Consider the following 57,671-nt stretch of genomic DNA (forward strand, 5'->3'; position numbering starts at 1 on the left):
TCTTTGGAGTGTCTTTCGCGGTCATTTTATTGGCCTGTGCCTTGGTTGAAATCCTGCGTAAACGTGTATTTTGGATTGTTCCCTCTGCCCTTGTTTTGCTCGGTGCATGGGGTGCAGCGCAATTGCAATTTGTTCAGCCTAAAAATGAAAAACCGCTGAGTGTTTCCTTAATTCAAGGCAATATTCCACAAGATTTAAAATGGTTAACAGAATACCAAGCTCAAACCTTAATGAAATATGCGTCATTAAGTCGGACCGAATGGGGCCGTGATGTCATTGTTTGGCCAGAATCCTCCATTCCAATGTTCCAAACCGATATTGAGCCGTTTTTGGATGCGATGAAAGTCCAAGCCAATAAAACAGGTACGGCTTGGGTGACAGGTATTCCCTATTGGGATTTGGCAGAATCACAGCAAAACCAACACCCTATGTATTACAACACCATCATGGCAACTGGTGATGAATCTTCTGGTCTATACAAGAAGCAACGTCTAGTCCCCTTTGGTGAATACATTCCGCTTTCAGGGATGTTAAGTTGGGTACTGCCTGCCCTACAAAATGACCCGTCGATGAGTGGCTTTTCACGTGGCGCAAACAACCAAAAGCCTTTAAATGTCAAAGGTCATGATTTAGGTGCGGCGATTTGCTATGAAGTGGCTTATCCCAACTTAACGCGCCGTAATGCCAGTCAAAGTGACTACCTAGTGACTATTTCCAATGACGCTTGGTTTACTGGAACAGCGAGCCCACATCAGCACCTACAAATGGTTCAAATGCGTGCCAAAGAAAATGGCCGTTGGTTTATCCGTGCAACCAATACCGGCATTACCGCCTTTATTGATCATAATGGCCACATTGTGAAACAAGCACCGATGGATAAAGATGCGGTACTTCGTGGTGATTTACCTGCCATGCAAGGCGAGACACTTTACACACGCTTAAGTGATTGGCCTGTGTTGATTTTCTCATTCTTGTTATTGGTTCTCGGTTGGATTTATCGCCCGCGTAAAGTTGATATTTCTTTTAAATCACGCCGTTAATTCCGCTACAAAAGATCAAAAAACCGAGCCAAAGCTCGGTTTTTTATTGATAAACTTTCAGGGTGCCAGCTCACCTTACTTTTTCAAAGTAACTTAGTGCCTAGGGGAATCTCTGCATCAGGCACACAAAGAGCAACATGCCCCTCTGCATTATGAAAACCTGTGACCAAACACTCTGACTGGATCGGCCCAATTTGTTTTTTTGGAAAATTCACGACGGCAACGACCAATTTTCCCAATAGATTTTCCGGCTGATATAGCTGTGTAATTTGCGCACTGGATTTTTTAATGCCCAGTTCCTCTCCAAAATCCACATGAAGAATGTACGCGGGTTTACGTGCTTGCTCAAAGACTTCAGCCTGCACAATTTTCCCCACACGTAATTCAACTTTCAAAAAATCTTGCCAATCGATCTGTTGCATTTTTCCCTCTTTCTTTTCTTTGTTGTACTTCATCTGGCTATCTATGCATTATAAAAATTTCATTCAGGCTGACGATATGTGAAACAGACATTCGATGCGTCTAAACGGACAAAGTAAGGTCATCTTAGAACACGTATCACATTAATGTACGCTTTGATGTAGGCTAACTATTCATTAGCATGAGACATAAAAAAACTGGAGCAAGCTCCAGTTTGGAAGGTTAATTTTGGGGTTATAACTGCGTAACTAAATAGGAAAGCATGGCAGCTAAAGATACCATTGGAATATATCGATAAAGACGAACAACCAGTTGTTCGATGGCAGATGCATGTTCTTGTTTTAAATTTGCCACAGTCGCTTTTAATGCAGACCAAAAACTTAAAGCCAGTAATGAACTCATTAAGCTCATGGCAAAGAAGCCCACCATAATTTGGCTACTGCCCTCAGTGCTTTGCCATAAATACACAATGCCTTGACTGATCGGCAGAATACTTAAAATCAAAAGAACAGATTTCAGCATAGACCAATGAAATTGGTTAATTTCATCCGTTAATAATAATGCTTTCATGCTATCCTCCATGGCTAAAAAAGTACCATAAAAGATATTATGCGCGGTTTTATTTAAATGAAAAGCCTATATTTATTCATATTTTTCGATTATTGTAATCAATAAAATTGGGAATAATTCTTATTATAAATATCACATATTTTATATTATTAAATTTAAAGTAAATTCAATCACTTAATATTAATTTTATAATTAAGATTTATTATCACTTCACTCAATATTGAAACATCCTATTAAGTGAAGTGATTAATTCCATTAAAACTGAATTTATAATTATTCTCAGTTAGTGTTTATAGTAAATATCGGCATCATTTTCTTCACCGCCAGACTGACCATCCGCACCAAATGAATAAAGATCATAAGGACGGCCTTCAGAACCTGGAATCACATATTGAATGTCATTGTCCCAACTGTCTTTTGGATAGCCACCTTTGATGTAGCCACCCGGCAACCAGTTTTTAGCAGACTCAGGTTTGGTGACCAAAGCATTTAATCCGCCGTCTTGCATTGAAGGGAATTTACCATTGTCCATTTTGTATTGATCTAATGAGCCAGCGACACTTTTTAAAGTAATCGCCGTAGTATCAACTTTGGCTTTTTCACCACGGCCCATCACGTTCGGTACAATCAGCGCTGCCAAAACACCTAAAATGACAATGACCACCATCACTTCAATTAAAGTAAAACCCTGTTGCTTCATATTTTTTGTCTTCACTTGCATATTACAAATCTCTGTTCACATCATTGTTCGAATGTTTTAAATCATATTATTCATATTCACGATTGGCAGCATCACAGCAATCACGATCACCAGTACAATGCTCGCCATAAATACCAACATCAGCGGTTCAAGCAACGCCAATAAAGTTGAAATTAAGGTCGTCACTTCTCGGTCTTGCATCGTCGACGCACGTTCTAGCATCCGGTCTAATTCGCCTGAACTTTCACCACTTTTGATCATTTGTACCATCATCGGTGGGAAATAACCACTTCGCTCAAGCTGTGTTGCTAAATTACCACCTTCTGTTACTTTCTCTGCCGCAAGGTTGACCGAATCTCGAATCACCCAATTATTACTGACCGCTGCGCCAATTTTTAAAGCATCGACCAAAGGCACGCCAGACTTGGTTAAAATCGACAAGGTACTGGCAAAACGAGCGGCATTAATGCCTTTAGACAGTTTGGAAAATAATGGTAATTTCAAAGTCAATCGGTCAAAGGCATAATGTCCCGCCGCTGTTCTGAGGAATCGAACCAAGAGAAAAATCGAGACTACGCTACCGACCAATAAAAATGGCCAGGCCATTCGAATAAAATCACTGGCTTTCATTAAAGCGACCGTTATCCACGGCAAGGCATCTTTGCTTTGATCAAAGGTTTTGACAATATCTGGGACCACATAGGTCATGAGTCCCATCACAATACCGAAAGACATTAACATCAGGATGATCGGATAAATCATCGCACCCTGCACTTTTTTTTGCATGGCAAAGCGATTTTCGGTGTAATCGGCAAGTTGATCGAGAATGAGATCGAGATGACCTGAACGCTCACCTGCTGCAATCGTGGCAATATACAGTTCAGGAAAGCGTCCCGCTTGTTGTAGTGCGTTGGCTAAAGAATGCCCTTCCAAAACTTTCGAACGCACCGACATCAACAGGTTTTGCACATGGGCTTTTTCGTTTTGTTTTCCCACAGCACGAATCGCTTCTTCTAATGGAATTGCAGCGGCAACCAAAACTGAAAGTTGGCGAGTTAATAAAGCCAAGTCATAGGCATTCAGCCCTTTTTGAAACCAGCGCTGCTGCGCGTGTTTGTCTTTTTGCTCAATCGGATCGACAGCAACTGGAATGAGTGACTGATCTCTGAGCTGTTGACGAATTTGACGCGCAGAATCACCCTCAAGTACACCCTTCTGCTGCTTCCCTGAAGCGTCTATGGCAGTAAACTGATATGCAGGCATTGTAATGCTCTAATTTTCCAAAATTTCTATCAGCGCAGTTGCGTCTGACCATCAAAATCATTCATATTCTTAGATATAAAATATGAGCTCACTCTAACACAACTCCTTTACGATCACGACGAAATTTAATCAGGAACTTATCCACGTTTTATGGCAAATTCAGCGAGCATTGCAACACCTATTTACCGCGTTCGAGTCGCCGTTCCGGTATATTTATACGACTGCTTCGATTACAGCTTAAGCCAAGAGCAATACCAACAAGCTGAAGTAGGTGCACGCGTTGCTGTATCTTTTGGTCGGCAAAATTTGACCGGTATCATCGTGGAAAAAATTGCTCCCGATGCACCACTCGATTCAAGCTTTAAACTCAAGGCCATTACCGAACTTCTTGATGATCGTGCCATTTTAGATGAGAAAGTTTTAAATTTATTGACATGGTCTGCACAGTATTACCAATTTCCGATTGGTGAAGTCATGCAAAGTGCCCTTCCGACGCTGTTACGCCAAGGAAAGCCCTATAATTTATTGGCACGGACATGGAATCTGATTGACCATAATGCTGAAGCCAAAATTAAACGTTCAGAGCGTCAACAAGAAGCGTATAAAATACTAAAATTACATCCCACAGGCACAGGTGAAAATCTTTTAAATTTGTCAGGTGTGGAAACAGCAACACTCAAAGCCTTAGAGAAAAAAGGCATCTGTGAATGTGTGTTAGCAGAACAAGACTTTAGCCCGATGCCGATGAGCATGGCGCAAATGCCACTCACAGCAAATTCGGAGCAAAAGAAAGCCATTGATCGGGTGTTAAAAGCGCGGAATCAATATCAGGCATTTTTACTTGATGGTCTCACCGGCAGTGGTAAAACCGAAGTCTATTTACAAATCATGCAAGAGGTTCTCAAGCAAGGCAAACAGGTCTTGGTTTTAGTGCCTGAAATTGGACTCACCCCACAGACCATTAGCCGCTTCCAATCACGTTTTCATTGCAATATTGCCCTATTACATTCGGGGTTAAACGATTCAAAACGTATGCAAGCTTGGCAAGCTGCGCAAACGGGCAAGGCTTTAATTATCTTAGGCACACGTTCTGCGATTTATACGCCACTGCCTAATCTAGGTTTAATTGTGATTGATGAAGAGCATGATCTGTCCTTTAAACAACAAGAAGGCTTTCGCTACCATGCCCGCGATGTTGCTCTGTTCCGTGGGCATTTAGAGCAATGTCCTGTCATTCTGGGCTCTGCTACACCTAGCATTGAATGCTACGCCCTTGCCAAACAAGGCAAGATGACAATTTTGGAACTAAACCAACGCGCAGGCACCGCGGTCATGCCGAAAATGCACATCCTTGATCTGAAAGTGGCACAGAAGCAGCATGGAATCAGCCAATTATTAATTGGTGAAATCCGTAAACGGCTTGAAAAAAAAGAGCAAGTATTGGTGTTTTTAAACCGCCGCGGTTATGCACCTGTATTGATTTGTGAAAGCTGTGCATGGCAGGCCAAATGTCCGCACTGTGATGCCAATTTCACGGTACACCGCACACCCTATCAACACCTACATTGTCACCACTGCGGCACCATTCACCGTATGCCAGAGCATTGTCCACAGTGTAATCATCAAGAACTGAAATCCGTGGGTATGGGTACAGCGAAGGTTGAAGAAAGCCTAAATGAGCTATTTCCGCAGCATGACGTTATACGGGTCGATCGTGATTCCACCAGTCGAGTCGGCAGTTGGCAAAAAATCTATGACAAGATTCAAAAAAGTGAACCTGCCATTTTACTCGGCACACAAATGCTGGCCAAAGGACATCATTTCCCTTACGTCACCTTAGTGGCGATTTTAGATATCGATTCAGGTCTACTGAGTGTGGACTTCCGTGCCATCGAGCGTACTGCACAGCTCATTGTACAAGTCACTGGGCGTGCCGGCCGTGGTGAACGTAAAGGCGATGTGTTTTTACAAACCCTAAGACCCGACCATCCGCTTTTGAATATCTTGGTCAATGAGGACTATCGAAAATTTGCCAAAGAAACCATGAAAGAACGGGAAATGGCACAAATGCCACCGTTTCGCTATGCTGCATTGGTACGCTGTGAGTCAAAAAACCAAGAACTCAATACTGAATTTTTACAGCAACATGCCCAATTGCTGCGTCAGGACTCTGCTGGAATTATTGACATTTGGGGGCCGATTCCTGCCCCGATGGAGCGCAAAGCAGGGCGTTACCAATCCCACATGGTTTTACTGTCTACAGATCGTGCGCGCTTACATTATTATCTGCGTTATTGCTGGCAAAACATATTGCATAACAAGCCATCAAATATGAAATTGAGCCTCGATATAGACCCACAGGAACTTAGTTAAACGCGTACAATTCAGTCTGAAAATATCAGTCATACTGAATTGCAACTTTCGACCAAAAACACAACTCTAGGACGAGTAAATGTCACTACTGTTACAGATCACAATTTTCCTTGGCGCATCCTTATTGCTTGTCCCTTTGCTCAAGCGCTTTGGTATTGCAACGGTTTTGGGATATCTGTTCACCGGTATTTTGCTCGGCCCCGATGTCTTTAACATTGCCAGTGATCCCGAAGCGATCCAAGAGCTCGCTGAATTTGGCGTGATCTTACTGATGTTCCTGATCGGACTCGAACTTCGTCCACAGCGGCTATGGAGCATGCGTAGTTCTATTTTCGGCATGGGCAGTTTACAAGTCGGTCTGACCGGTCTGCTTTTAGCGCTAGGCAGTTTTTTTGCCTTACAACAAGGCATTGCAGCCAGTATCGTTATCGGTTTCGCTCTGGCACTCTCCTCTACTGCCTTTGTCTTGCAGATGCTGAGTGAAAAACAGCAATTAAACACCACCTATGGGCAACAATCCTTTTCGATTTTGCTGTTTCAAGATATGGCCGCAATTCCCCTGATTGCAGTCATCCCCCTGCTCGCAGGAACAGAATCATCACATCACGGAATCGCCTATTTCGCTGCAATCATTGCAACTTTTTCAGGCTTATTTTTATTTAGTCGATACTTAATGCGGCCTTTTTTCCGTTTCGTCGCGAAAAGTGGCGCGCATGAACTGATCACTGCTGTTGGCTTATTTATTGTGCTGGGTGTCGTGGTGTTGATGGATGTACTGGGCATCAGTACCACACTCGGAGCATTTCTGACGGGCGTGCTATTGGCAGACTCGGAATTCCGCCATGAACTCGAAGCCAGTATTGCTCCGTTTAAAGGGCTTTTACTTGGGCTGTTCTTTATGACCGTGGGAATGACCACGGAACTGTCATTATTCGTTGAAATGCCGTGGTTCATTATCGGTGGTGCGTTGGCACTGATGCTCATCAAAATGGCGTCACTTACCGCGATTGCGCGTTATCTTAAAAATACATGGCGCAACAGTATTTTACTGGCAACCTGTTTGGCTCAAGGCGGTGAATTTGCCTTTGTGGTCTTTAGCGTGGCGAAAAGTGAAAATGTCGTACAGCAGGCCATTTTGGAGCCATTAACCCTCATCGTCACTTTGTCGATGGTGTTGACCCCTATGTTGTACTGGTTAATACAATCACAAATTTTGCCACGTTTTAATCCAAAAACCATCCCCGAATATGACGACATTCCGGATGAACATAATCCTGTGATTATTGCGGGCTTTGGACGTTTTGGACAAATCATTGCTCGTGTGGCGCATTTACAGCATTTGTCTTTTACCGCTATTGATAGCAACTTAGACAAAGTCGATTTCGTACGTAATTATGGTGGTCATCTATATTATGGCGATGCCACACAACCAGATATTTTACGCGCTGCGGGCATTGAACATGCCAAAGTGTTCGTCCTTGCCATAGATGATATTGAAGACTCGATGAACGTGGCGCGTCATATTCGCCTGAATTACCCTCAGTTAAAATTATTGGTCCGTGCGCGTGACCGTCATCAGGTGCATCTGCTGCGTGATTTGGGGATTGAGCATATTTGGCGTGAAACCTATTTATCGTCTTTAGGAATGGCCTATCACATGCTGTGCGACTTAGGCATCAGCGATGAAGATGCCTATAAAAGTATCGAATTGTTCCGTGATTATGATGAAAAACTGCTGACTCAACAGCAGCAAATCTATACCGATGAACAAAAAATTTATGAAACGCATCGTAATGCTTTAGCTGAACTGGAACATTTGTTTGAAAGCGATGCGCAAGCCCGTGAAAAACCTACAGGTGTTGATTTACAACGCAGCTTACAACGTCATCGTATTGATGTCACAAGAGATGATAATGAATGACTTGTGTTTTACAATATCGTCACCATTAAAGCAGGGTTATGGAGAATTTTATGTCAGATTTACGCCAACGCTTTTTTATTGAAGATAGCCCTGTTCGTGGAGAAGTGGTTCATCTTGAAGAAGCCCTACAAACGATTCTTGCACAGCGTGACTATGCACCTGCTGTACAAATTCTCTTGGGTGAAATGCTCAGCGCGACTGCCTTGTTGGCCAGCACCTTAAAAATTAAAGGTCGTATTAGCTTACAAATTCAGGCTGCAGGCACTTTTAAATGGGCAATGGCGGAATGTAATCATCTCGGTGAAGTTCGCGCACTTGCAGATTATGAAGAAGACCCGCACTTTCAAACCGCTGAAGACAGCAGCACGGTACTGAAAGCCTTGGTTAACCCTGTGCTTTTCATTAATATCGAGCCTGAATTTGGTGAGCGTTATCAAGGGATTGTACCTTTAGACAAACCGACTTTAGCGGGTTGCTTGATGCAATATTATGATTTATCTGCACAAATCCCAACACGTATCGTCTTAGCAAGCAGCAACAGTCGTTCAGGTGGTTTACTGATTCAGTTATTACCTCGGAATAGCGAAGAAGAACAACGCCGAGTTGATGAAGATCTATGGCCACGTTTAACCATGCTGACCGAGACATTAAAAGCAGAAGAGTTAACGTCTTTATCTGCAAACGAAATTTTATATCGTTTATATAACGAAGAAGAAGTTCGTCTACCTGAAACTGAAGCCTTAAAATTTGGCTGCACGTGTTCAAAAGAACGCTGTGCAACAGCACTTGAACAAATTGGTGTTGCTGCAGTTCGTGAAACTCTAGAGTTTCAAAACCCAATTGAAATGGACTGCCAATTCTGTAATACAAAATATACTTTTACGGCAGAAGAAGCTTTATCCCTTTTTGGTCAACACCTCAGCTAAATCATTGCATGATTAAAAGCCTAAATCTAAGCATCCCTCGGGGTGCTTTTTTATTGTCCCCGCAAAATTGAGACCAGCTACTTTCTTGCGCTTAGTCGAATGGTTGCGAACTTTATAACCTCAAGAGGCTTTGTTGCACAAAGCTATTCTTGAAGGCTTCTTCAGTAATATAATTTCCAGATGAAGAAGCCTACACCTAAAATCTATCGTACAACCAATTGGTCCTCGTATAACCAAGCTTTAATCAAGCGAGGAAATATTTCAATCTGGTTTGATCCTAAGACGCAATGGTATGCACAACCACAAGGCAAGCAAGGACGAAATCAAACTTATTCCGATACAGCGATTCAATGCTGTTTAATGATCAAATCTCTATTCCGTCTTTCTTTACGTATGGTTACTGGCTTTGTTCAAAGCCTGATTAAACTCTGTGGCTTGAATTGGACAGCACCAGATTACTCCACCCTTTGTAGACGACAAAAGCATATTGATATTGCGATAAGCTATCAGAAAAGTCATGATGGGTTACACCTACTTGTCGACTCTACGGGTTTAAAGTTTTTAGGTGAAGGCGAATGGAAGCGTAAAAAACATCAGCCTGAATACCGTCGGCAATGGCGTAAACTGCATATTGGTATAGATGCTGAAACACTGCAAATACGTGCCGTTCAGCTTACTACAAATAATGTCAGTGATTCACAAGTACTAGGTGATTTACTGGATCAAATTCCACTAGATGAGCGAATAGATTCTGTCTATACCGATGGCGCGTACGACACGAAGTGCTGCAGAAAAGTGATTTCAGATCGTCAAGCACATGCAGTAATTCCACCCAGAAAGAATGCCAAGCCCTGGAAAGATTCTAAAATAAGTTCAATAGAACGAAATGAGTTACTTCAAACGGTTAAACATTTAGGTAGAACCCTATGGAAAAAATGGTCGGGTTATCACCGTCGTAGTTTGGTGGAAACCAAGATGCATTGCATCAAATTATTAGGTGATAGGCTGACGGCAAGACATTTTCAAAGTCAGGTCAATGAAATTCATGCGCGTGTGGCAGTTCTGAATAGATTTACGGAATTAGGTAGACCTCGCACCCAAGTTGTGTCTTAAATTTGAATGGATTGGGGAGAACTCAGCTTTTGAATGTTTATGCAACAAAGCCACCTCAAGATGATCAGCTGTATTTGCGATCAATTTTTTTTCGAGTAGAATCGCGCCAGAAATAAAGTCAAAAAAATCAACAGAGCTTTATTTTTAATAGAAAAATAATGTAAAAAAACTGGATAAAATATGAAACTCAAAATACTCGCTATTCTTTTAGCCATGTTCTGCTTTGGCCCAATAACAGCACATGCAGCAGACCTCGTCGGGACATGGAAAACCATAGATGACAAAACAGGCTATGCTCGTGCTGAAGTCCAAATCACTAAATTAAAAGACGGCAGCTATAGCGGTAAAATCACCAAAGTGCATGCCATCCCCAACCGCCCTGTCACCACGATTTGTGAAAAATGCGAAGGTAAACTCAAAAATGCACCCTTAATTGGTTTACCGATCTTCTCTGGCTTTAAACATAATGCAAAAGAGAATGCCTATACCGATGGCAAGGTGATCGACCCACTTTCAGGCAATACTTATCAAGGTAAAGGGCAATTGAATGCACGCGGCAATGTGCTGACACTTCGAGGTTATGTTGGAACCACGCTCCTCGGCCGGACGGTATCTTGGATCCGCGTCAACTAAAGCGGCCTTTTGGCTTTCATTGGCATGATAAACTCAACTCCAGACGAGTTTATCATGCCGATAACAATCTACTTTGAGATGAATTCCGACTATTTTACTAGTGCGTAGACGTTCAGCATAAACCTCATTTAGCGCCAACTCGTTCATGTTTTGGCTCAAAATATAAATACCAATTCTTAAAAAATCACTAGAATATTCATATTATTTCAGGCTACATTAAACCCATAATATTTTTATGCCTTTAAGTTTTAGGCATCCGCTTTTTGTGTAATGTGGGTAATTATATGGCTGTTAAACTCCTCCCTTCTATCCTGTTCGGCATGTTCTCCATCTGCAGTTTATCCTCTGCTTTTGCAGCGATTGACCCCTTAGTGGGGACATGGAAAACCATTGATGATCGAACAGGTTATTCCCTTGCCGATGTAGTGATTCGTAAAGATAAGCATGACCTGTATTCGGCCACTATTATCCAAAGCCGAAGCGTACCGGGAACGGCAAATGTTTCGACATGCACGCAATGTACAGGTGCTCAGAAAAATAAACCAATGGTCGGTTTAACCACTTTAAGCGGCCTAAGCGCTGATCCAGAAAAGCCCAATGAATTTGTGGGTGGAGTAATGCTCGATCCCAAATCAGGCAAGCACTACAATGCACGCGCTCGTTTGATGAATAATGGCAAGCATTTAATCATCAATGGTCGTACTGAAGGCTCTGCAATTGGACGCAATGTCACTTGGGTCAAAAACTAAGCACTAGGCCTTTAAATCATTAAAGGCCTTTTTTTTAACTTAAAAATTAGAGTAAAAACTCCATATTAAAGCAGCGTTTTAAAAAAATATGCCAAATACATCACAAACTATCACATTGATTTTGTAGGACTTTATATATAAATTAGGCAACTTACTCTAAAAACACAATTCTGAATTTTCAGGGGATGAAATGAAAAAAATATATCAACAATTATTTGCCGGAATACTACTTAGCACTTTGTCAGGATTGTCAATCGCTGCGGAAACCGATCCGCTAGTGGGGAAGTGGAAAACCGTCGATGACCGTACAGGATATTCGCGTGCAGACGTTGAAATTCGCAAAAAAGCCGATGGAAGCTATGAAGGCATCATTGTCACCACACGCAATGTCCCTGGCACTGAAAAAATGGGCGTCTGCTCGAACTGCCCAGGTGAATTGAAAAATAAACCTTTTATCGGCTTGCCATTTATTTGGGACTTTAAACAAGATCCAAAAAATCCACGTGAATTCCAAAACGGTAAAGTTCTGGACCCGATTGGTGGAAAAATCTATAAAGGCAAAGCAAGACTTAGTGCTTCAGGAAAACATTTAACTATACGTGGGTATGTTGGTGTATCTGTGATTGGTCGTAGTGTCACTTGGATAAAATATTAATTTTAAATGTGTTTTTAAAAGCCTCCTCGTGAGGCTTTTTTATTGTCATGTTTTGAAACAATAAGATGCTGTTTGCCCCTATGACAGTTTGATGAACCCTTCTATATTGATTAAAACATGATCAATATTTATACAGAGAGTATGCCAGACAATCACTATCAAACTTTAGGGATCGCCCGAGATGCTTCGGCTGATCAAATAAAAAAAGCCTATCGAAAATTGGCGCGTAAATATCACCCTGACGTCAGTAAAGAGGCTGATGCTGAAGCGCGCATGCAAGCGATTAATGTTGCATACGACACCTTGGGTGATGCCGAAAAGAAAAAACAATACGATTTTGAACTCGATCATCCACAAGGATTTGCTGGGTTTAATGCTGGCAACCAAGGTGGTTTTGACCAATCTGAGTTTTATCGCCAATCGACGAGTGATGGTCAGCATGCGGACTTTAGTGGATTTGAAGACTTGTTTGGTCGTTTTGGGCAAGGCTTTGGTGGCGGTGACTATCAGTATCAACGTGCAAACCGCCAAACCAAGAGCTTCCGTGGTGAAGACCAACACGCCAGTTTAGAAGTGGATTTAGAAATCGCATTTCATGGTGCAACGCAGAATATCACCTTGCAGATTCCGAGCTTAAATGCCCATGGTGAGCCTGAAGTTCAACGTAAAACCCTGCAAGTCAAAATTCCTACAGGCATGAAATCAGGTCAACAAATTCGACTCTCGGGCCAAGGGCAAGCGGGCTATAACGGTGGAGCTGCTGGCGATTTATACATTGAAATTTTGTATAAACAAACCGAGCAAACCCGTGTAGAAGGTGCTGATATTTTCCAACAACTGAATATCAGTCCTTGGGAAGCCGCATTGGGTCAAAAAATTGCATTTACCAGTCCTGATGGCAAAACATTAGAGCTACAAATTCCTAAAAATGCGCGTACTGGACAGCAGCTACGATTAAAGGACAAAGGGATACCAAACAAAACACCCGGACAGCTTTACCTGATTTTAAATATAGTGATACCAGCTGCACACACAGAACAAGAGCAACAAGCATATGCGGCTTTTGCTCAAGCTTTTCCGTCATTTAATCCACGACAGTCTTAAGGAGAGCACCATGACAACAATTCATTATCGTGAAATTGTCTGTGACGGATGTAAACAGACTGAAATCGTAGACGAAAAAAGTAGTTTTGATCTACAACACTTTGCCTCTGCCTGTGGGCAAAGTCCAGAATGGGTTCTGCAACTACTCGAATACGATATTCTGCCTAGCCGTTCAGAAGACAGGATTCATCAATTTTTTGGCGATGATATATCTCGCGCACGGCGTGCGTATCGGCTTCAACGAGATTTCGATGCCAGTTTTACTGCGGTCGCTATGATGCTTGATTTAATTGACGAAGTTCAACAACTACGTCGCCAAGTCAAACACCAACAGTTTCATTCACATTAAATGTAATCATGAACGCTCTGCCTCGCAGGGCGTTTTTCTTTTCTTGTAGAGTTTGTCTTGTAGAGGAAGTGATCGACAACCATGAAAACACGAGATTGCAATAAAAAAGTCAAAAACATGTTTCCTGAGTACCGTGATTTGGTCTCTCAGTTACGTGATGAAAATCCATATTTTGCACGGATCTTTGAAGAACATGATGAGTTAGATCGTGAAATTATTCAATTGGAATTAAATCCTGTCAATCATCATAACACGGATATTGAGACCATTAAGCGTAAGAAATTAAAGCTAAAAGATGAAATTTATCGCTTGCTGAAAAGTAACGAAAATGATGATATCTCTTGAGATATCGATTCATGTATAGGGGATTTTTCATGATGCATGTCGTTCGCAGTACAACCCACGAGGCTACGCAATTGAATTACTAAGACCATAAGGATCGGTCAAATCGCGTTGTACTGCAGATTTTTAAAAAACAATAAAATCATGACAAAGGATTCATCATGCAAATACATCATGTGCTATTTGGAGCATTACTCAGTTTCAGCGGTCTGTTGCATGCCAATGATATGACCTGTGTTTGGAAAACAATTGATGACCAAACAGCAGATTCACACAGTGACCTTATTGTGCCTAACAATGCCGATTAGACGGACTGTAGAACATTCACTGCAATGCCCCATTAGTCGAAATATGCTTAAAATGCAAAGGCAAACTCAAAAATGCTCCCTTGGTGGATCTCGAAATTATCAAAGGATTTAAACCAGACCCACAACATCCAAATGAATATAGCAATGGAACCGTGCTGGATCCCCTCTCGGGCAATGTCTATAAAGGCAAAGGCAAGCTGAGTGCAAATGGCAAACGTTTAACCATGCGCGGCTATATTGGCGTGTCTGCACTCGGACGTAGTACCACATGGATTCGTAATGATTAGCAACTAAACCCACCCATCAGAGAAGCTGACACGAATTATTTGAGTTTCGTCAGCTTCTCAATTTCTTTCATGGTTTTAACCGTACCTTTGACTGTGCCCTTCACCGTCTGTTTGATTGGTTCATAATCCATAAACCAAAACAGATTCATGTGTTGATCGCCGTGCTGCTGTGCTAACATATCAATCACACTTTTTTCACCGCGCCCGACCAAATGCCGTCGATAAAAATAATACAGTAGTAAAATCGTGGTCATCAGCATGATGCCGAGCATGATCCAAAAACCGGTTGGCGATTTGAGTCCCGGAATAAACTCAAAGTTCATACCGTATATACCGGTTAATAAGGTTAATGGTGCGAAAATTGCCGTAATAATCGCCAGAATCCGCATATTTTCATTGGTTTGGTTAGCAACGGCTGAAAAATGCAGATCAATGGCGGCCTGCACGGCACTGCGTAATCGTGTGGTATGTTTTTGAATGCGTTCGATATGGCTGGTTAAATCATCTACGCGAACCAGCATGATATCCTGCTTTTCACTGCGCTTTTTGCCTTTCAAATGTGGGTAATTATCCACAACTTCATCACGCAGTTCTTGCAAGGCTTCAATTTGCTCTTCACACAAATTTTCCACTTGCTGAAAGGCCATATTTTCCTGCAACAACTGATGCCACTTGGTAAAACGTCGATGGCCTTGCAGCAATTCTTGCTGCCAGAACTCGACACGGCGGGTCAATGGAACACGTAAATCGAGGTATCCATCTACCATATTATTCAGTAAGCGCAATGCCAAATCTAAGGGTGTAAGGGCTAATTTTCGTGGTTTATTTTGTTCATCAATCGGCCGAGAAATTAAGGTTTCAATTCGTTGGATATAACTTTCAATGGCTTTGTTGCCTTTTTCGCGCACCGTGATCAGCACTTGGGGCGTGAGCAAAAAACTGATCGGGGTGGTCGCCAAACCAAAGACCCGCTCATGCTTTTCAAGCGCATCGGCGCCGGCAGCAATTTGGTCATCGGGTGTAACCATTTTTCTAAAAATTAATAAATCGTAATCATCAAGTGTGTCAAAAGCACACGGATGCTCTAAATTTAAAATATCCCGCAGATGGTATTCATTGACCCGTAGATCTGATGCCTGAAAAATATCACTCTGCCACTGCTCTGGGCGGTTGACGACATCTTCACGGGTACAATCAATCCAAATAAACTCAGGCTCAAGTTCAGTATGATGCTCACATTGCACTTGGTCTTGCACATAGATATGCGCGGCTGTTGGATGCTGAAAAAAATAATAGGTTTGCATATCTCATTTATTATTGTGTTTACTTTTTGCATGATGCCATAAAAAAAGCCTTGAGCAAGTCAAAGTTCATACTCTGACTGCACTCAAGGCTTTTTAGAATCCATTCACAGAGCCGAAACCCTGTGAATCAACAAACCATTAAGCTTGTTCGATGTCTTTCATGGTTAATTTGATACGACCGCGGTTGTCGACATCAGCAACTTGTACTTTGATCTCTTGACCTTCAGATAATACGTCTGAAACGTTCGCAATGCGTTCGTTAGAAATTTGAGAGATGTGAAGTAAGCCATCAGTACCTGGAAGGATGTTTACAAACGCACCAAATTCAACGATACGAATCACTTTACCAGTGTAGATTGTACCTGGTTCGATTTCAGCAGTAAGCGCTTGGATTTTCGCAACAGCAGCAGAAGCAGCCGCTTTAGTTTCACCAAATACGCGAACTGTACCGTTATCTTCGATATCGATCGCTGCTTTGGTTTCTTCAGTGATCGCACGAATCGTTGCGCCACCTTTACCAATCACATCACGGATCTTATCAGGGTTGATGTTGATCACTTGGAATGTAGGTGCGTGCATAGAGATTTCAGGACGAGCGCGTGAAATTACTTGGTTCATTGCATTTAAGATGTGCATACGACCTGCATACGCTTGGTTCAATGCAACTTCCATGATCTCTTCAGTAATACCTTCGATCTTGATGTCCATTTGAAGTGCAGTAATACCGTTTGCAGAACCGGCTACTTTAAAGTCCATATCACCAAGGTGGTCTTCATCACCCAAGATGTCAGAAAGCACTGCGAAACGTTCGCCTTCTTTCACAAGACCCATCGCAATACCAGCAACTGGCGCTTTAAGTGGAACACCTGCGTCCATAAGTGATAGAGAAGCACCACATACAGAAGCCATTGAAGATGAACCGTTAGATTCAGTGATGTCCGATACGATACGGATCACGTACGGGAAGCGGTCAGCTGCAGGAAGTACAGCTTGAACACCACGACGCGCTAGACGACCGTGACCGATTTCACGACGTTTAGGACCAGATTCACGACCAGTTTCGCCTACAGAGTATGCAGGGAAGTTGTAGTGCAACATGAAGTTGTCAGTTTTTGTACCCGCTAATGTATCTACCATTAACGCATCACGCGTATTACCCAAAGTTGTTGTTACCAACGCCTGAGTTTCACCACGTGTAAATAATGCAGAACCGTGAGCACGGTCTAATACACCAACTTGTACGTCAAGCGCACGAACAGTTTTGGTATCACGGCCATCAATACGTGGCTTACCTGACAAGATGTTGTCACGTACTGTACGGTATTTAAGGTCTTCGAATAATTCAGCTAAGTCGTCAGCGATACCATCAACGTCATCTTCTGGAACGAATTGAGCAACAGCTTCAGCTTGAAGCGCATCAAGTGCTGCATAACGATCGTGTTTAACCGCGATTGTGTATGCTTCAGAGATTTTCGCTTCAAACGCTTCTTTTAATTTTGCACGAAGGTCTTCGTTTTTCGCAGGTGCAGTCCAAGTAGACTCTGTTGCACCAGCAGCTGCAGCAAATTCTTTAATCGCTTGGATCGCGATTTGCATTTCGTCATGACCGAACAATACAGCGCCAAGCATTTGGTCTTCAGAAAGTTCTTTCGCTTCTGATTCAACCATCAATACCGCAGATTCTGTACCTGCAACCACAAGGTCAAGGTCAGATTCTTTTAACTGTTCGTGATTCGGGTTAAGGATGTATTCACCGTTGATTAAACCAACGCGTGCACCACCGATTGGACCACGGAAAGGTGTACCCGCAATTGCAAGAGCAGCTGAAGTACCTAACATTGCAGCAATGTCAGCTTCCATTGTCTTATCAGAAGAAATAACAGTCGCAGTCACTTGAATTTCGTTGTAGTAACCTTCTGGGAACAATGGACGAATTGGACGGTCAATTAAGCGTGAAATAAGCGTTTCAGCTTCAGACGCACGGCCTTCACGTTTACCATAACCACCTGGAATACGACCTGCAGCATATTGTTTTTCTTGGTAGTTAACAGTCAATGGGAAGAAGTCTTGACCTGCTTTCGCTGTTGGCTGAGCAACAACAGCAACAAGAACTTGTACACCACCCATAGTGATGATCACAGTATTCGCTTGACGCGCAATACGACCTGTTTCTAGGACAACTTGATGCTGACCATATTGGAATTCTTTACGAATAATATTAAACATCGACATGTTTTATTTTTTCCTGATTTTATTCTAGTGGAGACCCCTAAGGTTTGGCATTCATTCAACGCCCCAAACGCTGTAACATAAATGACAAAGCTTAGAAGCCGACCTCACTAGATATTAAAAACATTAATTTAAAATACTAATTTAAGACACAAAGAAGGAGCGAATCATCGCCCCTTCCCCATTATCCAACCAAGGTTGGATAGACTTTAGTTTTCAGTAATACGGCACTTAGCATGCAATAGTCCGAAAATAAAAGTTTAAATCGAATTAACGACGTAAACCTAAAGCAGCAATCAATGCGCTGTAACGAGTAGCGTCTTTACCTTTAAGGTAGTCAAGAAGCTTACGACGTTGGTTAACCATACGAATAAGACCGCGACGGCTATGGTGGTCGTGTTTGTGCTCTTTGAAGTGACCTTGTAAATCATTGATTTGAGCAGTTAAAAGAGCTACTTGAACTTCTGGTGAACCAGTGTCGTTTTCAGCGCGAGCGAATTTTGCAATGATCTCTGCGCGATCTGCGTTTGTTAAAGCCATTCGATTTCTCCGAGATGCTTATAAAGTTAACTTTTGATACGAATCAACCAATAAATCAGCTGACTGCCGTGCATCACTACAGCAAGTGCATTATATTAAGGGAAAATCGTCCCAATTGCAAAAAGAGATGGCCGACTTCGTCAGGTTTTCATGACGATAATAGCGCCTTTTTTTTCACATCGATTCCATTATAAATTTTTTATATGTTTCGATACTTTATGCGACACAAAACCGCATATTTCTAACATGTTGAATGCGATGTCATTGAATGAATTTTAAACTGATTTTTTGATATATTTTGCCACTCGATGTTTAGCATGCAAAACTCAAAGTGGAATGATTAAAAAAAAGCCCGAGCTAGGCTCGGGCTTTTTTGCGCTGTAGTTTCTTCTTTTTTAGTTATTGTTTTATTATTTATTGTTTTATGTGGCGCTTTTCCGCGTCCTTATGTCAAACATTCCATGTTTTAACTTGCACTTCCTTATGTGGTAGATTTTGCCACAACGGCTATTAGATAAAAGTCGTATTTTTCGTATCTATATGTAAGCTTTTTCGTACATCAGTTAAGCTCTATTTCTTTTCTGTTACAGCGTATAGGCATTTCTTATTTTCCAGACATAAAAAAGCCCTGTAGTCTCTCCCAAAACTACAAGGCTTAGCGGCTGTAAGTTTCCTATTTCCTTACTTCACTGTAAGTTCGCTGTCTTTTGACGTTATTCTTATACTTTTGCGATTTTACTCAACCATCCGTGTTGAGTTCTTTTTCTGTGAAGTCATCTTCTCAAAAAGCTCTAAAAAGCTCTATGCGCAAATCTCCTGAATCGATGTAAGCCATTTCTTACAAAATACGGTACATTTTGCCTAGGCTTTACAAAGGTAGGTGATTGTTAATTTTTTCTAACAGACCACTAACTCGCGCTGTTCTTTTTATAAGCGCTTTTGCCAATGCATCTTTTGCAACAAGCAAACTCACCACTTTTTTGGCACGGGTGATGGCGGTATAAATCAGCTCTTTACTCATCATTTCGGTAGCATGATTTTCCAAAACTACCGCCGTATGGGTAAATTCAGAACCTTGAGACTTATGTATGGTCAAGGCATAGGCGGTTTCTATACTTTTAGGTAACCGTGTTGCCACCACCCATTTATCCAAACTTGGAAAATAAACCTCAAACTGCGACTTTTCCGTCATCGGTCGTTTTAAGCAAATCCCGATATCACCATTTGATAGTCCAAGTTGATAATCGTTATAGGTCATCATGACTGGACGACCGACATACCAATCCCCTTGTTTCAACACACCCAAGGCATTTAAGACCCGAAGTTCAATCTGCTGATTGAGTTCATGTAAGCCTAATTTTCCATGTCGAATGGCCGATAGAATTCGATAATCATCAAAATAACGAATCAATTGGGCTAACCAATCTGCATATTCAGCGGGTTGCTCTGGCCATTGTTTTAACCATGCCACATAGGGCTGAAAACCATACATTAGTTGATCATAATATTTTGCCCAATGTGCCGCACTGTTCGTAGCGTCGGGGAGATATTGCAACTGAATCACATCGCTCATATTCGGTGTCAGTTGAATCGGCTGAAGTTCGGATGAAGATACCACCTGATGTTCGAATTTCGCCAGAACTTCTGTGGTTGTTTGCTGCTGTTCTTGTTGTTGAATAAAACCGGCAAACTCACCAATGGCTGCACCTTGCACAAAACGACGGCTGGTCTGTAAATGGGTACGGTTGGCTTGTAAGGCATCGACATCCTGAAGGTTGGCCAAAACTGCGCCAACATCGACCGAAGCCAACTGTTCTGCATCCCCCAATAGAATCAGCTTGCTGTGTTGAGGGATTGCCGCGAATAGCATCTGTGCCAAACTTAAGTCCAACATAGAGGCTTCATCGACCACAATGACGTCATAGGGTAAGCGTTGGCGCTCATTAAACCGAGGAATAGCGCGCGTCCCTAAACCCAATAGACGATGCAAAGTTACGGGTTTCAAATGTTTGTGAATAATCGAATAATGCTGCAATGCAGGGTCTTTAAACGCTGCTTGTAAGGCTTCTTCCATTCGCTGCGCCGCTTTTCCTGTCGGCGCTGCCATGGCAATTCTTAAATTTGGATTTTGCTCATTCAACACGGCAATAATCCGAGCCAAGGTATAGGTTTTACCTGTCCCAGGCCCACCGGTAATGATATTAAAATTGTGCTGACACACCATGTGCAGTGCTTGGATCTGATGGGGATCGGTCAGTAAATCCTTTTCGATATTAAGCATCTGCGTTTGATTGAGATTTTGCTCTGTTTGCTGTTTTAAACGTGCAACTTGCTTGGCTAAAGCATTTTCTAATGCCCAATAGCGATAAAGATAAAGTCGCTGTGAATCAAAAATAAAAGGCGCAACAGGTGTTTTTTCAGCTTGCTCAAGCTGAACCATCTGAGCCAAACATTGAATCTGTACATTTTCGGCCAAAATACAACTGTCGCCTTTTTCCACGGCTTGCATCAATTGTTGAATTAACTGATTTGCAGCAGGATGACTGACCTGATTGGGTAAATAATGTTGGATTAAATAGTCAATCCAATCCGGCAAAACCGCATCTAAATCAGCAGTTTCTTGGGGATTTTGGGTAACTAAAACCTGCATTTCTACAGTGTTTTCTTGTCCCGCGCGCAAAGGCTGTGCTGACAAGGCTTTTTGATCATTTTCCACACAGTTATCCTCAAACTTATCCACAAAGCAACTTATTGTTTCAGCGTGAATATTTTTATCTTTTTCGTGCTTTTTCACGTTTTAGCCACAACCTTTTCGCTCAATATTGCATCGAGGTTTTGAATGAATGTATCCGCCGGCTTCCAGTGATATACTCCACGATCGGACTGTCCATCCATACCACGAAGATACAGATAACTCGCCCCACCCAAATGCTGCGTCATATCATAGTCTTTCATCACGGCTTTCAAATAACGATGCAGGGCCACCAAATATAATGCAGCCTGCAACCAGTAACTGGAATGACTCATACTTTCTCGAATATAGGCATGATTATAATGTGCGGTCTGATCGCCTAAGAAATTACTTTTATAATCGGCAATGTGATAACGCTGACCATCAAAATACACCAAGTCAATCGACCCCGTCAGATAGCGTGCCGTAAACACATCATTCAAATCTTGTATCTGTAAATCTGGCTCATTTAGGCTTTCAAATAGCATGCGTATTTTACGTATCGCCAATGCACGATCTGCCATACTTAAATGAAAGTCCATTTCTGAACGGTATTCACCATCGTTTAACTGATGCAGCCTAAAACCATCATGCAATGGTGTATGAATAATTTGACTGTACCATTCCCGCATTTCTTCAATCAGTTCAGTTTCATCTTGTTCAGGGTTCGCCGTTTGCCCGAACTGTTTCATTAAGTTTTGCAACATTTGCGGCGAATCAAACTCAACATCACTATGAAAACGTGATGCGATGGCTTTGGCCAACTTCTCTTCTGGGGTGCTAAATCGAACTTTTTCCATCAATTTATGCAAGAAACTTCCGGGCTTGGTTCCCTTTGGAAAATGCCGTTTAATCCAACTAATTTTCTCTGCAGTTTCTGCTTCAATGATTTCAATTTGTTCCACTTCATCGGCAGCACTGTCTTCCTGTTCGTTCATTGCCGCTGCCAGTTGGTCACGTTGTATATGTGCCTTATGTGTCGTGCGCGTGAGCGCGGTAAAGCTGGTGGTTTCCCGTGGATAAAAATGGCTATTGGGAATTTCTTCCGCGTCTAATACAACAGTTTCAACCTGAGTCTGAGTCAAAATTGGTGGTGCTGCACGCAAAACATCAGCATCCACACTTTCTGCATGTTGGAACAGATCAGGTTCGCTTCCACGCCAAAAAGTCAGTCCTGAACGCGCTTCTGCCACTTGTTTCTTTTCTACTTCATGATGACGCAGCACGGCATAGACACGATAACTGGCACGGGTCAACGCCACATACCACAAGCGATGGTGCTCTGCTTCATTGCGCGCATCATTTTGTTGAATATCATCTTCGGGTAAATCCGAAGACTTCACAGCAATCACACGTTCTAACCCAAGGCTTTTTTGCTGATTGTCTTTAAGGGAAAAATTCAAATTGCCTTTTTCACTTAAGCCGGCATTTGCTCCCAATAAAAATACACAACCAAACTCTAAGCCTTTGGATGCATGGATCGTCATCAATTGCACCCCCAATTGCCCAGTCAATTTTCGCTCTTGGGTGCTTTCATTATTGATGCCTAAATTGATTTGGCGAATAAACCATTGATAAAGCTTATGTGCACCTGTGTAATGTTCACTTTGCTGACTTAATAATTCTGCGATATGGCGTAAATTCACCACTGTGCGTTCATTATCTCGACTTTGCCCAGCCACCAAACGCGTCCACACCTGAAAGACCGTCATGCAGCTATTCCACGCGCTGCGGAATCCTTGCTCATTCCAAATTTGTCGAATCTGTTCGAGTTTTTCGATAATTTCGCTCAGTCCATCCGCTTGCTGTTCGAGTGCGACCAGTTGTTTCAGATCAAAACCCAATAAACGGCTCAGCAGCGCACGTTTCACCTTGGCTTCTTGATAAGGATTTAAAATCGCCGTCAGCAAAGCGGCTACATCTTGTGCGACGGAACTTTTATAGACACTGTCCCGAGATGCTTTATAACAAGGAACGCCGAGCTGCAATAAACATTGTTGCACTTGCTCTAAGTCGAAATGGTTTTGCCCCAAGACCGCAATATCGTTTGCTGTCAGTGCTCGCTGGGTATTGTTGTCTTGAAAATATAAATGTCCTTGCTGCGCTTGGTTGAGCAATGACTGAATCTGCCAAGCCACTTGCTCAGCTTCATTCAGCGTTTCATCCAAAGCCAACCAACGCAGAGGTTGTGGATTGACTTGATCATGATCAATCAACGGCGGATGCTCACGCTCACCTGCTTGAATTGGGGTGTATTCAACTTGCTCACCAAAGTCCATTTGCCGATGAAACAAGGCATCCACCACTTCAACCAAATTTTTGACTGAACGATGGTTTTTGTTCAAGGTATAACAACGTCCACCCTTGCTTTGAATATCATGACGCGCTTTACGATAGGTCAGCATGTCACCGCCACGGAATCCATAAATCGCCTGTTTCGGGTCGCCGACCATAATCATACAGCCCTGATGTAAGCGCTCCTTGACCCGCCAAATACTGGACAGCATGTCATCTTGATCTTGGTTGGTGTCTTGAAATTCATCGACTAAAATCAGCGGATATCGTGCTAAAACATGGGCAGCAAAACTATCTTTCCCCGCTGCTGAACTTTGCTGTAAGGCTTCCGATAAGGTCCTAATTTGTTGTGAAAAGGTGGTTTCGCCAGCGTGGGACAACACTTGAGGCAAACGCTTTTTGACTTCCTGCGCCAAATAAAAATTCAGGTATTGTTCTGCTTGATTGATATGTTCATAAGCGCTGAGCACCGCTCGGAGTTGTTGAACAAAAGCATGTTGATAAAACGCTTTTGAGACATCAGGCTGCTCTTCAACGACTTTGTCTTTAAAGACACGTGGCTTAAATTCAGTTTTATTCGGATCATAAAACAATGAGCGAATGGCTTTCATCGTCGGTTGTAACACGTCGGACTGGGTCAAAACCCCTTGGCTACCCGCAGCTTCAAAGTGCTGTAAAAACTCGGGAATGCGTGTGTTAAAGGTGACAAAAAATGCCCCTTTATTAAAACGTCGAGCGTCCACCAGGTTTTTATAATGACTTGCGGCATCAAAACACGCTGCAAGTTCTACACGAGCATCAGGCAGCATTTGCGCAAGCTGTTGACACATCGCCTCAAAATGCGCTAAGGCATTTTCAGGTAATTCAGGGACGCGCAAATCCACCGATGGGAAATTTAGACTTTCCTTTACCACGCCCAGATAATATTCAGGACCTTTCAACTGATGATTCAACATCAAATATTCAATCAAATGTGCAGGCTGCTGCTGGATCCAATCTCTTAATAAATCATGAATAATACGTTCAATATGCAGGTCTTCATCATCACTGATTTGCACCTGTTCGATACGACCACTTTCAAAGGCAAATTCACGTAATAACTTTTGACTAAAGCTGTCCAAGGTCCCAACAAACAATTCTTCATATTGTTGTAAGACCACGTTCAGACGATTGTAGGCATAATCTAAATGATCCCCATGATCTTTCAGCACTTGCTGATACAAAGGGTCGCTCAAACTTTGCTGAAGTTCGGCCAACTCATTTTGAGGTGCCGCGAGCAGGCCATAAATAAAGTCACGGGTTTCTTCAATCCGCAGTCGTACCCGCGCTTTGAGTTCCGCTGTGGCTTTACGTGTAAAGGTGGTGGCAATGACCTGATTTGGCATATAGCGATCGAGAAAAATCCGCACCATCAGACTGGAAAGCGTATAGGTTTTTCCTGTACCCGCCGAGGCTTCAATCCAGTGCAGTCCGGTAAAGCTCATGTCTGCAATCGGGTTGGTGGACATTTTCATCGTTTGCTGTGGCATATTCATTTTTTCACCTCAGGCTTGATGACATTGAGTTTTTTTAGGCCGTCATCCGCCTCGGTATCCATCACATGATATAAACGTTCTGCATAATAACGACAGGACAATGCCAGAAGCTCATCTGCCGCTTGTTGCTGTAAAATAAAGCTCCAATCACGATGGTGGCTATTGGCTTCATTCGACTCCAACTCCACTCCACCAAAACTATGATTTTTCAGCCATTCCTCTTGAAGCTTTGCAAAATTATCTGGCATGAGCTGGCCTGTTTCATTCTCCACCCAAGTGCATTTTTCTTGGCGAATTAAGGCAGCAGGCAGCACCACAGGACGTTTTTGTGCATGTTTCCACATCGCCACCCATTCACTGAGCTGCAGCTTGGCTTGTGCAGAGCTTAATCCACAACAGACTATGCTTTTATCATTACAAATCACTTCACGACGATACGTCGCGCCCTCATCGCCTAAGTCTAAATAGCTCAACCACAGCAGATATTCGAGCCAGGTTTGCGTCTGACGCTTAGGCTTTGCCCCAGACGCCATACAGCTTAACCAATGCATACTCTGAGAGTCTTCAGGCACGGTGATGCTCAGTATCAAATGCGGTTCAAGCTGTAAGTTTTGTAAGGTGGTCGCGGTTACACGGCGTCCATCCAAACGCTCTAATAACTGTGCCTGCTCTTGCAAACTGAGCTTCCAAGTCGCTATTTGACTATGTCCCACAGGCAGTACATCTTGGAACAAGGCCATATCGGGTTCAGCTGAGGTCGTAGAGTTCTGATCCTCTGTTTGATCGACACGAGAGGCAGGCTGCACATAATGCTTTTGCAATAAGTCACGGACATGATATTGCTGTAAACGGTCCAGCAACAAAGGCTCTTGCTGCGGCAATTGGTCACCAGTATAGACACTGGCCACGCCAAGCGTTTTCAAATATGCACGGGCAGGAAACACCACATCTTTAATCCATTCCTGACCATCTAATACCCGTACTTCTTGCTCATCATGCACAGGATAATCACGGTTAATCCACGATTGGCGTTGTCCCGACTGATCTAAAATATGTTCCGCCACAGCAAACCATTGATCTTTATATCGTAAGTTTTTCGACTGCTGAAAACCCATCGGGTCAAAAGGCTGCAAAGGATAAATATGGTATAGCGGCTCGAGCTGCTGTGGAATGCGTAAGCCATCCAAATCCAGCATGGCATCATGGGGTTGGTTCAATTGCTGCGGCTGAATCATCCGTGCGAGGAACTGGCTAAACTCATAAATGACAGATGATGGTTCACGACTTTCACCATCATTGACATCAAAGCCATTATAGAAAATCCACAAGGACTGTCGGGCAAATAACAAGGCATCTAGAAATGCACCTTTATCATCTTCCAAACGAGAGCGATCACCCAAAACCGGTTTAAACACATCCATCAAATCAAAAGGCACTTGCTGATCACGACGCGGAAATTTGCCGCTATCCATGTTCATTAACACCACCAATGAAAATGGGACTTGGCGGATTTTCCCCATGTCCGCAAAGGTCACTGATCCTGTCGGTTCGATCTGATCGGCAGAGCTATCGATGCCTTGTTGTATTTCTTTGAGCAGCAAAGATAATGGCAAATTAAAGCTGTTTGGGAGTGACTCAACTTTATCACTTTGAGCATTGTGCAGACGCTGCGTCATCGCACGCATTACACTGCGAATGGTTTCAAATGCTCGACCACTGGCTTCCACAAAAGGCTTCAAATCTGCGTCTAATTGTTGCAACCACACTTTGACCGTCTGTTCGCTGAGATTCGGATTGAGCCAATCTCGACGCGCACTGATATCTCGGTAGATCTGAATTAAAGTTTGCACCAACTCAAAATCACTACTCGACACCCCTGCAAAACTTAACGTGTCCTCAAATACGGCATGTTGTGGTATCGCAATTCCTAACGCCAAACGGTCTAATGCAAATTTAAAGGTATAACGATAATCTCGGTCTTGCTCGGACAAATATGCCAACATGTGCTGTTCGTCTAAACCACGACGGAAACCGGCTTGAATCAGCAGCTCCATCATACGTTCCATTTGCACATGGTCGAGCTGATACAGTTCTTGCACCGCATTCAAATTCAGCCAATCATGAAAATCTTCTGCGGTAAAACGACCTTGGCTAATTTCAATGCGTCCAACGAAAGCTTGCCATGCATTTTGAATATCTTGGCTGACCACCCCTGTAATTTTGACTGGGATATAAGGTAAATCCACAGCACTGCGACCCATGCCACGAGTCGTCGAAAAGACCGTCCGAATATGCGGTTCCAGTTCTTTTAAATTTGGCACCAATACCAAGATATCACTCGGATGGCGTGGCTCCTGTTCCGTGCCCTCGGCCAACCAATGTACCAACTGCTCACGTAAAACTTCTAACTGACGCAGGCTAGAATGACAGACATGAAATTGAATCGATTCATCTGAACCCGCGAGTGCATATTGATGCTGCTTGGGTTCTTCTAAGGTCATGATGTCATATTGAATTTGAGCGAGCAGCGTTGTCGGCTCGGTGTCTGGAAAAATATCTTCCCAACCTTCGCCACCAGACATATTCACCAATAATGCAAAGTTATCCCGCGCACGTTTACCTAAACGCGTCAGTAATGAATGCTGAGATTCACGAAATTCCGCATTGGTTGTACTCAGATAGGCCTGAATTTGTGCCGTGCTGACATTAGGATTTCGTTCAATATAACGCTGTTGCAATTTTAGGTTATAACGATCTTTCCAAACAGGATCGACCATGTCTGCCCAATACTCACGCGATGGGTTGAAATACAACAAATGTACTTCGGTATACGCCGCCAAACGATATAAAAATTTGAGTTGTGCAGGTGGTAGTTCTAAGGTAGTAAAGACAAAAATCTGTTCAGGTAAACCGTTATAGGTTTGGTGACGCTCATCATCATCGCGTTCATCATCCTCAGCATCCAAATCAAATTGCTGCTGCCGATTTTGCTCAGCATGCGCCAAGGCAAACCAAAATTTATTGTCTATTTCCTGACGGTCATTAAAGTCTTTTTGGAATACTTGATGCCACAGCCAACGCTGCCAATGCTCCAGTTGTCGAGCCTGAGTCGGTAGATATTCATCAGCTTGTTCAGGTTTCAGACCTGTAAGTTGCATAATATTTAACGGCTGGTTATAACTCCACGCTTTTAGCCAGTCAGTATCGCAATGTGGACAAACCCAGTGCTCAACACCTTCATCTGGGGTATGAATACAACTGCCACGAAAGGCCATGTAGTTGGTAAAAAGCCGAGTGACTTGAGCAGCGATCCAGTACAACATTTCTTGCCGCTTTTGCTCACGTTTTTTTCGATCGGAGAGCTGTACTGTACTGTCAAAAATACGCTGGACTAAGGGCTGCACATCTGTCGGAATCTGTGCTGCATCAAACTGATCAGCCGCAATAAAAACCGCTAAAGCATTATAAATACGCCATTGCATAATCAACGGCGGCATGTTGATACCTTTAATCCGCTCACGGTCTTGTTTATTCGGCAAGGCCCAATCGTAGGCTTTCCACTGCAGCCCTAAAATTTTACGATGATGCTTAATATTGGCACTAATACTGATTTTTTCAGCAATTTGTTTTTCTAACCATGCAGCAATGGCTTGATCGGGCACCACGATATGTCGTTCTTGCAAGACAGACAAAGCATTGGTCGATTGATTCGATTTTAATTTTTCGATCAGACAATCCACCAAAACTTCGATTCGTTGACTTTGAATTACATGTATTGCCATGGATTACCTATACAGCCTGCGTGACCAACTACTACAAAACAACAATGATTATTTACTATACATCTTGGGCTGTCTATGCGACTTTGACAAGAGAATAGATTGCAAAAAATGCTTTTAAACAAGTATCTTAATGATACTTTATGAGAAAAAAACCAATCCAGTATCAAGGGTATCTGCTTATGAAAATTGATAACATTCCTGATTCCATCGACCCTAACTTAAATCTGGAAATTATTCGCGCTGAATGTTTAGAGCTTGTGAAAAAACGTGCTTATTTTTCAGCAGGTGCAGCCATTATTCCTGTGCCATTTTTGGATGTGGTGATTGACGTCGGAATTTTGTCACAGCTCATTCCAGAAATTAATGCGCGTTTTGGTTTAGCACCAGATCAAATTAGTGTGTATGACCCGAAAACCAAACAGATTCATTGGACAGAACTGCGTAAACGTGGTGTCGAATTTTCTGGTTTAGTGGTTGCACGAACCGCGATGAAAAAATCGCTGAATAACATTGCAGCAAAATATATTACCAAACAAGTGACCAAATTTATTCCGCTAGGTGGACAATTGGTAGCAGCCAGTTTGGGTTATATCGTGATGAAAAAAGTCGCTGAAACCCATGTGGAAGAAAGCTACCAATTGGCGAAGCGTATTCAACAGAAATTTCCGAACCAACCTGTCCCAACGCCGAACAATGGTTAACGGCGATATCTAGCGCATCAACATAGTTTACAAATCAAAGTGATCTAAACCATAGATCTAAAGATTAAGTAGATCTGAAAATGAGCTAGTTTTGAAAATGAAAAAAGCCACGAATATCGTGGCTTTTTTCATGCATTCAATCTGCTTTCAATTGCGCTAAGATCGTCTCTAATACCTGTAAGCGCGCACTATGTTTGTCATTGGTCGCAATCACATGCCACGGCGCATATTCTGTATCCGTACGTTGCAACATATCTGCGGCAGCTTTGAGATAGTCATCCCAACGGTCACGATTCCGCCAGTCATCTGGAGTAATTTTAAAACGCTTATGCGCGGTTTCTTCTCGAGCTTTAAACCGTGCAGCTTGCTCATCCTTTCCAATGGCTAACCAGAACTTGATGACGACCGTTTGACTGTCATATAAGTCCTTTTCAAAACGGTTGATTTCATCATACGCCCTCTGCCATTCAACCGTATTGGCAAAGCCTTCAATCCGCTCAACCAAGACGCGACCATACCAACTGCGGTCAAAAATCGTGATCTTTTCTTCAGGGAGAATTTTATTCCAAAAGCGCCATAAGTATGGACGGCGTAGCTCATATTTTTCGGGTGCTGCAATGGTATGAATTTCATATTCGCGCGGATCTAACTTTTTGACAATGCGCTTAATTGCCCCGCCTTTCCCTGCCGCATCCATCCCTTCAAAGACGATCACCACATTGCGTGAATCAAAACGTAAAGCTTCAGCCACCTTGCGGCTTAATTTTTTTAATTCTTTTTTATAATCAGCCTCATCAGCGACGGCAGTGCTGGGTTCCAATAACGCCTGTGGGGTTTTGGCTTGTTTCCAGCGCCCCACCGCCGTGGTTTCATGTGTTGGACAATGTTTTAAGGTCCGTAAAATATGCTGTGCAAATTGTTGATCACGGACTTGCTCATCTTCACAGTCGATGATGACCCAGTCATGACTAAAACGCTGACGTAAACGTTGTAGGTTGTCATATTGTTTTTTATTGCGCCAATCTAAACCATGCAATTTATGCCAACGCGCTTCACTCGGGTCCATTTCATCCAAACGTTTTTGTAAAGATTTCCAAGATAAATCGAACCAGACCTTAATCACATCGACATGATTATTTTTTAGGTCTCGTTCATAAGCCCGCATGTTCTCGACATATTCATCAAATAAGGTTTCATCCAAAGGCTTCGACACATGCATGGCGGTACTCAGTAAGTCACTGTACCAGTTTCCAAACATCACCATGATTTGCCCTTCGGCAGGAATAAACCGTGCATAAGACTGCCAAAAGGTTTGTTTTTGATTAAACATGATCGGGGCATCCGCTTTCACCCTTAAGTAGCGTGGATCGACCCATTCGCGGAGCTGTTTGACAGCCTCGCCCTTACCCGCAAGCTCGATTCCGCTGACTAAAATCAACACGCTTTTGGCATTGGGCTGACGGCTGGTATTTTTTAGTTGATACTGCGCTTCAATCAGCTCAACCGAGAGTTGTTCTTCATCCATCAATTGAAATTCTGTTTCTTTTAAGCTCATGGCGGACCCTTGGTTTTATTCTGTTTTGAGTATAACCATGCCCTTCACCCCACAACAATGCTTTCATGTATATGCTGAAATGCAAAATATGACCGTTTCTGCAACAAACTGACTCAGATTGACCTGTAATTTCGTCACTTTGTCATAGCCCTAAGCTCCAACACCCACTAAGATTCAAACATCTAAAAAATAATTGAGACACTCAATGTCCAAACTTGCGGTATTAGATGATTTACTTGAACTGTATTACCAGTTGAATTACCACAAAAAGCCAGAAATTTTACAGCGTTTACAAGATGTCCAGCAGTGGCAAAAGCAGCGCATGCAACGTACGCATGCTGTGCAATTTGCTGAAAAACACAATGTGCTGATGTCTGAATATTTTATTAACCGTTTATATGGCGGCCCTGATTTCGATGCATTAGCAGCACAAATTGCACGTCTCACCCGCTATGCGCACAAAGCTGAAAAATTGATTCCAGACAATGCTATAAAGACTGGTACTTCGGGCGTACAACTTGCCATTTTAGCCGTACAGCTTGATGAACAAGTGGCCATGCAATTATTAGAAGATTATCCATCCAATCTGCCCCTAACCGATGAAATGATGCGCCAGACTTATCTTAAGCTCGATCAGGGCAAGGACCGTATGTTACAGCTGCAACTATTGGACGATTTAGGTCGTAATTTAGATAAATATATGCGCTCATTTATGGTCTATACCGCCTTTAAGATGTGCAAAGGTGCAGCAATAAAATATAACTTCGAAGTGATGTATGACTTTATGCAAGATGGCTTCTTGGCAATGAAACCGCTCAAGTCAGCAGAAAAATTTGTCCGCGAATTTACCGCTGTAGAACGCAAAATCGTTGACCGTGTACATGCCGGAGACCCGAACCCGTTTCAGCCTGCGGCTTAACAAAACTCACATCCCATAAAGTCCATGTTTGATATAAAACAAACTGGGCTTGCAAGGCTGAATTCAGATTTTTTATAGGGGATTTGCAAAGCAATTACAGCAGACCCTTATTTTTTCTGTATATTATTCACAACAAATGCAAATGACTGCTGTATAACAACAGAGAATCTGTCATCATGCTTGCAAAGCAACATTAACCCTATTTATAAGTTAGGAGTGACTCTAATGTCTAACGAGAATCAAACGCCTGCCCCTACACCTGAGTCGGCACAAAATACAGACAAAGTGAGTCCATTCTTAACTGAGCCTTTACCACAAGGGACAGCGCAAGGTCAGCAACAATCTTTAGAACAACGTCTGACCGACACACCTGTGACAGGTTCAGTACCCAAATATAATCTGCCACGTGGCGCGAATACTGGTAACGTTGGGGCAACCACGCACTTTGGTTATCAAACCGTGAGCAGCGAAGATAAAGCACAAAAAGTCGCGGAAGTTTTCCACTCAGTGGCTGCAAAATACGACATCATGAATGACTTAATGTCATTTGGTATTCACCGTCTATGGAAACGTTTTGCCATTAACATGTCTGGTGTACGTCGCGGTCAGCACGTCCTAGATATTGCAGGCGGTACTGGTGACCTTGCCAAAGTATTTAGCCGTGAAGTTGGCCCGACAGGTCATGTGGTGCTTTCAGACATTAATGAATCGATGCTCAATGTCGGTCGTGACCGCCTCATTGATGCTGGTTGTACCAATGTCGATTTCGTTTTGGCCAATGCTGAAACTTTAGAACCTTTTGCAGACAACAGTTTTGACCTATTAACCATTTCATTTGGTCTACGTAACGTGACTGACAAAGATGCTGCTCTTGCTGCAATGTACCGCGTTCTTAAGCCAGGTGGTCGTTTACTGATTTTAGAATTCTCTAAACCGGTATTTGAACCATTCTCAAAACTGTATGACTTATACTCATTCACTGCATTACCAATTATGGGAAAAATCGTAGCAAATGACTCTGAAAGTTATAAATACCTTGCAGAATCAATTCGTATGCACCCAGACCAACGTACTCTTAAAGGTATGATGGAAAATGCAGGCTTCCAAAACTGTGATTATCACAACTTAACGGGTGGTATCGTAGCCGTACATCGTGGTTTCAAACTTTAATACTGCAGGCTGAACTATGTGGTCGATTCTCGCACTTGGTGCAGTTGAACGCTTAATTCATCATGTCATTGATTTGGATGCGATTACTCGCATCCAACTAAATGAATTGCAAGGCAAAATGCTTCGTGTGGTGATCGATTCACCACAGTTGTCGGTGGATGTGTTTTTTGACAATCAGAAAGTTCGCTTAGAACCGACGCCAACAGGACACTCTGAAACCGCATCTATCTTTGAGCAACGCCCTTACGAGCAGCAGTCAAGTACGACCGAAGCAACGGCGACCTTGCATGTCAAAACGGTCGTCGAGCTCCTTAAACTGCTGTTGGCTGAAGATGTCGGCAATATCCCATTGCAAGGTGATTATCATTTATTGCAGGATATCCAACGCATTATGCAGCAAGCTGAGCCCGATTTAGCTTCGCATTTAAGCCCTTGGATAGGTCCAAGCCTTGCGCATGAAATTGGTAAGTTGCAACTTGCACCCAAATATCTCAAACGTACTTTACAAAGCCATTTGTTCTTTGCTGAAGACGCGTTAAAAGAAGATTCCGGCTTGTTTGCCCCACGTTGGCAGATGGATGACCTGAATCAAGACACACGAATTTTGAATCAAAATCTGGACCGTGCAGAAGCAAAAATTCAGCAACTGCATAGCCAAATTGACTCATTACAAGACAACACTTAAGACTAGGTAATTGCACATATGATTCCGCACGTTTCACGTTTACTCGACCTTTGGCGCATCGCTGCGCACTATAGACTCGACACGTTGTTTCCTGCGGAAGAATTACCGGAAAAAGCCCGTCATATTCTTTCTCTCATTCGCATGCACCCTGCGGCTTGGTCAAGCCGCGAGCGTAAAAATCCGCTCAAGCTCAAAGAAGCCATGGAAGAGATGGGCCCGCTAGCCATTAAAATGGGGCAATTACTGTCTACCCGTCGTGACTTGATTCCACCTGAAGTTTTACAGCAATTGGTACTACTACAAGACCGTGTAAAACCTTTTTCGAATGACGTTGCCAAAATGCGTATTCAGGAATCACTAAAAGCGGATGTGAATACCTTATTTGCACGCTTTGACGAGCAGCCTTTAGCCGCAGCATCTATTGCACAAGTGCATACTGCAGCCCTGCATGATGGCCGTGAAGTCGTGGTAAAAGTGACTCGCCCAAATATTCGCAATCAAATTCTGGAAGATTTTGAAATATTAGAGTGGCTTGGTCAGTTCCTTGAAAAACGTCTAGAAGCCGCTCGTGCCCTGCATTTATCTGAAATTATTCAGGACTACCGTCAAATTATTCTCAATGAATTGGATTTGACTTTAGAAGCGGATAACACCCGTCGTATGCGTCATTACTTCACCGGTTCAAGCATGATGTACGTGCCTGAAGTCTATATGGACAGCCGTGATGTCATGGTCGAAGAACGTATTACGGGTGTACCCATTTCAGATATTGCGACCTTTGATCGCTTGGGCATGGATCGTAAAGATTTAGCCGAAAAAGGGCTCACCATTTTCTTTACCCAAGTGTTCCGCGACAACTTCTTTCATGCAGACATGCATCCGGGGAATGTCTTCGTCGAAACCATCAATCCTAGCAATCCACGCTTTATTGCCTTGGACTGCGCGATTATGGGTGAGCTTTCAAAGCACGACCAAATGACCGTAGCACGCATGCTGCTTGCGGTTATGAACAGCGACTTTATGCAGCTGATTCAAATCGTGCATCAAGCGGGTTGGATTCCACCGGGTACAGATCAAGATGCCTTAGCACGTGAAATGCGTCGCACTGTTGGCCCAATGGTCTCTAAACCAATGCATGAATTGGACTTCGCCGGCATTCTGATTCAAGTGATGGATATTGCGCGTCGTTTCCATTTAGAGATTCCGCCACAACTGATGTTGCTGCTCAAAACCTTGGTCCATGTTGAAGGTTTAGGAACGGATCTCTATCCTGAATTGGATATTTGGAGTTTGGCAAAACCAATCCTCACCGATTGGATTAAAGCGCAAATGAATCCTCAGAAAAACTTAAAAGAACTCGGACAAAAAATTCCAGACTTACTTTTAGGTGCGCAAGATTTACCAACGCTGATGATCGACAGTCTGAATGGTTTAAAAAATCAGTCAGCTTGGCATGCAAAACAACTCAATGAACTGCAAAGCATGCGCTTGCAAATGGAACATCAGCAAAAGCGTAGTTGGGTCTTTGGTAGTGTTATGGCCATCTTCCTATCAATAGCGATAATTGCGCCATGGTATGTTTCCATCGTATTAATTGCACTTTCAAGCTTACTTGCCATTTGGCGTGTGTTTAAATAATCTGTATTTAAATGATCTTGATGTATCCATAAATCCTTTAAGCCTTTTGACAATAAAGGGCTTAAAGCTATTAAAAAAAAATTTAAATAAGGCTGAACGCCATGTCATACAGTTATTTAGGGGTACTGTATGGTCGAAATCCACTCCGAGCATGTGCAACGGCCTTGCTGTATAGTTTTTCGACCCTGCTTGATGTGTTGGTTCAATTAAATATGCACATGCCTTTTCTAAACTGACAACCGACAGCCAACACCACCCTGTATCGGATGCAACATAGCGCTGCATTTTGGTGGATCATTCCCTTTAATGCACTTCCCTGTTTATTCCTACTTTGTTTGCCACAGCAAAAACTGATGGCCGGATTAAATTATTGGTTATTAGCTGGGGCCGTGGTTTTTATCATTAACTTTTTTACGTGGGCGGTCTTCCCAATGGCGACATGGGCAATCGTCTGCCTCAGTTTGTTTCAATTGCATCGGCATAATGAACAATTATTACAGCATTCGTGAGCGGTGCCCTGATATGACTGAGAAGTCATTTGTCGTAAGTTTCAGCCATTGGGTCTGTGCAAAAACGCACTAGAATAATTCTACGACTGTATTTTAAGCGACTGCCATGACTCAAATTTTGCAAAAAAAACCGCCTGCGCTCAATATCCGTGCTGGCCATTTAGCACGCCAACTGATTGAACAAGAAGGTTTAAACGCTGCTCAAGTGGATATCCTGCCCGGTGCTGCTGGTGGCCCGAAAGGCATTGGTATTCAAGGTTTAGATCAGGCGATTTTTGCTGACTTTTTGCCACGTGCGCAACAAAAGCGTACTTTAATTGGTTCATCGATTGGCAGTTGGCGCTTTGCCAGTATTGCTGCTTGGGGAGCTATCGAAGGCACGAAACGCCTCTCTGAGCTGTATACCAATCTGAGCTTTCATAAAAAGATGAGTCGTCAAGAAGTCAGCGATGTGTGTCGTGGCATGCTGATCGATTTGATTCAAGGTCAAGAAGCTGCACTGGTTAATCATCCTGATTATCACCTCACTGTGCTTTCAGTCAAAGCTCAGCATATTTTCCAAAGTGATAAAGCCCTGCCGCTGTTAGCCTCTGTCGCAGGGATCGTGGGCACGACAGCGCTTGCACGTAAACACAGTCGTTATTTCATGCAGCGTGTGATTAGTCAGCCTGTGTCAGGTCATCAATTTACTGTGGCGGATGATGGCTTTACCACGCATTACCATGCATTGACTCAAGACAGTGTCATGCCGTGGCTTATGGCTTCTGCATCTATCCCCGGTGTCATGGCCGCGATACGTGATATCCCTGATGCGCCACAAGGCAGTTACCGCGATGGCGGCCTGATTGACTATCATATTGACCTACCCTTCCAAAGTCAGGGCATCGTGCTGTATCCGCATTTCACGGATAGCATCACCCCAGGTTGGTTTGATAAATTATTTAAACGCCAAGCCAATCCTGAAAATCAGGCGCGTACCCTGTTGCTGTCACCTTCACAAGAATACCTTGCAAGCTTGCCGCTTGGCCGACTGCCTGACCGTAAAGACTTTACCCTCAAAGGCTTAGACAACCAACAACGGATTAAAATGTGGAACCAATGTGTGGCTGAAAGTCAGCGTATGGGCGATGAGTTTTTGGAGTTGGTTGAAAAGCAACACTTTCCAGCAGTCATGCAAGCACTCTAAGCGTTACAGTAATCTCTTGCGAGGGACGCTATAATCCTGTTTCAGAATTTTGAGCTTATTTAGTATAGATTTATGCGGATATTTTTAACTGTTTTGCAGTATGCCTGCATCGCTTTTGCACTTTTCCTTGTTTATCAAGTGTCAACTGCCTTGATCAGCGGCCAATACGATTTAATGGAAGTGGTGGCAGATGTCGGTACCATTTTAATTTGTATCGATTTGGCGGTGTTTTTATTTACCAGTAATGCAAAACAAGGCATTAGCATCGAAGACTATGCGAAACAATTGGAACAAAAGCCGTCAAAATTGGTATATGTCACCCGTAAATTGGGACATTTCGGTATTTTGCTGATCATTACCAGTTGGATTGTACCGATGATTCGCTAATGTATTTTAGTTCAATAAAAAGGATCATCATGTGTTCATGATGATCCTTTTTTATGTCATCGGATTTTATTTATCCGAAGAAATTAACCCGTCCAGTTTTTACATCATACACCGCACCAACGATCGCCACTTTGCCTTCTTGCACTAACTGCCGTAGCACTTTACTATTTTGCAAAATATAGCGGATGTTGTAATGCACATTCATTTGCGTCACTTGCTCTAAAAATGCCGGACTCAGCGTTTGTGGTTGCATCAATTCGGCAACACGCGATACAGACTCATTGAGTGGCCCCAGCACATATTGAATATGCGGCATACGCGTCAAGCTCTGAATCGATTGACCGGCTAAATGCAACTGACAAGCACTGCTAACCGCACCACAGTCCGTATGACCAAGCACTACGATCACTTTGGCACCTTTGGCTTCGCAGGCAAATTCCAATGATCCCAAAACTTTTTGTCCCGCGACATTCCCCGCAATGCGTAAACTAAATAAATCGCCAATTCCAACATCAAAGATCATTTCAGTCGGCGCACGAGAATCCATACAACCTAACACTGCCGCAATCGGATGCTGTCCTTCTTCTGCGGTCACCCGCAGTTGACGATAGATATCTCGTTGCAAACGCTCATTTTGTACAAACCGCTCATTGCCGGCTTTAAGCAAAGCGAGCACGGCCTCCGGAGTCAAACGTTGCTGTAAAGCTGCGGTACTGATATCTATATCTAATGCCGCCTCCTGCGCATCGGCATAGTGTGCCTTGAAACCAATCAACTGCACTTGCACTTTACGCTGCACAGCCTTTTCCTGTTGGTACTCTTGAATGAGTTGGAAAATATCAGCATCCATATCACTCACATGTGTGGCATCAATCACCACTTGTTCGCCGCGATGGATATGTTCCAATGCAGATATTAATGCCGAACGGTTGAGAAAACTGACTTGTGAAGGCAATTCAATCCGTGTAATCACCCCATGTAAATGATGCTCTTTATACACCTTCAGTCCCTTATTAAAATTGGCATATAAAATAAAGGCCGCACTACTGGCTAAACCAATCAAGATTCCGAGCAATAAGTCTGTGAATAAAATCGCCAGTAAGGTAATGATAAAAGGAATAAATTGTTTCCAACCTTTTAAATACAACTGTTTAAACAATTTGGGATGTGTCAGTTTAAACCCAGTGAGGATTAAAATTGCGGCTAATGCTGAAAGCGGAATCATGTTCATCAAAGGCACTAAACACAGTACGGCAAACAAGAGCAATACGCCATGAAAGATGGCAGAACATTTACTTTTAGCTCCAGCACTGGCATTGACAGAACTACGAACAATTACTGACGTTAGCGGCATCCCGCCTATAGCACCCGAAACGACATTGCCGATGCCTTGCGCCCATAACTCTCGGTTGGGGGGTGAAGAGCGCTTATGCGGATCCAATTTATCTGCTGCTTCTAAATTCAATAGAGTTTCTAATGACGCCACAACCGCCAAAGTGATAGCGCCCGTATAAATCAGAGGATTATTTAATGCGGTCCAATCCGGAAAGATCATCACATTTTGTGGCTGATCCCAAAGGTTAGGAAGTTGGATGAGATTTGATGGATGAACTGCAAAAGACGAGCCACTAAGCACCAACATGGCATTACATAGTGCAGCGAGGACTACAGCAACCAAGGCTGAAGGCAGAACCCAGTTTTTGCATGGACTCCTCTCCCAAAGCAACATCAAGACAATGCTACCTATACCGATCAGAACGGCACCGATATCCCATTGCAAATCGAGCGGCTGTGACTGCCACAGCACAGACCATGAAAATTGGTTCAAGCCAAACAAATAAGGTATTTGACTCCCAATCAAGATCAGCCCGATAGCTGCCAACAAACCCAATATGACATTGTTCGGAATAAAGTTGGCAAAGAAACCGAGCCGAAATATGCCAAATCCAATCTGTAAAATACCGGCAAAAACAATACACAATAAAAAGGCGGCATAGTTGCCGCCCAGTAATTCAAGCTGTACCAAAATGACTGCTGTTAAACCTGCTGCTGGGCCTGCAACACTGATATGTGAGCCACTCAGTACCCCAACTAAAATACCACCGACAATGCCAGCAATAATGCCAGAGAGAATCGGTGCGCCAGAAGCCAATGCAATGCCTAGACATAGTGGTAAAGCCACGAGAAATACCACTGTTCCAGATAAAAAGTCGTGAATATGAAATCGATGTCGTTGAATTTTAGATATCATCATTTTACCGTTTATAATAAATATCAAATAATTAGATGTAAGTATGTAAAGCCTAAAGTTTGTGACCACTTTATGGCGTGACTTATATTGTCTGACAATCGAACGATTCTATAGTGTGTTTTGATACGTGATTTGTGTGATTTTTACACTTTATTGCGAAGTTTAAGATTCAGCTCATTTATCTTTGATAGGCCGTAAAAGAAAATAAAAAAAACCTCCCAAATGGGAGGTTTTTTTAACAGTTCAAGATTACTTCGAACCTTTAATCCCTGCTTGTAATAACAACGCACCTAAACCACCAATTTTATTTTCTTGTGGTTTCGCTGCTTGAGGTTTTTTATGACCTTGTGGGCGGTCGCCTTGCGGACGAGCATGCTGTGGTCGTTTCGCATGTGACTTACGCTCACCACGTTGTTCTTGCTGGGCATTGTCACGACGTGGTTGACGTTGTGGTTTCGCTGCAGCAGCACCTTCTGCACGCATCGACAAGTTCACTCGGTTACGTTCAACATCAACGTTTAACACTCGAACTTGTACAATTTGACCTGGTTTCACCACTTTATGTGGATCTGCCACAAATTCATTTGCAAGCTCTGAAATATGAACTAAACCGTCTTGGTGAACACCTACATCAACAAATGCACCGAAGTTGGTTACATTAGTAACCACACCTTCAAGCTGTAAACCTTCAGTCAACTGCGCCACTTCTGTGATGTCTTCACGGAATTTAGCCGTGCGGAACTCTGGACGTGGGTCACGGCCTGGTTTTTCAAGTTCAGATAAAACGTCTTGAATTGTCGGTAGACCAAATTGGTCATTCACAAATTCTTCGGCGTTTACTTGGCGAATAATTTCAGTATTACCAATAATATCTTTGACTGTGGTTGCTTTCGCTGCCACAATTTTTTCTACTAAACCATAAGATTCAGGGTGAACAGCAGAAGCATCAAGTGGTTCAGAACCATCTTGAATACGCAAGAAGCCTGCTGCTTGTTCAAAGGTCCGCTCGCCTAAACGAGGAACTTTTTTCAAACTTTGGCGGTTGTCAAAACGACCATTTTCTTTACGAAAATCCACAATTTGTTGTGCAATTGATTTATTCAAACCCGCGATATAACCCAAAATTGCAGATGATGCAGTGTTCACATCTACACCAACTGAGTTCACACAGTCTTCCACAACCGCTTCTAGTGTTTTTGCTAAACCGGTTTGGTTCACGTCATGTTGGTATTGACCTACACCAATCGATTTCGGATCAATTTTCACAAGCTCCGCCAATGGATCTTGTAAACGACGAGCAATCGACACTGCACCGCGAATAGATACATCTAGCTCTGGCAATTCTTGAGATGCCAATTCAGATGCTGAATAAACAGATGCACCCGCTTCAGAGACAGACACACGAATCAAATTCAAATCCGTATTTGCAGCCATCATTTCAGCCACAACCGCTTCAGTTTCACGGCTTGCAGTACCATTACCAATCGCAATTAATTCAACATTGAATTCGCGGCAAAGGCGCGCAAGTTCAGCAACTGAACCTGCTTTATCTTCTTTCGGGGCAAACGGGTAAATAGTGCTGTGTGCAAGAACATCACCTGATGCATTGACAACAGCCAATTTCACACCCGTACGGATGCCAGGGTCTACACCCAAGGTGCAGCGTGCGCCTGCAGGAGCAGAAAGTAATAAATGACGTAGATTTTCAGCAAAGACATCCATCGCTTCAGCTTCAGCAGCCAAACGTTTTTCAGTCAATAATGAATGTTCAATGGTAGGACGAACTTTACCGAGCCAGAACAATTTTGCAGTTTGTTTTAAAAAATCTGCACGCGCTTGTGGCTGAGCTGTTTCTATATTGTATTCAGTTTCAATACGTGCCAATGGTGCATCATCTTCACCATCGACTTTTAAGCCTAAGACATTTTCTTGACGGCCACGGAGCATCGCCAGTAAACGGTGTGAAGGGACTTTGTTTAAGCTTTCAGAGAAATCAAAGTAATCACGGAATTTTTTACCGACTTCCTTTTTCTCATCACTTGCAACTAAACTTTTCAACACTGCAGTTTTCGCAAATGTCGCTTTTAGCTCAGTGGTTAATGCAATATTTTGTGCCCAGTCATCAATTAAAATGTGTTGAATCGCGTCTAATTGGCTTTCAACATCAGCATAATCTTCATGACTAAAACCAGCTAAAGCTTCGGTTGGGTCTACCGCTTCATTAAAGATTTTTTCAGCAATTGGGCCTAAACCCGCTTCTTTGGCTTTAAATGATTTACTGGTACGTTTTGGACGGTACGGCGCGTAAATCTCTTCTAAAGCATTTTTCGTTTCTGCTGCATTCACGCGAGCAAGTAAGTCATCAGATAACTTGTTTTGTTCTTTTAGAGATTCGATTACCTTTTCACGGCGCTCAAATAAATCACGCAGGTAAGTCAGACGTGTATCGAGCTGACGTAATTGAGTATCGTCCAGACCTTGCGTCACTTCTTTACGGTAACGTGCGATAAATGGAACACTGGCACCTTCATCAATGAGCTTGATGGCAGCTTCAATTTGATTTGGACGTACGGCAATTTCTTTTGCCAACTGCTGAACTAAGTCAGTCATCGTATTAGATCCCTGCAAGGATAAGTTCTAAAAGCCATGATTATAAAGACCAAGACCATAAAATCCACAATTGTTTTTATAAATTTATTCGTGATTTTTAATGCCAATTCATCTCAAATACACATTTTTTTACGAAACTGACTATGAAACAGCAAATTAGCGAGACTTAGACAAGCAAACTGATTCGAACAACATGTATACATTTGGTATCTATGTCTTGATTTTAACTGCAATATTTGTTGCTTTAGAGCATAGTAAATTTATATAAATGAATCGTATACTCAAGTGAAATCGACTTTTTGTTTACGATGACAATAAAGAATAAGGAGCACGTCATGAGTTTAGTTGTACCAGCTGAAAAAACAGATGCCGTACAAGCCGAAACCGACCGAGTCGAACGCATTCTGGTTGTCGATGATGATGTGCGTCTACGCACCCTCTTACAACGCTTCCTAGAAGATAAAGGTTTTGTGGTCAAAACCGCACATGATGCGACTCAGATGGATCGTCTGTTGCAGCGGGAACTCTTTTCCCTGATTGTGCTCGACTTTATGTTGCCTGTTGAAGATGGCTTGAGTATTTGCCGCCGTCTGCGCCAATCTAGCATCGATACCCCGATCATTATGCTGACCGCTCGTGGTAGCGATTCAGACCGTATTGCAGGACTTGAAGCCGGTGCAGATGACTACTTACCAAAACCATTTAACCCGAATGAGCTATTAGCTCGTATTCGTGCGGTCCTACGTCGCCAAGTGCGTGAAGTTCCGGGCGCACCAAGCCAACAAATGGAAGTGGTGTCTTTTGGTCCTTGGTCACTCGACCTGTCTACTCGTACATTAACCCGTGAAGGTCAAGTCGTCACATTAACAACGGGTGAATTTGCCGTACTCAAAGCATTAGTTCAACACCCACGTGAACCACTGACACGCGACAAGTTAATGAATCTTGCTCGTGGTCGTGAATGGGGCGCGATGGAACGTTCAATTGACGTTCAGGTTTCTCGCCTGCGTCGTTTGGTTGAAGAAAACCCAGCACGTGCGCGCTATATTCAAACCGTTTGGGGCGTAGGTTATGTCTTTGTTCCAGATGGTGCTGAATAAGCCATAAAATAAGACCTGAGAATCGAGTCACCGTACCTCATGTCCGGAAATACCATTCGCTGCTGTCTGAGCCACTTGAAATTGATTGAATAAAAGTAATGTGCGCGAGTTCAGCGAATGGCAAAAATTTTGGTTACTTTTTTAAAAAGTAACATAACGAACTCCTCCCGAAGAACGTTCCAGCAGTAAGATTCCATCGCAAAGAATAAAAACTGCCTTTCAAAAAATTTGCTTAAAGGATTCTGCGTGAAACTCGAACCCATCGACCCACAGGAATTTACCGACTACGTTACCTACTCCGAAAAAAAACGGACACCTTGGGAACGCTTCCTCGATAAAATCAAACCCCGCTCTGCAGCCATGCGGACCACCGTATTGGTCTTATTTGTGGTGTTTTTTAGCCTGTTTATGTCCTTATGGTTCTTTTGGCGGACACTCTATTTACCCGAAATTCAACAACATGCTCGTTACCTCGCGGTCGAGCTTGAAATCATTAACAATCCTGATTTACGGATTTTTCATAACAATGCCGAAGTGGATGTCGACGACTGGATGCGCAACCGTGTCGGGATCGAATATGTGACCGATCCGAAAGAATTCCCCAACGTCAAAGACAAAGTCATTGCAGAGTTCTTTACCAATCAAATTGAAAAGAAACTGGCCAAAGAAATGCGCATTGATAATGCGACCGTGTATTTCCAATTTAAACCTGACCCACGCATCTGGATTCAAACTCCAGAAATGAATGGCAACTGGGTTCGCGAGCCTTTAAAAACCTATGCCAACTATAGCGCAGAGCTGATTTTAGGCTGGTTATTGGGTATTCCGCTGATTGCTGGCATCATTATCTTAACCTTGGTTCGTCAGCTCAACCGTCCACTAAAACGTTTACAAGATGCGGCAAACAACTACAGTAAACACGGCACTGCCCCTTATTTAGAAACCAACCATGGGCCGCAAGAAATCCGTGAAGTAAACCAAGCCTTTAACCACATGGTCTACACGCTGGAACAAACTGAACGTGATCGTCGCATCATGTTGGCCGGTATTTCCCACGATTTACGTACTCCGCTGACCCGTATTCGACTCAGTGCAGAAATGATGCCTGATGATGACTTTTTAAAAGAAGGTTTGATTTACGATGTTGAAGACATGGATGCGATTCTGAATCAGTTCATTTCGTATATGCGTGACGGTTCAGATGAAGTTCCGCAAGATACTGATTTAAATGCGCTATTGCAGGAATTAGTGATTCAATTTAAACCTTTAGATATTCGCTTTGAACCTCAAGACTTGCCCGTTATTCAAGCACGCAGCCTATCGTTAAAACGGCTGATTGGCAATTTAATCAATAATTCAAAACGCTATGGTGCCGAGCCGATTGAACTGTCTACCGAATATGAAGGCGACCATATTCAAATTCGCGTTGCCGATAATGGCGAAGGAATTCCTGAAGACCAAATTGAAGACCTGATGCAACCTTTTGTACGCGGTAATGATGCACGTACCATTCAAGGCAGTGGCCTCGGTTTAGCCATTGTAAAACGTATTGTGGATATTCACGAAGGTCAACTTTCAATTCACAATCGAGCAGAAGGTGGACTCGAAGCGATCATTTCTTTACCACTGCAAAAACTCGAAAATGATGAAATATTAAACAACAGCCCATTGGAAAAAATTAAGCAAAGTTTAACTGAACGCTTTTAACAAGCGTTCAAAAAAGCAACGAACAGTTTTGTTTAAGCTTTAACCATTGATATTTTTAACTTTATTATTCAGTAGTTTAAAAAACATAATAAAATCTTATACCCACATTTTTTCAAAAAATTAGACCTTAGCCTAACAGGTATGCAAAATGGCTTTTTTGATCGGTACAATCCGTATCAGTTTTGAGAATTTCACGAGAGTATATGATGTCTTTAGATCGCATCCGTTTAGCTGCCCTTCACGACAAAGTTATCAGCGCAGAAAAAGCTGCTGAATTCATTCAGGATGGTATGACGGTAGGTATGAGTGGTTTCACACGCGCAGGTGAAGCGAAAGCTGTACCTTTAGCGTTGGTTCAACAGGCTCATGCTAATCCTCTTAAAATTACCCTAATTACTGGCGCGAGCTTGGGTAACGATTTGGACAAAAAATTGACTGAAGCAGGTGTTCTTGCTCGTCGTTTACCGTTCCAAGTAGACAATACATTACGTAAAGCCATCAACAAAGGCGAAGTGATGTTCATCGATCAGCATTTGTCTGAAACAGTTGAACAAATGCGTAACCTTCAACTTAAAAAGCCTGATGTGGCAATTATTGAAGCTGTTGCGATCACTGAAGATGGTGGCATCATCCCTACAACTTCTGTAGGTAACTCTGCAAGCTTCGCAATTTTTGCTGAAAAAGTGATTGTTGAAATCAACACCAACTTAAGCCCAGCATTCGAAGGCTTACACGATATTTATATCCCAACGTATCGTCCAACACGTCAAGCGATTCCATTGACTCATGTTGACGAACGTATTGGTACACATGCAATCAACATCGATCCTTCAAAAATCGTAGGTATCGTATTTAACAACGAATTGCATGACTCTCCATCTACAGTGACTGCACCTGATGATGAAACTCAAGGTATTGCAAACCACCTGATCGCTTTCTTTGAAAAAGAAGTAGAAGAAGGTCGTTTACCGAAAAACCTAGGTCCATTACAAGCAGGTATCGGTTCGATTGCAAACGCAGTATTGACTGGTCTTAAAGATTCTAACTTTGAAGACTTGATCATGTACTCTGAAGTACTTCAAGACTGTACATTTGAATTGATCGACGCAGGCAAAATGAAATTTGCTTCAGGTTCTTCTATTACACTTTCTGCTAAATATGGCGAAAAAGTATTTAATAACCTTGAACAATACAAAGACAAACTTGTATTACGTCCACAAGAAATTTCGAACCATCCAGAACTGGTACGTCGTTTAGGTATTATCGGTATCAACACTGCACTTGAGTTTGATATCTACGGTAACGTGAACTCAACTCACGTTTGCGGTACAAAAATGATGAACGGTATTGGTGGTTCAGGTGACTTCGCACGTAATGCACACTTAGCAATCTTCGTGACTAAATCAATTGCAAAAGGCGGCGACATTTCCTCTGTTGTTCCATTTGCTTCTCACATTGACCATGCTGAACACGATGTTGACATCTTGGTTACTGAACAAGGTCTAGCTGACTTACGCGGTCTTGCACCACGTGAACGTGCTCGTGCAGTAATCGACAACTGTGCTCACCCTATGTACCGTGATGCGCTAAATGATTACTTCGACCGTGCATGTGCGAAAGGTGGTCAAACACCTCACCTTCTACGTGAAGCATTGTCTTGGCACATCAACTTCGAAGAGAACGGCCACATGTTAGCTGCTCAACCAGAAGTTAAAACTGCTTAATTGACAGTGAAATAAGAAAACGCTCTTCGGAGCGTTTTTTTTATGGCTTTTATTTTTTAATATGACTTATCAAGTCTGCAAAACTCGACTAATCTAAATTGGTCAAATTACATGCTAAAACAAAAATTATGTTTATTATCCGCCCCTATCTCGAATCTGATTTAGACGATGTGATTGCACTTTGGGAACTGTGTGATCTGACCCGTCCATGGAATAACCCTGAAATTGATATATTTCGAAAATTGGCTCAACGTGATCAATTATTTTTATTGGCTGTCAAAGATGATCAACTGATTGCAACTGTGATGGGTGGCTATGATGGACACCGAGGCTGGGTCAATTATCTTGCCGTACATCCACATTTTCAACGTAATGGTGTTGCTACTGCCCTCATTCAGCAATTAGAAAAACGCTTAATTGCACTAGGCTGCCCAAAACTTCAATTACTGATTCGCCAAGACAACATTGACGTACAAAATTTTTATGAACAATTGGGCTATGAAGAGGTTGAAGTGATTTGTTTGGGTAAACGTTTAATCACGGATTAATCGTTCGACAAATCTTCATTCAATCCTTGTAACAAAATCAAAAAAAAACGACATTGCGCCATCGAAACAAAAATGGATTGCATTGCTTGGCTTTAAATTTTAGGATTTGCCCCCATCATTTTCCCAGAACATAGAAAAGAGATTTCCCATGCGTGTAGATATTTGGTCAGACGTGGTTTGCCCATTTTGTTATATTGCGAAAAAACGCCTTGAAGCTGCTGCCGAAGAATCGGGTGTAGAGCTTGAAGTGTTTTGGCATAGCTATCAACTTGATGCAGATGCGCCCGCTCGCCTAGAAATTTCCAATACTGAACGTCTGGCTCAAAAATATGGCCGCAGTATTGAAGAAGTTGAAGAAATGCAGCGCAATATCGCCGAAATGGCAAAAGCTGAAGGTATTGAATTTAACTGGCAAAAAGCCAATTCAGGCAATACCTTCAATGCGCACCGCTTGATTCATCTTGCTCAAAGCAAAGGTTTAGGCAGTGAAGCCAAAGAAGCTTTCTTCTATAGCTATATGACCCAAGGCTTGGCCATTGGTGAACGTGAAACCATAGAAGATGTTGCATCTCGTATTGGTCTAAACCCTGTTGAAGTCGATGACTTATTAGACTCAGATGAATTTGCAGATTTCGTCAAATACGACGAAGAAGTAGCACACGACCAACTCAAAGTCACCGGTGTACCGTTCTTTGTCTTTGAGCAACGCATTGCTTTAGCAGGCGCTCAACCGAAAGACGTATTTAAACAAGTGATGGATAAAGCTGCGGAACTTCCTGAGCTTGCTCCGACACCTGTGTGTAATGATGAAAGCTGTGAAACACCTGAAAAATAATTCAGCGTGTTCAATCAAAAATCCCCGAACTTCGGGGATTTTTTATGATCAGTTTTTAACATCAATAAAATTAAAACTTATTCAACCAAGAAGCTGATTTTTAAGTTCACTCGATATTCCGCAATTTTATTGTCTTTCACCACAACTTTTTGTTCATTAATCCATGCACCCTGAACGTTCTTTACGGTTTCAGTGACTTTATTAATTCCCGTTTGGATGGCATCTTCAAAACTTTTTGTGCTACTTGCATTTACTTCAACGACTTTAGCAACAGACATTGTATTTATCCTCATTGTTATGATTTTGAATCTTCATCATATGATTAAGTCACTTATTTTGGTTATTTTTTAAACATCAAAACAGCAAAATATTACATGTCTTACACAGGAGTGAATTCCACTTCGAGGGATTACAAACTGACCATCATTTATTACATGCTTTCTGTTTAAGCCAAGGCCACTACCGATTAGGCTAAAAGCTTCATTCTTCTAACGATCATGCTCGGGAGTAATGTCATGACTATTGAACCTCAAGCAACTTCTGCTGAAACCGAACTATCTACCAATACAACCCCTCAAACAACCACCAACGAGTCCCAAACAGGGAAGAATAACTTTCTCTCACGTTTTTCTCCGACCGTCAAAGGTGCTGCGATCGGTGCTGTTGCAGGCAGTATTTTGCCTGTTTTTGGTACGATTAGCGGTGCCATTATTGGGGGTATCGCAGGCAAAGTCTATGAAAAGAAATGTGCCAAACATTCATAGATTTTTCATCTATATCTGAGTGATACAACGCTGTCACTCAGCCCCTAAAAGCTCTAGAGTAATAACTCTAATAGACTGTTTTATATAAATAAAAATTCATACCGTTTATCTTGCGTTGCCGAATCGATCATTTTTAATTGATTATTTTTTGATATTATTTTCACATAAATTCAAGTGATTAATTTTCTCCCTGACTCAATTTTGAGTCAATAATGATTGATAGGAATACACAAATGAACGCAATCAAATATGCTATGGCTGTTGCTGTGATGGCGCTTTCTGCAACTGTTTCTGCACAAATCGTTTATGTACCAGATTTTCCAGTAAAAAAAGCTGTGACTGCTGAAACTGCCAATGCAGAGAGCCAAGCTCCAGCTGCTGATACAACTGAAGTTATAACAAACACAGAAAAAAAAGCTTAATTTTTAGCTGATTTTTCCAAAAAAAACCGATGGCTCCCACCATCGGTTTTTTATTTTATGTGCCTTTACTTTGGGCTTTATTCTTTACTTAACATTAAAAATGAACATCTAAAAGCGCTCGATCGCTGATGATGACTTCAAAAAAATTGATCAAACCATACCGCTATATCTTTTGCAAAACCTATCTTTAAGCTAATGATTTGGTATTATTTTTAAACAAAATGCGCATTAATTGTCATATTTAACGCTTAATTTGTAGAAGCTGACATTTATTTCCATGTTTTTTTTAATGAAATCTCTATAATCAAATGAACTAATCGACTTCTTTATTTTTAAATTTACATTGTCCTATGCAAGAACTTCAGGCACTGATACAAGGAAAAATTTCACCGCAGGTTATAGATATTGAACGCCTGATTGAATTGGCCAATACATATCGAAACCCGAATTCGGCTGAATATAAATTAGTAGAACTTGCAACCAATATTGTATTGGCTAAATATTTAGAAAAAGCACAAAAAGTCCTTTAGGAAGCGGACAAATGAATTTACAAGAGAAAGTACAATTAATAAAAGAAATCCATGTACTGACCCATCAACTTGAACACCGTGCTTTGAGTTTTTATGAAACTGCGCTTTCTAAACGTCGGATTCATGAAATTTTTGCCTTATGCGATGAACCAATTTTTCAAAAGCAAATATTAAGTTATCGTGCATTAACTAAGCCACAAATGGCTGCCACTGAATTTTCCAAACAAACGCCATATTCATTGTTATTTCGTGGCTATTTTAACCATGATGCTGCACTCGAAAGTGCTTTATATCAATATCCAGAGATGGGTTGGGCCTTGCTGCATGACCATAAATTAGGTTGGCAAGTGTGGATGATTCCAGCCAAACAGCGCACAGCTCTACTCAGTGAATGGGGCAATTTTAGCGAATGCTATGATTGGTTAATTGAACAACAACAGCTATATAAATGTTTAATCAGTGATACCGATCTACGTCTACATGCCTTACGCCTAAAGGATGAAATCATCACAGCGCCAAGCTGTGTTGCAGCAAGTGTGGACGACCTACTGCCAATTGAAGCGATAAATAAAGACGGATCTGTCGATCTAGATCATTGCGATAAGCAAATCAATGAAGCGGATACGTTGCTTGATAACTCAAATACAAATAAACCGGAGCTTTCTGCACCTGATACCGTTCCTCTTGTTCTAATTGAGCAGCCAACACATGCGCCATTGGAGGAACATCTCAACTCGACAATGGCAGGCGTTGAACTTCCTGAACAGGTTCAAATCGCTCAATATGCCGCTCGCGTTCAAACGCTGCAAAACATCGATGCGCAATTGGCCTTGTATGAATTGCAGTTTATAGATCAGCCTGAACTCACAACGCAACTTGATGTTCTATTGCATACGACAGATGGTACAGATTGGAAAAACCAGCCACTGTATTTAGCAGAGCAAATCAATACCGAAGGTCGCTTCACCAAATATCTCTTGTTGTTTGGTGCTCAAACGCAAATGGAAGCCATTCGACTCTCTCAGCTGTTTTGCCAACAACATCAACATGAACTTGCCGCGATTAAAGTCATGACATGGGACAATCTAGAGCAACTCTGTGCTGCACCTGATCAGCTCTATCAACAGTCTCAGCAGGCTGAAATAATTTGGTCGCAAAACGACTATTATCCATTTATCCCGGCACAGTTAGTTAATACGCAAAAATTCATTCATTTTGATGAACCTGAACCGACGCTACATACCCCGCTGTTATTATTACAAGAACGTCAAAAAATACGGTTAATCCACGGTCAAAAACGCATGGCTCTCTTGCGTACCGAACAAGCCCTTCCCTATTTGATCCTCCATCGACAGCAAGGTTTAAATTGGCAAAGCATCCAAAATGTGATCCAACAATTGCCTCAACCCATTGATGTGATTTCGCTTTATCAAGCACTTAAGCAAATGACCGAAGATTAATTGCATTTATTTTGTAGTTTGGCTTGCATTTATCCGACAAAAATAACAAAACTACAGATGCAGGATACTCAGATGATAATTAAATAGAGCCAAAACATATGCATAAAAAACAACAGTACTTTATTCGGACTTTGCTTTTTTCCGCATCAATAAGCTTGATGTATCAAGTTGCTTGGGCCAATGAAACTGATGCTGTCGTCAATGAAACTGAGGGGCAACATTCTCAGGATGTGCCTGCAACCGAGCAAAGTTCACCGTATATCATGCCAAAGACCTATGATTTTTTAGATCAAATTCCACGTTGGATTGATGCAACACCGACCTTCTTACCTGAACAATCAGATCACCCCATTGTTCCGACAACAGAACAAACGGAAAATAATAGCTGGACCGATAAGCAACAAAAAAAAGTTCGTCAATGGGCAGATCGCACTGCAGTCAAAATGGACCATTGGTTTGGGAAAAGTGAGCCAGAAAAGCCTGCCAATGCAACCCTACGGGTCATTTTAGATAACAGTTGGGATAAGCATGACGGTTACGAAATTAAGCCACGTATACGAGGAAAAATTAGACTCCCGACCTTGGAGAAAAAGTTAAGCGTCGTGTTTGGTGATGACTCTTTGGATAATGAGCTTGAAAATAATGCCGCGATTACCAATGAAAATCCGGATGGACGAAACGATAAACATTATGACAATAAGCAAGCGCGGCATGACAACAGTTCGCTCGCGTTACGTTGGTCTGAAATTTCAGATCGGCTTCCATTTGAAACCGATGTCGATCTCGGCTTACGATCTGGAGATGACCTATATGTCCGCCTCAAAGCGACCAAAAAATGGCAACTCGACAATGACTTTAGCTTTTTAGCAGAACAAATTTATCGTTATGGCATCGACAGTGAAAATTATCTGAGAACCAATTTAGAATTAACCCATGCCCGTCCAGGCCAACCCTTTATCTCCAACCAATTCAACCTGACCTATGCCGATGCACAGGATGATGATCTGAAATGGGATAACTTCAGTTACCGCCAACACCAATTTTTTAAAGGCAACCGATTCAACTACGGACTGTATACAGGTGGTTTTTACAATAATGACCAACTGCGTTTAAACAGTTGGGGACCCTATGTATCATGGCGACAGCCCTTTCTACGTGAATGGTTTTATATCCAAGGTGATCTCAACTACCTCAACAACCATCGTGACGATAAAAGCCACTTTGTGGGCGCTTTAGTGCGCCTTGAAGCCTTGTTCTAGAACCCGCTATTTCACAGCGAATAAAAAGCCCATCTCAACAGGATGGGCTTTTTTTAAATAACTCAGCTTCAATTTTTCTTAATCACACGTACACGATCATTACGTACAATACTCGGCTGTTTTTCAGCGACTTTTTTCACTGTAGGAAAACTATACTGAACACGATCATTTCGCATCACACGGCGACTATCAACAAAAGGGTTGATATCGTATTGTGCGATCTGCTTTGAAACCTGCACAGGGTCATTACGCACCATTTTTTGCTTAAAGCTGTCTGCCTGAGCAGATTGCATGAGGCCCATAGAGAGCAGCGAGCCCATTACAGCGATCACTAAAATTTTCATCTTAAGATTCCCAATACTTAACGATCGTTATTATAGATTACTTATTTATTTTTAATTTATTTTAAAGATTAAAACATGGACGTTTTTATTCATGTGCTCTATCGAAAAACCAAATAAAAAACCTCCCGAAGGAGGTTCATTTCATATCTACCGTTACTTCAGCAATAAGCTGTTAATCCGTTTGATGTATTGGGCAGGATCTTCGGGTAAACCGCCTTCAGCAATCAACGCTTGATCGAAGATCACATTCGCCAAATCATCAAATTGCGCTGAACCTTCTAATTTTTGTACCAACGGATGGGATGGATTGATTTCCAAGACTGGTTTTGACTCGGGAACCGCTTGTCCTGCTTGTTTTAGCATACGGACCAGTTGCGGTGATAACTCACCCTCAGCCACCACCAAACACGCAGGAGAGTCCACTAAACGTGTTGTTACACGCACTTCAGAGGTCTTATCTTTTAATGCATCCGACAGTTTTTCAACAACAGGTTTAAACTGCTCAGCAGCTTCCTCAAGTGCTTTCTTCTCTTCAGCATCTTGTAGATCACCCAAATCAACTGCACCTTTCGATACATTCTGTAATGGTGTTCCATCAAACTCAAAAACAAATTCCATCGCCCACTCATCCACTCGTTCAGTCATGAGCAGCACTTCGATACCTTTTTTCTTGAACAATTCAAGTTGTGGTGAGTTTTTCGCAGCATTTAAACTATCAGCAGTCACATAGTAAATTGCCTTTTGGCCTTCTTTCATATTGGCTTTATAGTCTGCAAATGATGTTTTCACTTCATCATTATTTGACGAAGCAAAGCGTAATAATTTTAGAATACGCTCACGATTCGCTATGTCTTCGCCTAAGCCTTCTTTTAAGACTGAACCAAACTCAGCGTAGAATTTTGCAAACTTCTCTTGATCAGCAACATCTTCAGATTTCGCCAAACCATCTAGCACCGTTAAAATACGGCGGGCGTTACCTTCACGAATCGTTTTAACGTCGCGACTTTCTTGTAATAATTCACGGCTTACATTAAGTGGTAAGTCTGCGCTATCCACCACACCTTGAACAAAACGTAAATAATTAGGAATCAAATTATCCGCATCATCCATGATAAATACACGTTTCACATAGAGCTTAATTCCTGCTTTAGCTTCACGTGTGAAAATATTGCTTGGTGCGCGAGATGGAATATAAAGTAACTGTGTATATTCCGTACTTCCCTCTACACGGTTATGTGTCCACGCAAGCGGGGCTTCAAAATCATGGCTCAGGTTTTTATAAAACTCAGTATATTGTTCTTCACTGATCTCATTTTTATTACGCGTCCATAATGCACTTGCTGAGTTAATCGCTTCCCATTCATCCGTCAGTACATATTGACCAGGTTTTGCGTCTTCGCCTTCGGCAGCTTCCTCTTGTTGCCAAACTTCTTTCTGCATCTCAATTGGCAAACTAATATGATCAGAGTATTTATTAATAATCTGCTTAACTTTGTAACGATCTAAATAATCTAAAGCATCCTCGCGTAAATGCAAAATGATGTCGGTTCCACGTGAAGCCTTATCAATTGGCTCTACATCAAACTCACCTGTACCATTACTAACCCAACGTACCCCTTCAGCGGCATTTACCCCAGCACGACGTGATTCCACTGTAATTTTTTCAGCAACAATAAAACCTGAATAGAAGCCCACACCAAATTGACCAATCAATTGTGCATCTGACTTTTGATCACCCGTAAGCTTCGACATAAAATCTTTAGTGCCAGACTTAGCAATCGTACCCAAATGATCAATCGCTTCTTGTTCTGTCATACCAATACCATTATCCGAAATGGTAATTGTCTTCTGCTCTTTATTTAAATGAATACGCACATGTAAATCTGGATCATTTTCATAATATTCAGGATGGTTAATGCCTTCAAAACGTAATTTATCGCAGGCATCAGATGCGTTTGATACCAACTCACGAAGGAAAATTTCAGGATTTGAATATAAAGAATGTGTTACTAAATGCAGTAACTGAGCCACTTCCGCTTGGAAGCTGTGTTTTTGAGATTGTTGTTCGCTCATCAGTCTCTCCGTTCATACTGAGTAAAATTATCAATTGCCTATATGAATGGAGGGACTTCACTATTTTTCAATAGTATGAATGGAAAATTTTTATTCTGTCGCACTAAATTTTAAGGTTTAAAAAGGTCCTTGTTTATAAACACGGTCCATGTAGAGATCCAGTTTTTGCTGCCGCATTTTATATACATCACTTAAACAACTGACATTGTCACGGCACTGATCGCGTAGTTGTAGCCATTTTATTTGTTGATCTTGAATTGCACCACGTGTCCCCATGGGAACCAAATGACGAATAATCATATAGGTCGTGGCCATTTTGACATCGGCATCATTAATACTCCGGTTATCACAAACCGCATGTTCGGTAATGGTTTTCGCCTTTTTACAATCAAAACTTGCGGCATAACTTGTCGAAATAAAATAAGCACTGCCCAAGACCAGCATACCCTGAATAATTTTTTTCATCGTCTTTTCTCTTCTTCCAACTTGCTGATTTATCTCGACTCTAACAGTTCCACCTTAATTTTCTATTGCCTATTTGTTCAATTCGATCAACTGATGAATGGAATATTCTGCATAAAAAACCCTGCCTAATGGCAGGGTTTTAAGATCAGTTACAGCTTAGAATTTGTAGCTATAACCAATTGTATACACCATAGGATCGATATCTAAATCAAATTTAGGTACACCTGTAATTTCCACTTCTGGGCTAATCTGAGCATAGCGTGCATCAAAGAAAACACCCCAGTTTTTTGCATCAGCTGGCTGGTAGTTAAAACCGACTTGACCTGCAAAACCAAAGTCTTCTTTTACTTTTACTTTAGCACCAGCTAAATCACCACTTGCTTTTTCATCCCACGCAACAAATGCTGTACCACCTACACCAATATACGGTGTGAAACGTGTTGAATTTTTGAAGTTATATTTTGCAGTAATTGTAGGTGGCAAATGTTTAACCTTCACACCAGCATCTACAGCACCTGTAACATTTACATCATGACTTATTGGCGTTGCCAAAAGTAATTCAGCTGAAATGTTGTCATTAAAGAAATATTCAATTGATGGTGTAAATGCATATTCATGATCTGCTTCAACATTTACTGCGCCGTTTAAAATACTTGTGTCAGAAGTAGGGGCTACCACAGAACCACCAACTTTCACTTGCCATTGACCAGCCATAGCTGATGCAGACATACCCAATAATGCAATAAGAGCAGCTTGTTTTAACATTTTAAAGCAACCTTCTAGAATGAATAATTAATATTAAACATTAGTATTAAAATTATGCAATAACATTATTTAATAATTTATTACACTATTATATAAGTTATTATTAATTAACTATATTTATTTTAATCATAGTATAAAAGTTGGTTTTATTTATCAACCATTATAATTAACTTATTATTTAAAATATACCAACCATTTTAATCAGAATTAATCAATTTAATGATTTTAAACCAACTAAATTCATCAGGTTTAAATAATAAAAAAGGCGATTATATAATCGCCTTTTTTATTTATCTTTGAAAATTTTTTAGAGTACCATTGCGGCAATCCAACCAAAGATCATTAATGGAATATTGTAGTGAATGAAGGTCGGGACCACACTGTCTTTCATGTGGTCATGCTGACCATCCATATTAAGGCCTGATGTTGGGCCTAAAGTTGAGTCTGATGCCGGAGAACCTGCATCTCCTAAAGCTGCTGCTGTACCAATAATGGCAATCGTTGCCGCTGGGCTAAAACCAAATTGAATACAAAGTGGTACATAAATAATGGCCAAAATTGGGATTGTTGAGAATGAAGAACCAATACCTAAGGTAATTAATAGCCCTATCAATAGCATCCAAAATGCAGCTAAACCTTGGCTGTTTCCAATCCATTCAACCGAAGCTTGTACCAGTATTGGTACTTGATTCGTAGCCTCAATCACAGATGCAAAGCCCTGCGCAGAAATCATAATGAAACCCACCAGTGCCATCATGCGCATCCCACTGATAATGACATCATCGGCTTCTTTCCACTTAAAAATACCTGCACAGCTTAAGATCGCAACACCAACGAGACCCGCCAAAATCATCGACTCAGATATGACTTGAACAGAAAGCGTAGCAACTACTGC

50 protein-coding genes (2 of these 50 running past the window's edge) are annotated in these 57,671 nt (G+C 42.1%); 31 read left to right on the forward strand and 19 right to left on the reverse strand.

Annotation, left to right across the window (positions count from 1 at the left end):
- Window positions 1–1,040, forward strand: partial view of an apolipoprotein N-acyltransferase gene (gene lnt / locus AC4CU0_RS13395; RefSeq protein ID WP_490743304.1) — the 3' portion only. Its footprint begins 520 nt before the window's first position; 1,040 of the gene's 1,560 nt are visible here — the last part of the coding sequence; the start codon falls outside the window, past its left edge; the stop codon is at window positions 1,038–1,040.
- Between the two features lie 83 nt (window positions 1,041–1,123).
- On the opposite strand, the gene AC4CU0_RS13400 is transcribed toward lnt, so the two are convergent.
- The 4 genes from AC4CU0_RS13400 to gspF form a co-directional block, all read right to left on the reverse strand.
- Window positions 1,124–1,462 carry a tRNA-binding protein gene (locus AC4CU0_RS13400; protein ID WP_180065770.1) on the reverse strand — a complete coding sequence of 113 codons (339 nt, stop codon included), beginning with the start codon at window positions 1,460–1,462 and terminating at the stop codon, window positions 1,124–1,126.
- A 232-nt stretch (window positions 1,463–1,694) separates the two neighbouring features.
- Window positions 1,695–2,030 (reverse strand): hypothetical protein, encoded by a 336-nt coding sequence (locus AC4CU0_RS13405; protein WP_078192809.1) that lies wholly within the window; start codon window positions 2,028–2,030, stop codon window positions 1,695–1,697.
- 283 nt (window positions 2,031–2,313) lie between these two features.
- A complete protein-coding gene (gspG, locus tag AC4CU0_RS13410) occupies window positions 2,314–2,730 on the reverse strand; it encodes a type II secretion system major pseudopilin GspG (RefSeq protein WP_373683025.1) in 417 nt (138 codons plus the stop codon).
- Window positions 2,731–2,787: 57 nt separating this feature from the next.
- Window positions 2,788–3,993 carry a type II secretion system inner membrane protein GspF gene (gspF, locus tag AC4CU0_RS13415; RefSeq protein WP_078189785.1) on the reverse strand — a complete coding sequence of 402 codons (1,206 nt, stop codon included), beginning with the start codon at window positions 3,991–3,993 and terminating at the stop codon, window positions 2,788–2,790.
- Between the two features lie 150 nt (window positions 3,994–4,143).
- On the opposite strand from gspF, the gene AC4CU0_RS13420 reads away from it, so the two are divergent.
- From AC4CU0_RS13420 to AC4CU0_RS13475, 12 genes are all read left to right on the forward strand, one after another.
- Window positions 4,144–6,366: a primosomal protein N' gene (locus AC4CU0_RS13420; protein WP_490743305.1), complete on the forward strand. Its 2,223-nt coding sequence runs from the start codon at window positions 4,144–4,146 to the stop codon at window positions 6,364–6,366.
- 79 nt (window positions 6,367–6,445) lie between these two features.
- The gene (locus tag AC4CU0_RS13425; RefSeq protein ID WP_490743306.1) at window positions 6,446–8,287 is read left to right on the forward strand and encodes a monovalent cation:proton antiporter-2 (CPA2) family protein; all 1,842 of its coding nucleotides are present in this window, start codon (window positions 6,446–6,448) and stop codon (window positions 8,285–8,287) included.
- A gap of 50 nt (window positions 8,288–8,337) precedes the next feature.
- Window positions 8,338–9,213: an Hsp33 family molecular chaperone HslO gene (gene hslO / locus AC4CU0_RS13430; RefSeq protein WP_078189788.1), complete on the forward strand. Its 876-nt coding sequence runs from the start codon at window positions 8,338–8,340 to the stop codon at window positions 9,211–9,213.
- Between the two features lie 180 nt (window positions 9,214–9,393).
- Window positions 9,394–10,326, forward strand: coding sequence for an IS5-like element ISAha3 family transposase (locus tag AC4CU0_RS13435; protein WP_004812228.1), 933 nt, complete (start codon window positions 9,394–9,396; stop codon window positions 10,324–10,326).
- Between the two features lie 180 nt (window positions 10,327–10,506).
- Window positions 10,507–10,959 (forward strand): DUF2147 domain-containing protein, encoded by a 453-nt coding sequence (locus tag AC4CU0_RS13440; RefSeq protein ID WP_180035003.1) that lies wholly within the window; start codon window positions 10,507–10,509, stop codon window positions 10,957–10,959.
- 284 nt (window positions 10,960–11,243) lie between these two features.
- Window positions 11,244–11,708: a DUF2147 domain-containing protein gene (locus AC4CU0_RS13445; RefSeq protein ID WP_180120900.1), complete on the forward strand. Its 465-nt coding sequence runs from the start codon at window positions 11,244–11,246 to the stop codon at window positions 11,706–11,708.
- A gap of 190 nt (window positions 11,709–11,898) precedes the next feature.
- Window positions 11,899–12,363 (forward strand): DUF2147 domain-containing protein, encoded by a 465-nt coding sequence (locus AC4CU0_RS13450; RefSeq protein WP_078192815.1) that lies wholly within the window; start codon window positions 11,899–11,901, stop codon window positions 12,361–12,363.
- A 141-nt stretch (window positions 12,364–12,504) separates the two neighbouring features.
- On the forward strand, window positions 12,505–13,467 hold the full coding sequence (locus tag AC4CU0_RS13455; protein WP_490743513.1) for a DnaJ C-terminal domain-containing protein: 963 nt from the start codon (window positions 12,505–12,507) through the stop codon (window positions 13,465–13,467).
- Window positions 13,468–13,477: 10 nt separating this feature from the next.
- Window positions 13,478–13,816 carry a chaperone modulator CbpM gene (locus tag AC4CU0_RS13460; protein WP_111885626.1) on the forward strand — a complete coding sequence of 113 codons (339 nt, stop codon included), beginning with the start codon at window positions 13,478–13,480 and terminating at the stop codon, window positions 13,814–13,816.
- 81 nt (window positions 13,817–13,897) lie between these two features.
- Window positions 13,898–14,161, forward strand: coding sequence for an HP1242/YdcH family protein (locus AC4CU0_RS13465; RefSeq protein ID WP_078192816.1), 264 nt, complete (start codon window positions 13,898–13,900; stop codon window positions 14,159–14,161).
- Window positions 14,162–14,319: 158 nt separating this feature from the next.
- The gene (locus tag AC4CU0_RS13470) at window positions 14,320–14,466 is read left to right on the forward strand and encodes a hypothetical protein (protein WP_490743307.1); all 147 of its coding nucleotides are present in this window, start codon (window positions 14,320–14,322) and stop codon (window positions 14,464–14,466) included.
- Between the two features lie 83 nt (window positions 14,467–14,549).
- Window positions 14,550–14,753, forward strand: coding sequence for a DUF2147 domain-containing protein (locus AC4CU0_RS13475; protein WP_490743308.1), 204 nt, complete (start codon window positions 14,550–14,552; stop codon window positions 14,751–14,753).
- Window positions 14,754–14,788: 35 nt separating this feature from the next.
- Here AC4CU0_RS13475 and AC4CU0_RS13480 read toward each other — a convergent pair whose 3' ends face one another.
- From AC4CU0_RS13480 to AC4CU0_RS13505, 6 genes are all read right to left on the reverse strand, one after another.
- The gene (locus AC4CU0_RS13480) at window positions 14,789–16,057 is read right to left on the reverse strand and encodes a magnesium transporter CorA family protein (protein ID WP_490743309.1); all 1,269 of its coding nucleotides are present in this window, start codon (window positions 16,055–16,057) and stop codon (window positions 14,789–14,791) included.
- A gap of 138 nt (window positions 16,058–16,195) precedes the next feature.
- Window positions 16,196–18,283 carry a polyribonucleotide nucleotidyltransferase gene (gene pnp, locus AC4CU0_RS13485; protein ID WP_490743514.1) on the reverse strand — a complete coding sequence of 696 codons (2,088 nt, stop codon included), beginning with the start codon at window positions 18,281–18,283 and terminating at the stop codon, window positions 16,196–16,198.
- 273 nt (window positions 18,284–18,556) lie between these two features.
- Window positions 18,557–18,826 (reverse strand): 30S ribosomal protein S15, encoded by a 270-nt coding sequence (gene rpsO / locus AC4CU0_RS13490; RefSeq protein ID WP_067761248.1) that lies wholly within the window; start codon window positions 18,824–18,826, stop codon window positions 18,557–18,559.
- 868 nt (window positions 18,827–19,694) lie between these two features.
- Window positions 19,695–21,476 carry an exodeoxyribonuclease V subunit alpha gene (gene recD / locus AC4CU0_RS13495; protein WP_490743515.1) on the reverse strand — a complete coding sequence of 594 codons (1,782 nt, stop codon included), beginning with the start codon at window positions 21,474–21,476 and terminating at the stop codon, window positions 19,695–19,697.
- 140 nt (window positions 21,477–21,616) lie between these two features.
- Entirely contained in the window at window positions 21,617–25,387 is a 3,771-nt protein-coding gene (locus AC4CU0_RS13500; RefSeq protein WP_490743310.1) for a UvrD-helicase domain-containing protein, read from the reverse strand.
- Window positions 25,384–29,169 (reverse strand): exodeoxyribonuclease V subunit gamma, encoded by a 3,786-nt coding sequence (locus tag AC4CU0_RS13505; RefSeq protein ID WP_490743311.1) that lies wholly within the window; start codon window positions 29,167–29,169, stop codon window positions 25,384–25,386. The genes AC4CU0_RS13500 and AC4CU0_RS13505 overlap by 4 nt, the downstream gene beginning before the upstream one ends.
- 179 nt (window positions 29,170–29,348) lie before the next feature.
- Between AC4CU0_RS13505 and AC4CU0_RS13510 the strand changes: the two genes are divergently transcribed.
- Window positions 29,349–29,870: a hypothetical protein gene (locus tag AC4CU0_RS13510; protein WP_180007073.1), complete on the forward strand. Its 522-nt coding sequence runs from the start codon at window positions 29,349–29,351 to the stop codon at window positions 29,868–29,870.
- A gap of 136 nt (window positions 29,871–30,006) precedes the next feature.
- Here AC4CU0_RS13510 and pap read toward each other — a convergent pair whose 3' ends face one another.
- Entirely contained in the window at window positions 30,007–31,425 is a 1,419-nt protein-coding gene (gene pap / locus AC4CU0_RS13515) for a polyphosphate:AMP phosphotransferase (protein ID WP_490743312.1), read from the reverse strand.
- A 205-nt stretch (window positions 31,426–31,630) separates the two neighbouring features.
- Here pap and AC4CU0_RS13520 point away from each other — a divergent pair, with 205 nt between their 5' ends.
- From AC4CU0_RS13520 to AC4CU0_RS13550, 7 genes are all read left to right on the forward strand, one after another.
- Complete coding sequence (locus tag AC4CU0_RS13520) at window positions 31,631–32,344, forward strand: DUF8198 family protein (RefSeq protein WP_490743313.1); 714 nt, start codon at window positions 31,631–31,633, stop codon at window positions 32,342–32,344.
- A gap of 225 nt (window positions 32,345–32,569) precedes the next feature.
- Entirely contained in the window at window positions 32,570–33,514 is a 945-nt protein-coding gene (gene ubiE, locus AC4CU0_RS13525; protein WP_078189802.1) for a bifunctional demethylmenaquinone methyltransferase/2-methoxy-6-polyprenyl-1,4-benzoquinol methylase UbiE, read from the forward strand.
- A 16-nt stretch (window positions 33,515–33,530) separates the two neighbouring features.
- Window positions 33,531–34,199 carry a ubiquinone biosynthesis accessory factor UbiJ gene (locus tag AC4CU0_RS13530; protein ID WP_111885632.1) on the forward strand — a complete coding sequence of 223 codons (669 nt, stop codon included), beginning with the start codon at window positions 33,531–33,533 and terminating at the stop codon, window positions 34,197–34,199.
- A gap of 18 nt (window positions 34,200–34,217) precedes the next feature.
- Window positions 34,218–35,837: an ABC1 kinase family protein gene (locus AC4CU0_RS13535; RefSeq protein ID WP_111885633.1), complete on the forward strand. Its 1,620-nt coding sequence runs from the start codon at window positions 34,218–34,220 to the stop codon at window positions 35,835–35,837.
- Between the two features lie 101 nt (window positions 35,838–35,938).
- Entirely contained in the window at window positions 35,939–36,073 is a 135-nt protein-coding gene (locus AC4CU0_RS13540; RefSeq protein ID WP_490743314.1) for a hypothetical protein, read from the forward strand.
- A gap of 379 nt (window positions 36,074–36,452) precedes the next feature.
- Window positions 36,453–37,532, forward strand: a complete 1,080-nt coding sequence (locus AC4CU0_RS13545; RefSeq protein WP_180156606.1) for a patatin-like phospholipase domain-containing protein — start codon at window positions 36,453–36,455, stop codon at window positions 37,530–37,532.
- Window positions 37,533–37,604: 72 nt separating this feature from the next.
- Window positions 37,605–37,919: a hypothetical protein gene (locus tag AC4CU0_RS13550; protein WP_078189807.1), complete on the forward strand. Its 315-nt coding sequence runs from the start codon at window positions 37,605–37,607 to the stop codon at window positions 37,917–37,919.
- Between the two features lie 70 nt (window positions 37,920–37,989).
- Here AC4CU0_RS13550 and AC4CU0_RS13555 read toward each other — a convergent pair whose 3' ends face one another.
- Complete coding sequence (locus AC4CU0_RS13555) at window positions 37,990–40,170, reverse strand: SulP family inorganic anion transporter (RefSeq protein WP_490743516.1); 2,181 nt, start codon at window positions 40,168–40,170, stop codon at window positions 37,990–37,992.
- Window positions 40,171–40,419: 249 nt separating this feature from the next.
- Entirely contained in the window at window positions 40,420–42,780 is a 2,361-nt protein-coding gene (locus AC4CU0_RS13560) for a Tex family protein (RefSeq protein WP_490743315.1), read from the reverse strand.
- A 335-nt stretch (window positions 42,781–43,115) separates the two neighbouring features.
- Here AC4CU0_RS13560 and ompR point away from each other — a divergent pair, with 335 nt between their 5' ends.
- From ompR to AC4CU0_RS13585, 5 genes are all read left to right on the forward strand, one after another.
- The gene (gene ompR / locus AC4CU0_RS13565; protein WP_078189809.1) at window positions 43,116–43,880 is read left to right on the forward strand and encodes an osmolarity response regulator transcription factor OmpR; all 765 of its coding nucleotides are present in this window, start codon (window positions 43,116–43,118) and stop codon (window positions 43,878–43,880) included.
- Between the two features lie 246 nt (window positions 43,881–44,126).
- On the forward strand, window positions 44,127–45,587 hold the full coding sequence (locus AC4CU0_RS13570) for an ATP-binding protein (protein ID WP_168377982.1): 1,461 nt from the start codon (window positions 44,127–44,129) through the stop codon (window positions 45,585–45,587).
- Between the two features lie 206 nt (window positions 45,588–45,793).
- Entirely contained in the window at window positions 45,794–47,311 is a 1,518-nt protein-coding gene (gene scpC, locus AC4CU0_RS13575; protein WP_168378000.1) for a succinyl-CoA:acetate CoA-transferase ScpC, read from the forward strand.
- 128 nt (window positions 47,312–47,439) lie between these two features.
- Window positions 47,440–47,859 (forward strand): GNAT family acetyltransferase, encoded by a 420-nt coding sequence (locus AC4CU0_RS13580; RefSeq protein ID WP_078189811.1) that lies wholly within the window; start codon window positions 47,440–47,442, stop codon window positions 47,857–47,859.
- A 148-nt stretch (window positions 47,860–48,007) separates the two neighbouring features.
- The gene (locus tag AC4CU0_RS13585) at window positions 48,008–48,694 is read left to right on the forward strand and encodes a DsbA family oxidoreductase (protein ID WP_490743316.1); all 687 of its coding nucleotides are present in this window, start codon (window positions 48,008–48,010) and stop codon (window positions 48,692–48,694) included.
- Between the two features lie 77 nt (window positions 48,695–48,771).
- Here AC4CU0_RS13585 and AC4CU0_RS13590 read toward each other — a convergent pair whose 3' ends face one another.
- A complete protein-coding gene (locus AC4CU0_RS13590) occupies window positions 48,772–48,972 on the reverse strand; it encodes a dodecin family protein (RefSeq protein ID WP_067761311.1) in 201 nt (66 codons plus the stop codon).
- A 237-nt stretch (window positions 48,973–49,209) separates the two neighbouring features.
- Between AC4CU0_RS13590 and AC4CU0_RS13595 the strand changes: the two genes are divergently transcribed.
- The 5 genes from AC4CU0_RS13595 to AC4CU0_RS13615 all read left to right on the forward strand — a co-directional run bounded on the left by AC4CU0_RS13595 (window position 49,210) and on the right by AC4CU0_RS13615 (window position 53,129).
- Window positions 49,210–49,458: a glycine zipper domain-containing protein gene (locus AC4CU0_RS13595; RefSeq protein WP_218951560.1), complete on the forward strand. Its 249-nt coding sequence runs from the start codon at window positions 49,210–49,212 to the stop codon at window positions 49,456–49,458.
- A gap of 233 nt (window positions 49,459–49,691) precedes the next feature.
- On the forward strand, window positions 49,692–49,880 hold the full coding sequence (locus tag AC4CU0_RS13600) for a hypothetical protein (protein ID WP_111885834.1): 189 nt from the start codon (window positions 49,692–49,694) through the stop codon (window positions 49,878–49,880).
- A gap of 350 nt (window positions 49,881–50,230) precedes the next feature.
- Entirely contained in the window at window positions 50,231–50,410 is a 180-nt protein-coding gene (locus AC4CU0_RS13605; RefSeq protein ID WP_078189814.1) for a hypothetical protein, read from the forward strand.
- Between the two features lie 11 nt (window positions 50,411–50,421).
- Window positions 50,422–51,870 carry a hypothetical protein gene (locus tag AC4CU0_RS13610; protein WP_490743317.1) on the forward strand — a complete coding sequence of 483 codons (1,449 nt, stop codon included), beginning with the start codon at window positions 50,422–50,424 and terminating at the stop codon, window positions 51,868–51,870.
- A 98-nt stretch (window positions 51,871–51,968) separates the two neighbouring features.
- Window positions 51,969–53,129 carry a hypothetical protein gene (locus tag AC4CU0_RS13615; RefSeq protein WP_490743318.1) on the forward strand — a complete coding sequence of 387 codons (1,161 nt, stop codon included), beginning with the start codon at window positions 51,969–51,971 and terminating at the stop codon, window positions 53,127–53,129.
- Between the two features lie 68 nt (window positions 53,130–53,197).
- On the opposite strand, the gene AC4CU0_RS13620 is transcribed toward AC4CU0_RS13615, so the two are convergent.
- From AC4CU0_RS13620 to AC4CU0_RS13640, 5 genes are all read right to left on the reverse strand, one after another.
- Window positions 53,198–53,473 carry a hypothetical protein gene (locus tag AC4CU0_RS13620; RefSeq protein WP_490743319.1) on the reverse strand — a complete coding sequence of 92 codons (276 nt, stop codon included), beginning with the start codon at window positions 53,471–53,473 and terminating at the stop codon, window positions 53,198–53,200.
- Window positions 53,474–53,626: 153 nt separating this feature from the next.
- Window positions 53,627–55,546 carry a molecular chaperone HtpG gene (gene htpG, locus AC4CU0_RS13625; RefSeq protein ID WP_490743320.1) on the reverse strand — a complete coding sequence of 640 codons (1,920 nt, stop codon included), beginning with the start codon at window positions 55,544–55,546 and terminating at the stop codon, window positions 53,627–53,629.
- Window positions 55,547–55,663: 117 nt separating this feature from the next.
- A complete protein-coding gene (locus AC4CU0_RS13630) occupies window positions 55,664–56,011 on the reverse strand; it encodes a lysozyme inhibitor LprI family protein (protein ID WP_490743321.1) in 348 nt (115 codons plus the stop codon).
- Window positions 56,012–56,167: 156 nt separating this feature from the next.
- Complete coding sequence (locus AC4CU0_RS13635; protein WP_180113614.1) at window positions 56,168–56,776, reverse strand: OmpW/AlkL family protein; 609 nt, start codon at window positions 56,774–56,776, stop codon at window positions 56,168–56,170.
- Window positions 56,777–57,083: 307 nt separating this feature from the next.
- A protein-coding gene (locus AC4CU0_RS13640) for a Na+/H+ antiporter family protein (protein WP_490743322.1) crosses the window boundary here: on the reverse strand, window positions 57,084–57,671 show its end. Its footprint extends 780 nt past the window's final position; the window shows 588 of its 1,368 coding nt (coding positions 781–1,368); its start codon lies beyond the right edge, outside the window; its stop codon occupies window positions 57,084–57,086.

Source organism: Acinetobacter sp. LipI_15, assembly GCF_058242865.1.

What these genes read in the sequence shown, in the direction of transcription:
- AC4CU0_RS13630 (WP_490743321.1), bottom strand. Translation starts at nt 56,011, where the DNA reads ATGAAAAAAATTATTCAGGGTATGCTGGTCTTGGGCAGTGCTTATTTT.
- hslO (WP_078189788.1), top strand. Translation starts at nt 8,338, where the DNA reads ATGTCAGATTTACGCCAACGCTTTTTTATTGAAGATAGCCCTGTTCGT.
- AC4CU0_RS13435 (WP_004812228.1), top strand. Translation starts at nt 9,394, where the DNA reads ATGAAGAAGCCTACACCTAAAATCTATCGTACAACCAATTGGTCCTCG.
- AC4CU0_RS13460 (WP_111885626.1), top strand. Translation starts at nt 13,478, where the DNA reads ATGACAACAATTCATTATCGTGAAATTGTCTGTGACGGATGTAAACAG.
- AC4CU0_RS13620 (WP_490743319.1), bottom strand. Translation starts at nt 53,473, where the DNA reads ATGAAAATTTTAGTGATCGCTGTAATGGGCTCGCTGCTCTCTATGGGC.
- AC4CU0_RS13510 (WP_180007073.1), top strand. Translation starts at nt 29,349, where the DNA reads ATGAAAATTGATAACATTCCTGATTCCATCGACCCTAACTTAAATCTG.
- AC4CU0_RS13520 (WP_490743313.1), top strand. Translation starts at nt 31,631, where the DNA reads ATGTCCAAACTTGCGGTATTAGATGATTTACTTGAACTGTATTACCAG.
- AC4CU0_RS13610 (WP_490743317.1), top strand. Translation starts at nt 50,422, where the DNA reads ATGAATTTACAAGAGAAAGTACAATTAATAAAAGAAATCCATGTACTG.
- gspG (WP_373683025.1), bottom strand. Translation starts at nt 2,730, where the DNA reads ATGAAGCAACAGGGTTTTACTTTAATTGAAGTGATGGTGGTCATTGTC.
- htpG (WP_490743320.1), bottom strand. Translation starts at nt 55,546, where the DNA reads ATGAGCGAACAACAATCTCAAAAACACAGCTTCCAAGCGGAAGTGGCT.
- AC4CU0_RS13445 (WP_180120900.1), top strand. Translation starts at nt 11,244, where the DNA reads ATGGCTGTTAAACTCCTCCCTTCTATCCTGTTCGGCATGTTCTCCATC.
- ubiE (WP_078189802.1), top strand. Translation starts at nt 32,570, where the DNA reads ATGTCTAACGAGAATCAAACGCCTGCCCCTACACCTGAGTCGGCACAA.
- AC4CU0_RS13440 (WP_180035003.1), top strand. Translation starts at nt 10,507, where the DNA reads ATGAAACTCAAAATACTCGCTATTCTTTTAGCCATGTTCTGCTTTGGC.
- AC4CU0_RS13420 (WP_490743305.1), top strand. Translation starts at nt 4,144, where the DNA reads ATGGCAAATTCAGCGAGCATTGCAACACCTATTTACCGCGTTCGAGTC.
- AC4CU0_RS13615 (WP_490743318.1), top strand. Translation starts at nt 51,969, where the DNA reads ATGCATAAAAAACAACAGTACTTTATTCGGACTTTGCTTTTTTCCGCA.
- ompR (WP_078189809.1), top strand. Translation starts at nt 43,116, where the DNA reads ATGAGTTTAGTTGTACCAGCTGAAAAAACAGATGCCGTACAAGCCGAA.
- AC4CU0_RS13595 (WP_218951560.1), top strand. Translation starts at nt 49,210, where the DNA reads ATGACTATTGAACCTCAAGCAACTTCTGCTGAAACCGAACTATCTACC.
- AC4CU0_RS13400 (WP_180065770.1), bottom strand. Translation starts at nt 1,462, where the DNA reads ATGCAACAGATCGATTGGCAAGATTTTTTGAAAGTTGAATTACGTGTG.
- AC4CU0_RS13600 (WP_111885834.1), top strand. Translation starts at nt 49,692, where the DNA reads ATGAACGCAATCAAATATGCTATGGCTGTTGCTGTGATGGCGCTTTCT.
- AC4CU0_RS13480 (WP_490743309.1), bottom strand. Translation starts at nt 16,057, where the DNA reads ATGCAAACCTATTATTTTTTTCAGCATCCAACAGCCGCGCATATCTAT.
- AC4CU0_RS13535 (WP_111885633.1), top strand. Translation starts at nt 34,218, where the DNA reads ATGATTCCGCACGTTTCACGTTTACTCGACCTTTGGCGCATCGCTGCG.
- AC4CU0_RS13580 (WP_078189811.1), top strand. Translation starts at nt 47,440, where the DNA reads ATGTTTATTATCCGCCCCTATCTCGAATCTGATTTAGACGATGTGATT.
- AC4CU0_RS13545 (WP_180156606.1), top strand. Translation starts at nt 36,453, where the DNA reads ATGACTCAAATTTTGCAAAAAAAACCGCCTGCGCTCAATATCCGTGCT.
- AC4CU0_RS13450 (WP_078192815.1), top strand. Translation starts at nt 11,899, where the DNA reads ATGAAAAAAATATATCAACAATTATTTGCCGGAATACTACTTAGCACT.
- pnp (WP_490743514.1), bottom strand. Translation starts at nt 18,283, where the DNA reads ATGTTTAATATTATTCGTAAAGAATTCCAATATGGTCAGCATCAAGTT.
- AC4CU0_RS13530 (WP_111885632.1), top strand. Translation starts at nt 33,531, where the DNA reads ATGTGGTCGATTCTCGCACTTGGTGCAGTTGAACGCTTAATTCATCAT.
- AC4CU0_RS13635 (WP_180113614.1), bottom strand. Translation starts at nt 56,776, where the DNA reads ATGTTAAAACAAGCTGCTCTTATTGCATTATTGGGTATGTCTGCATCA.
- AC4CU0_RS13405 (WP_078192809.1), bottom strand. Translation starts at nt 2,030, where the DNA reads ATGAAAGCATTATTATTAACGGATGAAATTAACCAATTTCATTGGTCT.
- AC4CU0_RS13425 (WP_490743306.1), top strand. Translation starts at nt 6,446, where the DNA reads ATGTCACTACTGTTACAGATCACAATTTTCCTTGGCGCATCCTTATTG.
- AC4CU0_RS13455 (WP_490743513.1), top strand. Translation starts at nt 12,505, where the DNA reads ATGCCAGACAATCACTATCAAACTTTAGGGATCGCCCGAGATGCTTCG.
- pap (WP_490743312.1), bottom strand. Translation starts at nt 31,425, where the DNA reads ATGAGCTTAAAAGAAACAGAATTTCAATTGATGGATGAAGAACAACTC.
- AC4CU0_RS13500 (WP_490743310.1), bottom strand. Translation starts at nt 25,387, where the DNA reads ATGAATATGCCACAGCAAACGATGAAAATGTCCACCAACCCGATTGCA.
- AC4CU0_RS13540 (WP_490743314.1), top strand. Translation starts at nt 35,939, where the DNA reads ATGTCATACAGTTATTTAGGGGTACTGTATGGTCGAAATCCACTCCGA.
- AC4CU0_RS13550 (WP_078189807.1), top strand. Translation starts at nt 37,605, where the DNA reads ATGCGGATATTTTTAACTGTTTTGCAGTATGCCTGCATCGCTTTTGCA.
- AC4CU0_RS13605 (WP_078189814.1), top strand. Translation starts at nt 50,231, where the DNA reads ATGCAAGAACTTCAGGCACTGATACAAGGAAAAATTTCACCGCAGGTT.
- AC4CU0_RS13505 (WP_490743311.1), bottom strand. Translation starts at nt 29,169, where the DNA reads ATGGCAATACATGTAATTCAAAGTCAACGAATCGAAGTTTTGGTGGAT.
- AC4CU0_RS13585 (WP_490743316.1), top strand. Translation starts at nt 48,008, where the DNA reads ATGCGTGTAGATATTTGGTCAGACGTGGTTTGCCCATTTTGTTATATT.
- recD (WP_490743515.1), bottom strand. Translation starts at nt 21,476, where the DNA reads ATGCAGGTTTTAGTTACCCAAAATCCCCAAGAAACTGCTGATTTAGAT.
- gspF (WP_078189785.1), bottom strand. Translation starts at nt 3,993, where the DNA reads ATGCCTGCATATCAGTTTACTGCCATAGACGCTTCAGGGAAGCAGCAG.
- rpsO (WP_067761248.1), bottom strand. Translation starts at nt 18,826, where the DNA reads ATGGCTTTAACAAACGCAGATCGCGCAGAGATCATTGCAAAATTCGCT.
- scpC (WP_168378000.1), top strand. Translation starts at nt 45,794, where the DNA reads ATGTCTTTAGATCGCATCCGTTTAGCTGCCCTTCACGACAAAGTTATC.
- AC4CU0_RS13590 (WP_067761311.1), bottom strand. Translation starts at nt 48,972, where the DNA reads ATGTCTGTTGCTAAAGTCGTTGAAGTAAATGCAAGTAGCACAAAAAGT.
- AC4CU0_RS13555 (WP_490743516.1), bottom strand. Translation starts at nt 40,170, where the DNA reads ATGATATCTAAAATTCAACGACATCGATTTCATATTCACGACTTTTTA.
- AC4CU0_RS13560 (WP_490743315.1), bottom strand. Translation starts at nt 42,780, where the DNA reads ATGACTGACTTAGTTCAGCAGTTGGCAAAAGAAATTGCCGTACGTCCA.
- AC4CU0_RS13470 (WP_490743307.1), top strand. Translation starts at nt 14,320, where the DNA reads ATGCAAATACATCATGTGCTATTTGGAGCATTACTCAGTTTCAGCGGT.
- AC4CU0_RS13465 (WP_078192816.1), top strand. Translation starts at nt 13,898, where the DNA reads ATGAAAACACGAGATTGCAATAAAAAAGTCAAAAACATGTTTCCTGAG.